Source organism: Leucobacter celer subsp. astrifaciens (assembly GCF_001273835.1).
Classification (GTDB): Bacteria; Actinomycetota; Actinomycetes; order Actinomycetales; family Microbacteriaceae; genus Leucobacter; species Leucobacter celer.
Window position 1 is genome coordinate 1 of the sequence record NZ_JHEI01000151.1, and the last position, 57,531, is coordinate 57,531.

Below are 57,531 nucleotides of genomic sequence, written 5' to 3' on the forward strand. Positions count from 1 at the left end.
ACTGACGCGCGAAGGGAGCCGCACGCTTCGGACGCGATAGGGGCTACTTCAGATCGCCCGCGGCGGAGGCCTTCTGCGAGAAGTAGACCGGGATCAGTGACAGCAGGATCATCACCGTCGCGACCACGTTCACCTGGTTGACCTCGTTCGGGCGCGCCATCTGGTTCATGATCCACAGCGGCAGCGTCTCGACGCCGGGCGGGGCCGTGAAGATCGTGACCACGATCTCGTCGAAGGAGAGCGCGAAGGCGAGCAGGCCGCCGGCGATTAACGCGCTGCGGAACTGCGGGAAGGTGACCAGGCGGAAGGTCTGGCCGATCCCCGCGCCGAGATCCATCGACGCCTCCTCGAGGTTCGGGTTCATGCGGCGCAGGCGGGCGATGACGTTGTTGAACACCATGACGACGCAGAAGGTGGCGTGCGCGATGATCATGCCCCAGTAGCCCACGTGGATGCCCATGGGCTTGAGCACCTGGTGGAAGGTGTTCGACAGCGCGACACCGGTGACGATGCCGGGCAGGGTGATGGGCAGCACGATGAGCAGGTTGACGGTGTGCTGGCCGAAGAACCTGAAGCGCTGCAGGGCGAAGGCGGCCAGCGTACCGAGCACGAGCGCGAACGCCGTGGCGATCGAGGCCACGATCACCGAGTTGAGCAGGGCGGCGTGCACGGCGGGGTTGACGAGCGCCTTGCCCCACCACTCGAGCGAGAAGCCGGGGACGGGCCAGCCGGCGACGCGACCCGAGTTGAAGGAGTTCATGACGATCACGAACAGCGGGATGTACATGAAGCCCAGCACGACGAGCGTGACTATGGTCAGCGCGATCTTGGTGCCGCGATTCAGGCGAAGCATGGCGGTTCTCCTATGATCCTTGGGTCTGGTGCCGCGCAGGGGCGGGGTCTACAGGTTGTTCAGTGCGCCGGTGCGGCGCACCGCGGCGAGGTAGATGACCACCAGCACGATCGGCACGACCGAGAAGGCGGCGGCGAGCGGCGGGTTGAGGTTGATGTTCTGGGCGATGATGCTGCCGATCATCTGCGTCGACCCGCCCACGTACGTGGCGGCGATGAAGTCGCCGAGGCTGAGCGAGAAGGTGAACACCGAGCCGGCGATGAGCGAGGGCAGCAGCAGCGGCGCGACGACCGTGCGGATGGTGCGGAAGCCGCTGGCGCCGAGGTCCGAGGACGCGTCGAAGAGATTGGTGGGGATCTGCGACACGGCGGCGTATACCGGAATCGCCATATAGGGGAACCAGAGATAGACGAGCGTGAGGATCACGGCCACGATCCCGAATCCCGGCCCCTCGACGCCGACGGGCGAGAGCGACCAGTTGAAGAAGCCGTTCTCGGTCCAGACCAGTCGCATCGCGATGATCTTCACGAGGTAGCCCGCCCACAGCGGGAGGGTGACGAGCACCGCCAGCAGCGCGCGCAGCCGGGGGCCGGCGATCTTCACCATGAAGACCGCGAGCGGTACGGAGAAGATCGCGCAGATCGCGGTCACCGCGAGTGCGATCCCGAGCGTGCGCATCGCGGTCGCGAAGTACGCGGGAACGCTGAAGAGCTGCTGGAAGTTCTCGAGCGTGAAGCCGGGCTTGACGCGCGAGGTGAAGGGATCCGTCGTCCAGAACGCCGTGATGAGCAGCAGCGCCAGCGACAGGATGTAGACGCCGACGAGCCAGGTCATGGGCAGCGCCAGCAGCGATGCCAGGCGCCCTCTCGGGTGCCGGTAGAGCGCGGTGGAGATCGGCTTGGGGCGGCGTTCGAGAACGGTCTTGGTGCTCACGGTGGGTCCTCGCTGACGGGTGATGCTGGTGCGGTGGGGTGGTGGGGGTGCGGTGCGTCTCGGGTCGTTCCGGGCGGAGTCGCAGGATCCATGCGGGTGGTGGATCCTGCGACTCCGCGCTTCGCGCTCCGCGCAGGATGACGTCTGAGAACTCAACCGGCGGAGGCGCTGAAGGGGATCAGCCCTTCACTGTGGCCCAGGCGTTGGTCCAGTCCTGGTAGTTGGTGCACTGGACATCGGTGCGGCCGTCGAGGCACTGGTCGATCGGGGTGGTCCAGAACCACACCTTCTCGAAGTACTCCTCGTTGGTGGCGTTGTAGTAGTCGCAGTGCTCTTTGGCCTCATCGCTGGTCTCGCAGAACGCGCCGTTCGCGGGGGCCATGCCGAAGTTCATGGCGATCTGGCCGTTCACCTCGGGCGAGCTGGTGTAGTCCATCCAGGCGTAGGCGCAGTTGGGGTGCTGCGAATCGGCCGCAAGCATCCAGGCGTCCGACCAGCCGGTCGAGCCCTCCTCGGGCAGCACGCTCTTGAACTTCTCGTCGCCGGTCGCCTTGCGCAGCACCTCCCACGAGGTGCCGACGGTCGAGTTGCCGCCGGTGAAGGAGGTGATGTTGGTGGCCGGGTTCCAGTACTCGGAGACCATGCCGTTCTGCTGCTTCAGCAGGTCGGTGGCCGCGGCGAGCTGGTCCTCGTCGAGCGCGTAGGGGTTCTGGATGCCGAGGTCGGGCTGCGTGGCCATGAGGTAGATGGCGGCGTCGGCGATGTAGATGGGGCTGTCGTACGCGGCGATCTTGCCGGCGTAGGGGCTGTCGCTCTCCCAGACGACGCTCCAGCTGTTCGGCTCGTCCGTCACCTCGTCGCTGTTGTACTGGAGGATGTTGGCGCCGCGACCGATGGGGATGCCGTAGACGTTGCCGTTGAGGGTGTCGTACAGCTGGCCCTTCATGCCCTCGACGATGTCGTCGCTGAAGTTCGGGATCAGCTCGGTGTTGAGCGGCTGCACGTTGCCGTCGACGATGAGGCGCAGGCTGGCGTCGCCCGAGGCGGAGACGAGATCGTATTCCCCGGTGCGCATGAGCTGCACGGCCTCGTCGCTCGTCGCGAAGATCTTGCGGTTCACGGTGCAGCCGGTGTCGGCGGTGAACTGGTCGGTCCAGGCCGGCTCGACGAAGCCCGACCAGGCGAGGATGTTCAGCTCGCTCTCGGTGTCCCCGAGCGCGTCGATCTGCGGCACGTCGGGCACGTCGATCTGGATCTCGCCCGGTGCGGCGTCGCCGCCACTGCTGCTGGCGCATCCGGAGAGCGCGAGGCCGACCGCGGCTGCGAGGGCCGCCGGTACGAGCAGTTTCTTGTTCATCGTTACTCCTTTGTAGTGCGGGACTGCGGATTCGAATCGGTGGGATGGAGAGGTCAGCGCGCCTCGGCCGGAACGGCCACGACGTGGTCCCGGGCGAAGCGCAGGCTCACGGCGTCGCCGCGGCGGATGCTGGGTTCGGTGCGAGGGGTCTGGCTGTTCTGCTTCTCCGAGATGAAGCGCACGCCGACCTCGGTCTCGACGAGGTAGCGGGTGTGGGCTCCCGCGTACACGGTCTCGAGCACCCGCCCGGAGAGGGAGACGGTGCCGTCCGCGGGCGGCGTGTCCGGGCCGGTGAGGTGCACGCGTTCGGGGCGGACGCTGTGGGGAGCGGCATCGCCGAGCAGAGAGCGCGCGGTCTCGCCCGAGATGAGGTTGGTGATTCCGAGGAACTTCGCCACGAACTCCGTCCTCGGGAACTCGTAGACCTCGCGCGGGCTGCCGACCTGCTCGATCTTGCCGTCGTTGAACACGGCCACGCGGTCGGAGAGCGTGAGCGCCTCCTCCTGATCGTGCGTCACGAACACGAAGGTGATGCCCACCTCGCGCTGGATCTGCTTGAGCTCGAACTGCATCTGCTCGCGCAACTGCTTATCGAGCGCGCCGAGCGGCTCGTCGAGCAGCAGCACCTTGGGGCGCAGGATCAGCGCTCGCGCGAGCGCGATGCGCTGCCGCTGGCCGCCGGAGAGCTGCGAGGGCCGGCGCTCGGCGACGTGGCCCAGCTGCACCTGCTCGAGCGCCTCTGAGACGAGCCGCGCGCGCTCCGTCTTGCTGATGCCGCGCACCTTGAGCCCGTAGGCGACGTTCTCGGCGATGCTCAGGTGGGGGAACAGCGCGTAGTCCTGGAAGACGGTGTTGACCTGGCGGTCGAACGGGGCCGAGCGGGTGACGTCCTCGCCGTGCAGCAGGATCCGGCCGGCGGTGGGCTCTTCGAATCCGGCGATCATGCGGAGCACGGTGGTCTTGCCGGATCCCGACGGGCCGAGCATGGAGAAGAACTCGCCGGCCCGGATGTCGATGGCGAGATCCTTCACCGCGACGAGGTCGCCGAACTGCTTGTGGACGCCCTGCAGCGAGACGGCGATATCGCCCTCGGTGCCGCTGTTCGCGGCGTGCTCGCCGGCTGGGGCGGATGTGGTGTGAGGCATGGTGTCGAGGCTCCTCAACGTCGTTGTCGGACCAGTGCTTGAACACTAACATATGTTTTTATAGGTTTAAACGACGGGCGCGATTCCATCGTGTTACGTTTCGGTCACGGCGGGTTCCAGGGATTCCTCACGCGGGCCGTGGCAGACTCGACGCACACCACAGATCGGAGGAGCGGGTGAGCACTACCGCGGGACAGGCGCCTCCGAGTCGTCTGCGCACTGCGGCCTTCGCCCCGATCGGCGAGGAGGGGCGCACCGAGCAGGTGGAGTCCCGGCTCGTCCAGGCCATCTCGGTGGGGGCGTTCATCGAGGGCGAGCGGCTGCCGAGCGAGACGGAGCTCTCCGGCCTGCTCGGCGTCGCGGTGGTGACGGTGCGCGAGGCGCTCGGCACGCTGCGCCATCGGGGGCTCATCGAGACGCGCCGCGGCCGCAACGGCGGCAGCTTCGTGCGGACGAGCCGCGGTGCGGTGGAGGAGGTCAACGCGCGCGCGCTCGTGGCGATGCCGCGCGTGGCGCTCGCCGACCTCGGGGTGCACTACGAGGTGATCGCGAGCGCGTGCGCGGAGTACGCCTGCATGCGCGCCACCCCGGAGGAGCTGGCGGTGGTGCATCGACTGCTCGGGGAGGCCCGCGAGCTGGCCCCCGATGTCTGGCGCCGCCGCGTCACCGAGGTGCAGCTCGAGCTGGCCTCGCTCAGCCAGTCGGTGCGCCTCACCACCGAGCACGTGAACGTGCAGACCGAGTTCACGCCGCTGCTCGCGCTGCAGGACCACGACGACCGGGCGCGCATGGCCACCCACGACGCGCTCGTCGCGCAGACCGTCGCCACCCAGGCCGGCGACGTCGCCGCCGCGCGCTCCTCGGTGCGCGAGAGCATCCGCGCCTCGGTGCGCTGGCTGGTGGCCTTCCGCCGTGAACTGCTCGCCGATCCTCGTGACGAGGCGTTTCGTGACACACTGGAGTCACGCCGGGCGGGCGGTGGATCTCGCACCGGCCTCGATGAGGAGGGAAACGGGTGAGCACGCAAGCGGTTCACGAGCTCGACGCGGCGATGGATCTGGTCGACGAGTTCTTCGACGGCGTGTTCGCGCCGCTCGAGGCCTGGCTGCCCGAGCTCACCGAGCGGCTGGTGCGCCAGCTGCGGGACGGCAGGCTGACCGGCGCGCAACTCGCCGCACTCGTGGAGCCCGATGCCCATCGCATCCTCGACGCGGTCGACCGGCCGCTCTACGGTGCGGGGTACTGCGCCAGCGAGCTCGTGGTCTCCGAGGGCAACCCGCTGGCCTGGTGGCAGGGACCCGAGCGCAGTCTGCTCGCCTCCTCCACCTTCGGGCCGGGCCAGGCCGCCATCGATCTCGTGCGCCTCGAGTGGTATCGGGTGCCGCAGGGGACCGGCGAGCGTCACGTCGCAGGCCCGTTCGTCGACTACCTCTGCTCGAACGAGATCACCATCACCTCGTCGATCCCGGTGCTGCACGAGGGGCGCTTCCTCGGCGTGATCTGCGCCGACGTGCTCGTCGCGTCGCTCGAGAACGCCCTGCTGCCGCGCCTGTCGAGCGGGGCCGACGTGACCCTCGTCAACGCCGGCGGGCGCGTGGTCGTCTCGAGCGATCCCGGCTACGAGACCGGAGATCGCCTCGGCGGGACGGATCCGCAACTCGGGGCAGCGACCCGCTCGGTGAGTTCGCGGCGGTACCCCTTCTCGCTCATCGCACCCGCCTAGGGAGCCGCTCGCTCAACCCGGGCTCCGCTCGATCGGCGCGGAGCCGTCGAACGCGGGAGTCAGAGCAGGTGGCCACCGCCGGTCACCTTCATCCGGTTCACGAGATTCTTGACGTCCTGGGCGCGGCTCTTCGAGGTGACGAGCAGCACGTCGGCGGTGTCTACGACCACCACGTCCTCGACGCCCACGAGCGCCACGAGCCGGTCGCTCTCGGAGACCACGATGCCGCTCGAGGCGTCCGAGAGCACCTGAGCCCCGTCGCCGAGCACTGCGAGGTCGCTGCCGCGGCCGCGGGTCAGCAGGTTGGCCACGGATGCGAAATCGCCCACGTCGTCCCAGTCGAAGTGCGCCGCGACGCACACCATCTTGCCCGCTGCCGCGGCGGGCTCGGCCACCGTGTAGTCGATCGCGATCTTCGGCAGCGCCGGCCACAGCCGCTCGCGCACCTCGGCACCGCGCTCCGTGTTCCAGGTGGCGGCGATCTCGCGCAGCGAGCGCACGAGCTCGGGCTCAGCGAGCGCCATCTGCTCGAGCAGCACGGTCGCGCGGGCGATGAACATGCCCGCGTTCCAGAGGTATCCGCCGTGCTCCAGGTACTCGCCGGCCTGTGCGGCATCGGGCTTCTCGACGAACTCGGTCACGTCGTAGACGTCGAACGGAGCCAGGTCGCCGCGGGCCTTGCCGCAGGAGATGTAGCCGAAGCCGGTGGCCGGGTGCGAGGGGTGGATCCCGATCGTCGCGATGTAGCCCTGGTCCGCCGCCTGCACCGCCGTGGTCACCGCGCGCTGGAAGAGCACCTCGCCGCGGATGACGTGGTCGGCGGCGAAGGACCCGAGGATCGCGTCGGGGTCCCGCAGTTCGAGCAGCGCGGCGGCGAGGCCGATGGCGGCGGAGGAGTCCTTCGGCTCGCTCTCGGTGATGAGGTTCTCGGGCAGCAGCTCGGGCAGCTGCTCGACCACGGAGTCGCGGTGGGAGACCCCGGTGACCACCAGTACGCGCTCGGCCGGGGCGATGGGGGAGAGGCGATCCCAGGTGGCGCGCAGCAGAGAGTCGCCTGAGCCGGTGAGATCGAGCAGGAATTTCGGGGCGTTCGCCCGCGAGAGCGGCCAGAGCCGCGATCCCACGCCGCCCGCGGGGATGACGCAGGTGAAGCTCTCGAGAGCGGACGTGCTGCTGGTGGCCTCAGTCATGCCATACAGACTACCGTCGGTGCGCGGGCGTCGGGCCGGACGCGGATGGGGGGACCGGCCCCCGGACGACGGCTCGGAGACCTCCTCGGGAATCGCCCGCGCATCGGAATCATCTGATGATTCGGCCGCTCCGGCGGGGTTCCGATCGTGCCAAGGAGCATGCGGAATGGTGCCATAATGGAGCACGGCGGATTCTCAGCCATGCCCCGCGCCTGTCGCGCGCGAGCCCGCTGGGACCGTGTTGTCAGCCGGCGAGCAGCGCTCGCCGAAGCAGGACCAAGGAGGAAGCCCGTGTCAGCCCAAACGGCAGAGGTCGCACCCGCGGCGAAGCAGAAGAGCCGCCCGGGCGGTACGCTCTATCGCGGCAACGAGGGAATGTGGTCCTGGGTGCTGCACCGCATCACGGGCGTCGCGATCTTCTTCTTCCTGCTCGTGCACGTGCTCGACACCGCGCTCATCCGGGTCAGCCCCGAGGCGTACAACGCGGTCATGCACACCTACAAGACCCCGATCATGGGCCTGGGCGAGGCCGCTCTGGTCGCGGCGATCGTCTTCCACGCCTACAACGGCATCCGCATCATCCTCGTCGATTACTGGCGCAAGGGTGCCCAGTACCAGCGTGTGATGTTCTGGGTCGTGATCGCGGCATGGGCCATCACGATGGCCGGCTTCCTGCCGCGCCACCTGATGAACGTGTTCGGGCACTGAGCGTAGGAGATCAAGACATGACGATGACGATTGAGACTCCGCGCTCGAAGGCCCCCGCGAAGAAGCGCACCAACTGGGAGAAGTGGGGCTGGATCTACATGCGCGTCTCGGGCGTGCTGCTCCTGGTGCTCGTGTTCGGTCACCTCGCCTCCAATCTGCTGATCGCGGAGGGCGGTGTGCACGCCATCAACTTCGGTTTCGTCGCAGGCAAGCTCGCGAACCCGTTCTGGCAGATCTGGGACACGCTGCTGCTGTGGCTCGCGCTCATCCACGGCGCCAACGGTATGCGCACGATCGTGAACGACTACGTGGAGCGCCCCCGCCTCGCGAAGACCTTCAAGGTGCTCCTGTTCCTGTCGGCGGCCCTCCTGATCCTGCTCGGCACCTTCGTGATCTACACGCTCGACCCGTGCCCCGCCGGCGCAGATCCCTCGCTCGTCGCCTCCTTCTGCGACGTGTCGTAGCCGGCGATCAGCGCATCACAGATTTTTCGAATCGAAGAATAGGACTCTCGTGACCACAGACACCCATCAGGGCGAGGAAGTGACCGTCAAGGACGGCGTCACCTATCACCAGTTCGACGTCGTGATCGTCGGCGCGGGCGGTGCGGGCATGCGCGCCGCGATCGAGGCCGCGCCCAAGGCCAAGACCGCGGTCATCACCAAGCTCTACCCCACTCGCTCGCACACGGGCGCGGCGCAGGGCGGCATGGCCGCAGCGCTCGCCAACGTCGAGGAGGACAACTGGGAATGGCACACCTTCGACACGGTGAAGGGCGGCGACTACCTCGTCGATCAGGACGCCGCTGAGATCCTCGCCCGGGAGGCCATCGACGCGGTCATCGACCTCGAGAACATGGGCCTGCCGTTCAACCGCACGCCCGAGGGCAAGATCGACCAGCGGCGCTTCGGCGGCCACACCCGCGACCACGGCAAGGCCGCGGTGCGCCGCGCCTGCTACGCGGCCGACCGCACGGGTCACATGATCCTGCAGACGCTGTTCCAGAACTGCGTGAAGCTGGGCGTCAACTTCTTCAACGAGTACTACGTGCTCGACCTCGTGATGACCGAGGTCGAGGGGCGGAAGCGCCCCTCGGGTGTGGTCGCCTACGATCTCGCCACCGGCGGGCTGCACGTGTTCCAGGCCAAGTCGATCGTCTTCGCCACGGGCGGTTTCGGCAAGATCTTCAAGACCACTTCGAACGCGCACACCCTCACGGGCGACGGCGTCGGCATCATCTGGCGCAAGGGCCTGCCGCTCGAGGACATGGAGTTCTACCAGTTCCACCCGACCGGCCTCGCCGGCCTCGGCATCCTGCTCACCGAGGGCGCCCGCGGCGAGGGAGCGATCCTGCGCAACGCCTCGGGTGAACGCTTCATGGAGCGATACGCCCCGACCATCAAGGACCTGGCGCCCCGCGACATCGTGGCCCGCTCGATGGTGCAGGAGGTGCTCGACGGCCGCGGTGCCGGCCCGCACAAGGACTACGTCTACCTCGACTGCACCCACCTGGGCGCCGAGGTGCTCGAGACCAAGCTGCCCGACATCACCGAGTTCGCGCGCACCTACCTGGGCGTCGATCCCGTGACCGAGCCGGTGCCGGTGTTCCCGACGGCGCACTACGCGATGGGCGGCATCCCGACGAATAACGACGCCGAGGTGCTGAGCGACAACACCACCGTCGTGCCCGGCCTCTACGCCGCGGGAGAGTGCGCCTGCGTCTCGGTGCACGGTTCCAACCGCCTCGGCACCAACTCGCTGCTCGACATCAACGTGTTCGGCAAGCGCAGCGGCAACAACGCCGCCGACTACGCGAATCATGCCGAGTTCGTGCCGCTCCCCGAGGATCCCGCGAAGGAGGTCCGCGAGCTGGTCGAGGGCTTCCGCAACGGCAGCGGCACCGAGCGCATCGCCGATCTGCGCCGCGAGCTGCAGGAGGCGATGGACCGCGGCGCCCAGGTGTTCCGCACCGAGGAGTCGCTCACCGAGGTGCTCGGCGTGATCCACGACCTGCGCGTGCGCTACATGAACGTCGGCGTGCAGGATCGCGGCAAGCGCTACAACACCGACCTGCTCGAGGCGATCGAGCTCGGCTTCCTTCTGGATCTCGCCGAGGTGCTCACCTACACGGCGCGCAACCGCCGTGAGAGCCGCGGCGGCCACATGCGCGACGACTACCCGCAGCGCGACGACGAGCAGTACATGAAGCACACGATGGCCTACCTCTCCGGCGATCCTCACTCGCCGAATCCCGAGGACCACATCCGCCTGGACTGGAAGCCGGTGGTCGTCACGAAGAACGAGCAGGGCGAGTTGAGGTACCCGCCCCTGGAGAGGAAGTACTAGGCGATGAGCACTGCAACCGCAGAAGCGACGGTAACGGAGGCCCCCGAGGCGCCGAAGCCGTTCACGGTCACCCTCCTCGTTCGGCGCTACAACCCCGAGTCGGAGCGCGACGCCTACTGGGAGGACTTCGACGTCGAGATGTATCCGACGGACCGGATCCTCGATGCCCTGCATCGCATCAAGTGGGATCAGGACGGCACGCTCGCGTTCCGCCGCTCCTGCGCGCACGGCATCTGCGGATCCGACGCGATGCGCATCAACGGGCGCAACCGCCTCGCCTGCAAGACGCTGATCAAGGATCTCGACATCTCGAAGCCGATCTACGTCGAGGCGATCAAGGGTCTGCCCCTCGAGAAGGACCTGATCGTCGACATGGAGCCGTTCTTCGCGGCCTACCGCGAGGTGCAGCCCTTCCTCGTGTCGAACACCGCTCCGGCACCCGGCAAGGAGCGCGTCCAGTCGATCGACGACCGCGAGCGCTTCGACGACACCACGAAGTGCATCCTGTGCGCGGCCTGCACCACCTCGTGCCCCGTGTTCTGGACCGACGGCCAGTACTTCGGTCCCGCCGCGATCGTCAACGCGCACCGCTTCATCTTCGACTCGCGAGACGAGAACGCGCAGGTGCGCCTCGACATCCTCAACGACACCGAGGGCGTGTGGCGCTGCCGCACCACCTTCAACTGCACGGACGCGTGCCCGCGAGGCATCCAGGTCACGAAGGCGATCGCCGAGGTGAAGGCGGCGATCCGCACGGGCAAGGTCTCCTAGCGTGCGATCCGGTCACGTCCGGTGACCGTTAGCATGGCCGCATGACGCCCCGAGATTCCTCACCGCCCCGGGCGGGCGAGGAGTCCGGGGCGTCTCGCGTGTCCGAGCTGGTGGCGGGGGGCCGTCGGGGCTGGAGCTGGGCGCAGCGTCTACGACCCTGGCGCACCTTCTCGCACTTCACCAATGTCGGGGGCAGCGTGCTCTCCGGCGGGATGAGCTATCAGGCGCTGTTCGCCGTGTTCGCCGGGCTCTGGGTGGGGTTCGGCATCTTCGGTATCGTGCTGCGCGGCCGCCCCGAGCTGCTGGACTCGCTGGTCACCCAGATCAACACGTTCGTGCCGGGACTGCTGGGCGAGAACGGCGACGGAGCGGTGCCGCTCGGAACGCTGCTGCAGGCGCGGGCCCTCGACTGGACGAGCGTGGTGGCGGGCGCCTCGCTGCTGTGGGTGGCGCTCAACTGGTTCACCGGGACCCGGCGCTCGATCCGCATCATCTTCGGCCTCGAGGTGAAGCAATACCGCAACGCCGTGCTGCTGAAGCTGCGCGACTTCGTGCTCGCGATCGGGTTCTTCGCAGCACTGCTCGTCTCCGCAGCGCTGACGGTCTTCAGCTCGAATCTCACCGATCTCGTATTCTCGTGGATCGGCGCCGACCCCGAGAACTGGTTCCTCGGAGGACTCGGCACATTGGCGCGCTACGGAGCGATGCTCGTCTTCGACATCCTGGTGCTCATCGCCATGCATCGATTCCTCGCCGAGGTGCGCGTGCCGCGCTGGAAGCTGCTCAGCGGCTGCATGCTCGGCGGTACGGCCCTGCTCGGTCTGAAAGTACTCGGCAACGCGCTGCTCGGCGGCGCCTCGAGCAATCCCCTGCTCGCCTCGTTCGCGGTGTTCGTCGGCCTGCTGCTGTGGTTCAACCTCATCTGCCGCACCCTGCTGCTCACCTCCGCCTGGATCGTGACCGGCATGGACCGAAGGATCGGACTGCCCGAAGAGGATCCGTCGGCGTCGGCGTAACGCAATCCGTTACAGCTGGCAGCTCCCGCCGGCGACCCCGATCGGCGTCCAGGGCGACTGCCGCCCGTCCTCGGTCGACAACTGGAGCTCGAGGATCGCGTCGATCAACTCGCCCTCGACGAGCCCCGGCCACTGCGAGAGCGGCGTCAGCGGATTGCTCGACCACCACCAGTTCTGGTGCTGAGTCTGCATGGCCTCGGGCAGGAGGACGGGCGCCATCGGAGTCTGCGTCACCCGCGTCCGGACGGTTCCCGGCTCCGAGGCCCTGCCCCAGACGTAATACTCTGCAAGGCTTCCCTGCTGCCTCCAGCAGCCGGAGTTCGAGAGGATCGCAGGCTCGGTGTCGTCACCGGAGGCGTCGCTCGTGCCGCTCGCGGTGGAAGTTCCCTCGGCGTCGGCCGCCGCGTCTGCCTCGGCGCCGGCTTCCGCGTCGGCCTCCGCCCCGGCGTTCGCGTCGCTGTTCGCACCGCTGGTGGCGTTGGCGTCGCTGTTCGCGTTGGCATTGCTGTTCGCGTTGGCATTGCTGTTCGCGTTGGCATTGCTGTTCGCGCTGGCATTGCTGTTCGCGTTGGCGTCGCTGTTCGCGCTGGCATTGCTGCTCGCGTTGGCGTCGCTGTTCGCTCTGGCGCTGCTGCTCGCGCTCGAGTTGCTGTTCGCGCCTGCACCGTCCGCGCGCGCGGAGCTGTCGGCGCTGCCGGTGTTCGTTCCTCCACCGGCGCCGGCCCGGCCGTCGGATCCCGAATCGCTGCTTGAGCCGCCGGAGCCGCCGGCGTCGCCGTTCGCTCCGGTCGATCCCGACGCATCGGACGATGCGGAGGCATTCGCTCCGGTGGGGGGAGCCGGGGGCTCGAGCGGGGCATCCTCACGCGAGTTCGTGCGCTGCTGGTCCCCGGAGGGGCGTTTGGTATCGGCGTCTGCGGGCCCGCTCGTCGGCGTCGCGGGGAGTGGGGTGATGGTCGACGCCTCAGTCTGCGGGAGGGCTTCTGAGGGGCGGGAGCTGCTCGACAAGAAGAACGCGGTGCCGCCGATGGCCACCGCCGCTGCAGCTGCCACGGCGATCAGCACGCCCGGTGCCGCGAGCAGCCCCGCTCCTGCCCCGATCACGGCGGTTCCGGTGGATGCCGCGCCGGCGGTTCCGGCACCGGCGGTGCCTGCCGCCCCGGTGCTCGTCGCCCCGGTGCCCGCTGACCCCGTGCCCGCTGACCCCGTGCCGGCCGTGCCCGAGGAGGCGCCGGCCGAGGAACCGGCTGCCGCGCCGACGGCGGTAGCCGAAGCGGCGGTCGCGGGACCGAGGCTCTCGAGGAGGGCGAGAGCGGGGCCCGCGCCGAGCAGCACCCCGGCGATGACGAGGGCGAGCTGCCGGTTGAGCGCCGAGTACTCCGCCGCCGCGTTCGAGCATGAGCTGCAGACCTCGAGGTGGGCGGCCACGTCTCGGCTCGCCGCTCGCGTGAGCTTCCCGCGCTGGTAGCGCTGCAGGTGCTGCAGGGTGGATCGGCATGCGGCCTCTGCGAGTTCGCGGTCCACGTGAGCCTCGACCCAGGCCGATTGGAGTGCTTCGCGAGCGCGGGCCGCCAGTGCGGAAACGCTGTTCGCCGAGATCCCGAGCAGCTTCGCCGCCTCGCGAGGAGGCATGCCCTCGACCTCGGTGTACCACAGCACCGCCTGCCAGCGTTCGTTGAGCGTCGCGAACGCCCGGGAGGCCGCATTCAGATCGAATGCGCCGTCCTCCCACGGGCCCGCCTCGGTGAGATCCGGGATCTGGTCGAGCGCATCGTTCGTGTCCTCGGGTGATCGCCACCAGTCGGCGGCGATCGATCGGATCACCTTGTACAGATACGGTCGGAATGCGCCGCGTGGCCCTCGGCCGTCGCTCGTGAGCTCGAAGATCCGCAGGTAGGCCTCGGACACGAGATCGTCTGCGCTGAACCGGGGGGCCAGGTTGCGTGCCGCGACGATTCCGGCAAGGCGATGGCGTTCCCACAGCTCCGCGAACGCTTGTGAGTCACCGCTCCGGCAGCGATCCAGGAGCTGCGCATCCGATGGTGCGCTCCGCGACGAAAGTGGCATCCGAGTCCTCTCCAAACCCGTAGCTGCGCAGCGCGCAGGATGGATACCCCCGAATGCCGACGCTGCAGCGCGGCTATCTACCCCACCTCTAGTATCGACTGTTTTCCTGCTGTTTGTCTCCCGGGAAGCAGATTTCCGAATTTTCTTCAGAAACGCGCGTCACGATCCGGGGCATTCGCCGTGTTATGAGAGTGCCCGGCTTCTGAGTTGATCCCCTGCAATAACCCCTCAGCTCAGGAGTCGGGCCTCATCCGTTCGCGGATGACCGCGGTAGACCACGGGAGAGGAATACTACTGATGAATCGTAATTTGGGGAGAGCGGACCGGCTGGCGGGCCGTCCGCTGCTCGCTCGCGTGCTTGCGTGGGTGCTGGGCTTGGCGCTGGCGCTCACCGGATCGGTGGCGGTCTCGACCGCCGCGCATGCGGCGTCCGGCACCATCAACTCGATCGAACTCACGACCGTCTACGACGGCGCTCAGGTTCCGAACGACTTCGACGACGGGGCGCACAACGGTGTCGTCGCCAGCAACGACGTCGTGGGATTCCGGTGGGATCTCAACGCGACCGAACTCAGTGAGGGTGTGTTCACCCAGACCCTCCCCGAGGGATGGGCCTGGGATCCGTCCTCACTGGGATCGCTCGACAGCACGAGCAGTGCCTACCAGGCGAGCTACACGCTCTCCCCTGACGGGCGCACGCTGACCGCGACGGTGAGCATCGGTAACGGCTCCGGGAACCCGAGTGTGGTCGGCTTCGGAGTGCTCAAGGCGATTCCCTCGGGCGATGTGGAGAACGGCAGCGTCTACGAGCCGGCGCTGCTCGCCAGCGTGGGCGATGACGCGCGTACCGCGACGGCCGATCCCATCGAGGTGCGCAACGCACCGCGGGCCGATATCGTCAAGACCCGCGCGGCGAACAACCAGCTGTCGGAGTTCGACTTCGGCTCGGGCCCGGTGCCCGCCCGCTACATCGACTTCCCGATCACTGTCACGGATGCGGCCGGTAAGATCGGCGCGCGCAATACCGAACTGCAGCAGCCCTTCGTGATCGACGACAGCTTCGTGCTGGAGGCGCCGAGCGGGTTCGACGGCGCAGGCTTCGTCGCCCGGGTGGTGGCGGTGTCCGAGCCGACCGCGAGCGTCGACCTCGTGCAGTCGGGCAACGACCTGACGCTGACGTTCGACGGTTTCTCGCGCGTGCCGACCGCCTCGGCGACGGTGCGATTCTGGGTGCCGGACTCGGAGGTGCCGGTCGATTCGATCGGGGCGATCAAGCTCAAGAACACGGTCTCCGCCCGGGACTGGATCAGCGTGACCGGCGATCCGGTGGCCGAGGAGCCCACGGGCAATACCGCCGAGGGCACCGTGATCCGTCCGCCGTCGGGACCGGGATCGATCTCGCGGGAGAAGCGCATCCTGCTGTTCAACAACCAGCAGGGCGATTTCTCGCTCACGGCCGATCCGGCGCGAAGCGGGCAGCCCTTCGCCAACGTCAGCGGCCAGGAGATCTCTCTGGGCAGTACGGTCGCCGCGCGCTTCATCGTGCGAGCAGCCGTGGACAACGACACCGGGACGATGACGCCGGCGAACGATCTGGTCGCCTATGACTTCTGGAACCCTGCCGAGCAGCAGATCGTCGAAGGGGCCGATATCTATGTCGGTCACAACAACGGCACTGCTCCGATCCCCGCGTCCGACTACTTGATCCAGTACACCTCGGGAAGCAGCATCGACGCCCCCGAGAGCAACATCTGGGTCGGCTCGATCGCCGCAGCAGGCGGGGTCGAGAGCGTGACCGGCGTGCGCATCGCGTACACGGCCGGCTCCTGGGCCGACGGAGCGGCACCGGCGACCTCGCACTTCACGGTCGCGATTCCGCTGACCATCGTCGCGCCGCTGGGCACGAGCGCTCAGGATCACGCCCGGTGGTCGTTCTCCGACTGGCAGGGTGCGCAGCAGTCGCCCGCCGTCACCCAGTTCGTCAACGTGGGCGCATACCGGCTCGGGATCGCGAAGAGCTCGGACCGCGGATCGATCGTGAGCGGCTCGGACATCGCGTACACGCTGCAGCCCACGGTGCGACGCGCCCTGGGGGCGATCGAAGACGTCGAGGTGCGCGACTTGAAGATCGTGGATCGGCTTCCCGCCGGCCTCGTCGCCGTCGACACGACTGCGGTGGAGTCGCCCTGGCAGGTGACCCGCAGCGGCAGCGCCGAGTCGGGTCTCGAACTGACCTTCGCCTACGAGGGCGCAGTGCTCACCGGCACCGAGCTGCCGCCCATCAACTACACCGTCACGACCTCGGTGCAGGCCCCGGCCAACAGCCGTCTGGTGAACACGGCCGTCATCGACGCCCTGGGCAGCACGCAGAGCGAGAGCTCCCGCAGGGCCGCGAACACCGTCACCGTGTACCAGGCCGAGGTGATCACCGAGGAGAAGGTGGTCGTCGGCGAGGAGCAGATCGAGGTGGGCGACCCCCAGGTCTCCTGGGAGAGCCGTTGGTTCAACTTCCAGACCGCATCTCAGGGTGAGAGCTTCTTCGTCGACGTGCTGCCGTACGACGGCGACGCGCGAGGCACCAGCTTCTCGGGCACCGCGAAACTGGCTTCGGCCGTGGTGACCGATGGCGCCGGCAACCCGGCTGCCGACGGTTACGGCACCCTCCAGTACACGACCGCACCCGTGGCCGAGGTCTACGCCGCGGAGGCGAATGACTCCTCGATCCCGTGGGTGGACGCCGAGGGCGTCGACCTGTCGGCCATCGACGGAATCACCGCCCTGCGTGTCGTCGTGCACGACTTCGCGAGCGGAGCGCCGGGTACCGGCGGACTGCTGGTGACGATGGATGTCTCGGGCCAGCGCGCGGGCGACCGGTACGTGAACACGGTCAACGGCTGGCTGGGCGGCAACGGCAAGCTGGGGATCTCGAACCCGGCCGAGGTGACCGTCGTCGCGTCCTCGATCGCCGGTGTCGTGTGGGAGGACCTGAACGAGAACGGCGTTCGAGACGCGGATGAGCCTCTGATCAGCGGCGCAACCGTCACTCTCCTCGACGGGGACGACACGGTGATCGCCACGGCGGAGACCGAGGCGGACGGCTCGTACCTCTTCGACGGCCTGCACTCGGGCGACTATCAGGTGCGGACCGATCCCTCCTCGCTCGGATACCCGGCGAACCACGTCGTGGTGAACACCTACGACCTCGACGGAGACCTCGACAGCGACTCGGGCGTGATCCGGCTCGGCAAGTCCGAGCAGCGCACGCTGGTCGACTTCGGCTACGTCACCCGGGTGTCCGACATCGAGCTGACCAAGAGCGGAAGGCTCGCGGGCGAGGCGCGCGCGGGGGACTGGGTCGACTGGGAGTTCACGATCTCCAACATCGGCGAGAACCCGCTGACCGCCGTGGAGCTGACGGACCATCTGGACGGAGTCGTCGACCTGCAGGTGACCTGGCCCGGCGATCCCGGCGTGCTGGGAGCGGGGGAGAGCGCTCCCGCGACGGCTCGCTATCAGCTGACGCAGGAGGATCTCGATCGCGGGTACGTGCACAACACGGCCACGGCCTCCGGGCTGGACCCGAACGAGACCCCGGTCGACGACCCGGCCGAGGCGACGGTGACGCTGCCCGAGGGCGGATCGCTGCTGCTGCAGAAGGACGGCAAGCTCGTGGGCGATGCCGTCGCCGGCGGGGAGGTCGAGTGGAGCTTCACGCTCACCAACACCGGCAACGTCACCCTGGACGAACTGCAGATCCACGACGAGCTCGAGGGCCTCGGGGAGATCACCTGGGGCGATTGGCCCGGCGAGGAGTTCGTGCTCGAGCCGGGGCAGAGCGTCTCGGCGACCGCGCCGTACACGCTGACCCAGGCCGACGTCGATGCGGGCTGCGTGAACAACGTGGCGAGCTCTGAGGGGTCCACCCCGGGAGACCGGGCGGTCCCGAGCAACGAGGACGACGCGAGCGTCTGCTTCTCGCCCGAGTCGTCGATCAGCCTCGTGAAGAAGACGAACGGCGTCGAGTACGACGAGGCGCCGGGAGTCGAGCTGCAGGTGGGCGACCGCGTGGAGTGGAGCTACGAGATCACGAACACCGGGTCGACCACGCTCACGAACGTGCAGCTGGTGGACGACCAGGAGGGCGTCATCGCCGCTCCCGAGGGGTTCGACGGCGTGCTCGAACCCGGTGAGTCGGTGACGTTCACCGCGGTGGGCACGGCGACACTGGGCGAGTACCACAACGTGGCGGTCGTGACCGCCGAAACGTCCGACGGCAAGAACGTCTCGGACGAGGACGAGTCGTGGTACACCGGCACGGATCTGGACAGCACCGGCACCGAGAAGCCCAAGCCGGGAGGCGGCGGCCTGCCGGTGACCGGCGGGCAGATGCTGCTGACCGCGCTCGGCGGCCTGGGCCTGCTCATCGCCGGAGCGGCGCTGTGGCTGATGCGTCGACGCCGCGCGTAGCACCCAGCCGCTGAACGACGGCCCGGCCCGGAGCATCCGGGCCGGGCCGTCGTTCGTCGTTTCCCGGGCGGAGGAGCTCAGGATCCTCTCGCACGACCCCGAGCCGCAGGAACCGCGTGAGCGATCCCGAGTCGTCGTTCAGGCGGACGCGGTGGCGATCCCGGCCCAGGCGGCCGGGATCGCTTCGGCGATGTCGAGTGCGCTGGCGGGGCGGCCGGTTCCGGTGCCGGACGGATCCGCGGCGGCGATCCGTGCCGCGGAGTCGTGGAGCAGCGCCGCGGTCGCCCCCAACTCGCCGAGCAGTTCGGGATCGGCGCGCACCGCGGTCGCGTGACCCGCGACGAGCGCCCCGATGATCCCGGCGAGCACATCGCCGGTTCCGGCGCTGGCGAGCCACGGGGTCGCAGGGCCGTGTACGAGGGTGCGGCCGCCGGGGGTGGCGCAGACCGAGGTCGAACTCTTGAGGAGAACCGTGCTGCGCAGAGCAGCCGCCAGCCGACGTGCGAGCTCCGCGCGTCTCGGCACCGAAGCCCCGGCCGAGCTGTCGGGGAGGGGCTCCAGCCCGGCCGACTCCCAGAGGCGGTCGAACTCGCCCGCGTGAGGGGTGAGGATCAGCGGCGCGTAGCCGCGCTCGAGTCGCGGTACGAGATCCAGCGCGCCGGCATCGACGACCACGGGGCGGTCGCCGCGCAGCAGCTCGAGCAGCGCGGCCTCCTCGGCGGGCGCGCGGTGCGCGGGATCCGTGCCGGAGCCGATCAGCCAGGCGTCGCACCGGCCTTCGCCGAATACGGTCTCCGGGCGTGCGGCGAGCACGGCGGCGGCGGGGCTCGGCAGCCCGTACGGCGGATCCTCGTCGTGCGCGGGTGCGTAACGCACCATCCCGATCCCCGTGCGCCACGCCGCGGACACGCCCAGCACCGCGGCCCCCGGGTACCGGGCCGAACCGGTGCTGATTCCGAGCAGACCGCGCGTGTACTTGTGATCGCGCGGTCCCGGGCGACGCAGCCACTCGGCCGCCCGCCCCGGAGACCAGCGCTCGCTCACGCTCCCGACGCCTCCGGCTGCAGCTCCTCCAAGTACTGCCGAACGGCGGTCTCCAGCGTGCGGAGCGCTCGCTCAGCGGCCTTGCGGCGCTTCCTCGCCGAGCCCTCGTCGCCGAAGGTGTCGAGGTAGACCTTCAGCTTGGGTTCGGTGCCGCTGGGGCGGATCATGACGCGCGAGCCGTCCTCGAGGTCGTAGCGCAGCACGTCGGCGGGCACCTCGGCCGCGTTCGGAGCGAGCAGATCCCGCGTCTTCGCCACCTTCACTCCGCCGAGTTCTCTCGGCGGGTCCCGGCGCACCCGAGCCGCGAGTGCGGAGGCCGCCGGCATCGACTCCAGCCGCAGCGTCACCTGCGCGCTCGCGAAGTGCCCGAATCGCTCGCTCGCCTCATCGAGCAGATCCCACACCGTGCGATTCTCGGAGACCAGCTCGCGCACCATCGCGATGGCGTCGGCGCTCGCGGAGATCCCGTCCTTGTCGCGCACGATGTCGGGGTGCGTGAGGTACCCGAGCGCCTCCTCGAAGCCGAAGATCAGCCGCGGCACGCGAGAGACCCACTTGAAACCCGAGAGGGTCTCGGCGTAGTCGAGCCCGTAGTCCCGCGCGACGGCGCTCAGGGCGGGGGACGAGACGATGGTGCAGGCGAGCGATCCCGACGGCTGCGATCCCGTGAGCGCCGCAGCCGCCCGGGCGCGCTCGGCGGCGCGCCAGCCGAGCAGCAGGCCCAGCTCGTTGCCCGTCAGGCGGCGGAACCCCGACCGCTCCTCGGGGTGGGGCAGTGCGATGGCGAGGCGGTCCGCATCGGGGTCGTGCGCCACCACGAGGTCGGCGTCGACGTCGCGCGCGACGCGGTAGGCGAGGTCGAGGGCGCCGGGTTCCTCCGGGTTCGGGAAGGAGACGGTGGGGAACGCGCCGTCGGGGCGATCTTGCTGCGCCACGGGTACCACGCGGGGGAGACCGACGGCGCCGAAGACCCGGCGGGCGATGTCCGATCCCACGCCGTGCATGGCCGTGTAGACGACGGTGAGCGGGGTGCCGGCGCCGATTACCGATCCGGGGGCGTCGGGGCGCTGCGGCAGGCCCGCGAGCACGGCCGCCGCGGTCTCCGAGACGTAGGCGCTGGTGAGGCCCGGACCCAGCACCGTGTAGTCGGTGGAGCGGGGGATCCCGGAGACCGGCGTCGCGGCGAGCCGGTCGATGTGCGCGGCGATCTCGATGTCGGCGGGCGACACGATCTGCGAGCCGGCGTCGGCGTCGCCCAGGTACACCTTGTACCCGTTGTCGCGCGGCGGATTGTGGCTGGCGGTGATCATGACCCCGGCCGAGACGCCCAGATGGCGCACCGCGAACGCGGTGAGCGGGGTGGGGCCGGCCTCGGGGAGCAAGAACACGCGCACGCCGGCGCCGGCCATGACCTCGGCGGCGTCGCGGGCGAAGACATCGGAGTTGACCCGGCCGTCGTAGCCGATGACGATCGACGGCGGGTCGTCGGCGTCGTTCCGCGCCGAGCGCTCGAGCAGATACGCGGCGAAGCCCGCGCTGGTCTGCGAGACGACCATGCGGTTCATGCGCCGCGGACCCGCGCCCAGGCGTCCGCGCAGCCCCGCCGTGCCGAAGGCGAGACGACCCCCGAAGGCGTCCTCGAGTTCCGCGAGGGCATCGGCCTGTCCGTCGCGGGCCGCCGCGATGAGGCGACGCGCCTCGGCGCGGGTCTCGGGATCGATGTCCTGCGCAGCCCACTCGCCGACGGTCGCGATGAGCGGCCCGTGCTCGTCCCCCGGCGCCGCCGAACCCGCATCGCCCTGAGGCGATGTCCTCCCCGTTCCGGGCAGTTTCATCGCTGTCACTCCCTCCCCTCGGCATGCGCCGAAGTGTTCTCAAGCTACCATTCGTGCGGGGTTCGTCGTGTCAGGCGCCGGTTCGCCGTGTCCGACGCCGAGGAGTAGGCTGCATGCTGTACGAGGTCTCCCGATCGGCCTCGGCCTCGTCGATTGCGCGAGGCGGAGCCGAGTCGAAATCGCCGGAACATCGGGTTTCGACTCGCTGCGCCCGCTCAACCGGCGCCGCCGCCACCGGGACCTCTCGCATCGATCCTCGTCGAAAGGACCCCCTCATGTGCTCTCCCGTGCGCTGCTCGGACTGCGGCAAGACCACCTGGGCGGGGTGCGGACTGCACATCGATGAGGCGCTCGCGGGCGTGGCTGCCGAGCAGCGCTGCGCGTGCCCGCGCTGATCGCGACATGACCGCCTAGGCGTCGTCGCTCCCCGGCGCGTGGGGGGCCGTGTCGTTCGGCTCGAGATCGCCGCAGCCGATAGCCGCCTGCACCGCGAGCCAGCACTCAGCGGTGTCCTCGATCGACGACAGGTCGCGATCGATGATCTTCTCGATGCGCGAGACGCGGGCGATGAGCGTCTGCCGGTGCACGTAGAGCCGTTCGGCCGCGCGGACCCAGCTGCGATTCTCCTCGAGGAACACCCGCAGTGTCTGGGTCAGCGAGGTGCCGCGCTGCTCGTCGTAGGTGCGCAGCGGGCCGAGCACCTGGCGCGAGATGCCCCGGAGACGGTCGGCGTCGTTCGGGAGGAACAGCGAGGCGGTCGTGTTCTCCTCGAAGCGGAGCACCCGGCCGGACTGGTGATTGCGGATCAGGGCGCTGCGCGCCTGCCGCAGAGCGGTGGGCAGATCCTCCAGCCGGTGGAAGTGCGCGCTCACGCCGATGCGAGCGGTCTCACCGGTCAGGGACTCCAGCACGCGGTCCACCCGCTCACCGGACTCGCTCAGGATCAGCACCTGGCCGTCCTTGACCGTGGCGAGCGCCGGCACCAGTTGCGCCGAGAAGGCCGCGTGCACCTCGTCGAGAGTGGCGCGCACGTCCTCGTTCTCGGTCACCGCCAGCAGGTAGGGCGGTTCGACGTCGTAGGTCGCCACGAGCCGAGCGGCGGGTTCGGACGGCACCGATCCGCCGCACAGCTCGGCGAGCAGCAGCGATCCGTGCAGCTGCTCCGCCTGCAGCATGCGCGCGTTGCGCTCCGCCTGGCCGGCCTCGGCCACGGCCATGGCCAGCGTGACGAAGGGCACCTCGTGGGCGGTCTGCAGCACCGGGAACCCGATATGAGCGGCGTAGGCCAGCGCGGGCTCGGTCAGCGGAGTCTCGATCATCTCCTCGTCGATCGCCACCGCCGCGATCCCGGCCGCGTGCATCCCGGCGAGATAGGCGCACTGCTCGTCGGTGGTGGCGGGAACGCCGATGCCCGTCGTCATCACCAGTGCTCCGCGCCCGAGCCACTGCCACGGCTCCGGGAGTTCGCACACGTGCGCCCAGGTGATCGCACGCTCCTCTCCAACGCCCGGAGTCAGCGAGACGGTGCGTACCGCGGGCAGCGCGAGAAGTGACCTGACGGTGAAGGTCATACGTTCAGGATAGGTCGAACCGCGCGGCTCATGATGGGACCCCGTGGGCGAGGGCCGTGGCGGCGCGGTACCCGGAGGCGACGGCACCCGACAGCGACTGCGCGAGGCCGGTGTGCTCCCCGGCGATCGCCACGCGACCGGCCGGCCGATCGAAGGCGGTCGCGTCCTCCGCGCTCCAGTCGAGGCCCGCGGCGCTGTACGAGCCGCGCGCCCACGGGTCGGCGGCCCAGTCGGTGAGCAGCACCTCGCCGTCGATCTCCAGCTCGGGACGCATCTGCTGCAGAGCCCGCACCCATCCGTCGGGGCCGTCCGCCACCCCCAGCGCGTCGAGTGCGAACGGGCCGCCGGCGAAGGAGGAGAGCGCGTCGATGCGGTGCTCGCCGTCGATGGAGAGCGAGCGCCACGACCACCAGGTGTGGTCGGGGTTCTGCAGGGCGGTGTCGTCGTCGACGCCGCGGAGCGGAACGCCGAGCTTCGCGGCGACGCCCATGAAGCGATGGTCGAGAGCGAGCCGCTGCGCCTCCGGCAGCGCGAAGCCCAGCTCGAGATCGCGCAGGAGCGGCAGCGGCACCGCCAGCACGGCGGCGTCGGCGTCGATCCGGGTGCCGTCGCTCAGCAGCACCTGCACTCCGTCTGCCGACTGATCCAGCCCCGAGACCGGGTGCTCGAGCCGCACGCGCTCGCCGAGCCTGCGCGCGAGTTCGATCGAGAGCGCCTGGTTGCCGCCGACGAGGCGGCCGCCGTCTTCGATGTAGCCGTCCACGGTGGAGGATTCGTGCAGCAGCACCGCCTCGGCGCTGACGAGGGCGGGATCGGCCGCGGCCGAGGTGGTGGTGCGGCGGTAGACCGGATCGAGACGGTAGTCGGCGCCGAGCGCCTCCGCGAAGGCGCGCTCGAGCGAGACGCCGGTCTCGCCGTCGGCGAGCATCTGCGCGAGTGTCGAGCGCACGCGGTCCCCGGTCTCGGCGAACTCCTCGAAGGAGATGACCCGACCGTTCACGGTGCGGCGGCCGTAGCGCACATTGTGCGACATGATCGGAACTCCGATCTCGGCCGCGAGCCGGCGGATCGCGAACTCGGTGGGGAAGATGTACTCGCCGCCGCGCTCGGTCACCTCGCCATTGCCCAGCCGCTCGGACCAGGTGCGCCCGCCGACGCGGTCCCGGGCCTCGAGCACGGTGCAGCGGTGTCCGGCCTTGCCCAGCTCCCACGCTGCGGTGAGACCGGCGAGACCGGCTCCGATGACGACGATGTCCATGCGCGTTCCTCCTCGAACTGCTTGCGATGCCTGTTCCATGGTAGGGATCGCGCATCGATCCGGAGGACGGAAATCGGCCTGATCGGCCGAATCCTTATGTTCGTACCACCGTCGGCCCGGGTGACGTACGAAGCTATGAAAGATGCCGTTTGCGGTAACGAAGGGGTAACGGGGACCCGTTCGGCGGCGGTGTGCGCTGGTAGCTTCGGTGGCACCTGCCGGACGGGGCGGGCCCGTGAGGCCCTCCCGCGCGGATCCTCTCGAGGCTCATCTCCGGCGGGGACCACGATCACGATGAGGTGAGGAAATACATGTCCACTCTGAAGAACCCCAAGACCCGCCGGGGCCTGACGCTCCTCGCCGGCTCAGCGGCACTTGCGCTGACGCTGGTGGGCTGCAGCGGCGGTGGCGGTAACGCCGAACCGGTCCCGGAGCGCGACCTGGGCACACCGGTCGCGGGCGAGATCCCCGAGGGTGCGCTCGACGGTGTCACGCTCACCTTCGCCGGCTCCGGCGGCCTGTTCCAGGACGGCCAGACCGAGGCGCTGTGGGATCCGTTCGCCGCGGCCTCCGGCGCGACGATGAACCAGGACGCCTTCGACGCGGGCAAGCTGAAGGCCATGGTCGACAGCGGCAACGTCAGCTGGGACATCGTCAACACCACCCAGTTCGACACGGCCCGCGGCTGCGGCACCCTGTTCGAGGAGTACGACTACGACCAGATCGACACCTCGAAGATCCCCGAGGGCACCATCACCGACAAGTGCATGGTGCCGCAGATCCTCTACGGCCTGATCGTCGTGTACAACACCGACAAGTTCGGCAGCAACCCGCCGACCAGCGCCGCAGACTTCTTCGACACCGAGAAGTTCCCCGGCAAGCGCACCGTCAGCCAGTCGACCTACGTCGACCCGCAGACCGTCGAGTTCGCTCTCGCCGCGCAGGGCAAGGACGTGCAGAACATCACCGTCGACGACATCGAGAGCGCCTTCGACATGTACCGCGATCTGGGCAACGACGTGATCGGCTGGACCACCGGTGCGCAGGCGCAGCAGCAGCTCGAGGCCGGTGAGGCCGTGATGGGTCTCGTGTGGTCGGGTCGCGGCTACGGCGCCGCCGCCGCGGGCGCTCCCGTCGCCCCCATGTGGGACGAGTGGATGATCATGGTCGACTCCAACGGCATCCCGAAGGGCGTCAAGGACAAGCAGGCCGCGTTCGCCGCGGTGAACTACTCGCTGGGCGCAGAGCAGCAGGCGAAGATGACCGAGCTCACCTCCTACGGCGGGGTCAACATCGACGCGAAGCCGCAGATGGACGACCTCCTCACCGAGTTCATGACGACCGAGCACCTCGACACGGGCATCGCCCCGAACGTCGACTTCTGGGTCGAGAACTACGACGCGCTGTCGGCGGCGTGGGCCGGTTGGGCGACCGGTAACTGACGATCATGACCGATAGCACCGTCACCGGAGGTGTCGACGCCGTGAGCGCCGGCGCCTCCGGTACGGACGCCGCGGGTGGGAAGCGGAAGGGGCCCAAGAACTGGCGCCCGTTCCTGCTGCTGATCCCGGCGTTCGTGATCGTATCCCTGTTCTTCCTGGCACCGCTGATCGACGTGTTCATCCGGTCGGTGACCGACCCGCAGCCCGGGCTGCAGAACTACGTCTGGCTGTTCACCACCGAGGCCAACCTCAACGTGGTGATCCGCACTTTCGGCACCGCGATCCTCGTGACGATCGTGTGCCTGCTGCTCGCATACCCGTACGCGTACCTGATGACGATCGTGTCCGATCGCACCAGGAACCTGATGCAGCTGTTCATCATGATGCCGCTGTGGACGTCGATCCTGGTGCGCACGCTCGCGTGGATGGTGCTGCTGCAGGACACCGGCCCGATCAACGGGCTGCTCGCGGCCTGGTTCGGGATCGGCCCGATCCCGCTGATCCGCACCACCTTCGGCGTCGCGCTGGGCATGAGCCAGGTGCTGCTGCCGTTCATGGTACTGCCCCTGTACTCGTCGATGGCGAAGATCGACAAACGGCTGCTGCCGGCCGCGTCGAACCTGGGCGCGAACCCGGTGACGGCGTTCTTCACGGTGTACCTGCCGCTGTCGCGGCCGGGGATCTTCTCGGGCGGTGTGACGGTGTTCATCCTGGGCCTCGGCTTCTACATCATCCCGGCGCTGCTCGGCTCGTCCAAGGAGATCATGATCTCGGCGCTGATCCAGCAGCAGATCTCGGTGTTCCTGATGTGGGGGCAAGGGACCGCGCTCGGCATCTTCCTGCTGGTGTGCACGATCCTGATCCTCGTCGTGGTGTCCCGATTCAATAAGAACGGCAGCCTGTTCCCGGGGGTGGATAAATGACCTCGAAGAGACTGCTCGGCGTGTTCGCCGTGCTGATCGTGATCTGGCTGATCGTGCCCACGCTCGTGATCGTGCCGATGTCGTTCAACTCGGCCCCGTCGTTCAACTTCCCGCCGAAGGGCTTCTCGACGCAGTGGTACGAGAACTTCTTCACCGACCCGAGCTGGTTGCGGGCGCTGTTCTCCTCGCTGCAGGTCGCGGTGGTGACGATGATCGTTGCGACGACGGTCGGGGTCATGGCCGCGCTGGGGCTGTCGAAGGTGCGGTTCCGCGGCAAGGGGCTCATGGAGGGCTATTTCCTCCTCCCGCTCATCGTGCCCGGCATCGTGCTCGCGGTCGGCCTGTACTCGCTATTCCTGCGCATGAACCTGCTGGGCACCCTGCCCGGCTTCGTGCTCGCGCACACGATCGTGTCGATGCCGCTGGTGATCACGAACGTGATGGCGTCGCTGCAGGGCCTCGATCCGCGCCTCGAACAGGCATCGGCGTCGCTCGGAGCGGGAAAGCTGCGCACCTTCTTCTCGATCACGCTGCCGCTCATCGCGCCGGGCGTGACCGCGGGGGCGCTGTTCGCGTTCGTCACCTCGTTCGACGAGGTGATCCTGTCGCTGTTCATCCAATCCCCGTCCCTGCAGACGCTGCCCGTGAAGATCTTCAACAGCGTCACCCAGACCAATGACCCGACGGTGGCGGCCGTCGCGGTGATCACGATGCTCACCTCGGTGGTCGTCATGCTCGTCGCCCAGTTCGCCACGAGGAAGAGAAAGCGACCGGTAGCGTGAACGCTATGACACACTCCGAAATCCCCGTCCCCGAGGGGCACGAGCAGGAGCTGCGTGCCGAGGGGCTCAACACCCAGGCGATCCACGCGATCGGCGAGGCCGGGATCAGCCTGAGCCAGGTGACCAAGCGCTACGGCGAGAGCACGGTGGTCGACGAGATCGACCTCGTGATCGAGCCGGGCGAGTTCATGACCTTCCTGGGCCCCTCGGGATCCGGCAAGACCACCACCCTCAACATGATCGCCGGGTTCACCAGCGTCACCGAGGGGCGCCTGCACATCTACGGCAAGCCCGTGGCGAAGCTGCCGCCCCACAAGCGCGACATCGGCATGGTGTTCCAGAACTACGCCCTGTTCCCGCACAAGACCGTGGCCGAGAACATCGCCTACCCGCTGCAGCGCCGCAAGCTCTCGAAGGCCCAGCAGCAGCAGAAGGTCGCGGCGGCGCTCGCGATGGTGAAGATGGGCGAGTTCGGCGACCGCTACCCGTCGGAGCTCTCGGGCGGCCAGCAGCAGCGCGTCGCCCTCGCCCGGGCGCTCGTCTACGAGCCGCGCGTGCTGCTGATGGACGAGCCGCTCGGCGCGCTCGACAAGAAGCTGCGCGAGTGGTTGCAGACCGAGATCAAGCGCATCCACCGCGAGGTCGGCTCGACGTTCGTGTACGTCACGCACGACCAGGAGGAGGCGCTGTCGATGTCGGATCGCATCGCCGTCTTCAACAACGGCAAGATCGAGCAGGTGGGCACCTCGGAGGACCTCTACGAGGCGCCGCAGACGCTCTTCGTCGGCCGCTTCCTCGGCGAGTCGACGGTGCTGCTCGGCAAGGGCACCGCGGCCGGCGACAAGCAGACGGCGATCGACGTCGCGGGCCACCGCATCGTCGCGAACGGGCAGAGCCGGCACGAGGATCTCGCGATCCTCATCCGTCCCGAGAACCTGCGCCTCGAGCCGGCGGCCACCCGGCCCTCCGAGCACCAGAACGCGATCCCGGTCACGATCCTCGACGTGACCTATCTCGGCGCTTCCCGCCGCTACACGGTGCGGCTGCCCGACGGCAGCGAGGGCGCCGTGCGACTGGGGCAGGACGCCCGCATCCACAACCGCGGGGACCAGGTCGCCATGATGTGGGACGTCTCCTCCGGCGTGCTGCTGGTCGACACCGGCGAGGCCGGCGAGTCGGCCACGTAGCAGCGGACCCGCCGGCCGAGCGAGCGGAGTGCCCCGCCGGCCGAGCGAGCGGAGTGCCCCGCCGGTTGAGCGAGCGGAGCGTCCCGCCGGTTGAGCGAGCGGAGCGAGTCGAAACCCTCACGCATCCTGGTTTCGACTCGTCGCTGCGCTCCTCGCTCAACCGGCGAGAGTCCCCTCGTCATTCGGCGGAACGCTCGGGCCCCGAGCGTCAGTCGTTGATGTCGACGTCCTTCGTCTCGGGCGTGAGGATGAGCGAGATCAGCGTGAGCACCGCCGCGCCGGTCAGGTAGAGGCCGACGTAGACGGGGCTGCCGTCGGCGAGTCCCCACAGCCACACCGCGATGATGGGGGCGAGCGCCGCACCGAGGATCGACGAGACGTTGTACGCGATCGCCGATCCCGTGTAGCGCACGTTCGTGGGGAACATCTCGGGCAGGAATGCACCCATCGGGCCGAAGGTGAGGCCCATCAGGGTGAAGCCGAGCGCGAGGAAGAAGATCACGAGCGCGGTACCGCCGCCCAACAGGGGCACGAAGGTGAAGCCGAACAGCGCGATCGCGATCGTCACCGCGATGAGCGTGCGACGGCGGCCGAAGCGGTCGGCGAGCGGACCGGAGACGAGCGTGAACACGCCGAAGAACAGCACGCCGAACACGAGCATCAGGATGAAGTCGTTGTAGGCGTAGCCGAGTCCGGGAACGTAGGCGTCCGCGTCGAACGGAGCGCCCGAGGCCTCGGCGGCCTGCTGCGCCGCCGCGAGGCCGGGCCGGGTGCCGAGGGTGAGCGTGTACGAGGTCATCAGATAGAACAGCACGTATGTCGCGAGCATCGCGAAGGTGCCGAGGATCAGCGCGCGCCAGTGGAATCGGAAGGCCGTGACGAGGGGCATGCGGGTGACCTGGCCCCGCTCCTTGGTGCGCTCGAACGCCGATGACTCGACGAGCTTCAGTCGCACCCACAGGCCGATGATCACCATCACGGCGGAGAACAGGAAGGGGATGCGCCAACCCCAGCTGAGGAACGCCTCGGAGGCGATGCCGGGCTGCGAGGGATCGGCGAGTGCCGTGTTGATCGCGAAGAACAGCAGATTCGCGATGATGAAGCCGATGGGTGCGCCCAGCTGGGGGAAGGTGCCGTACCAGGCGCGCTTGCCCTCGGGAGCGTTCTCGGTGGCGACGAGCGCGGCGCCCGACCACTCTCCGCCGATCGCGAAGCCCTGGGCGAGGCGCATGAGCAGGAGCAGAGCCGCTGCCCAGATCCCGATCTCGGCGTGCGTCGGCAGCAGTCCGATGAGGAAGGTGGCGATGCCCATCGTGAGCAGCGAGGCGACGAGGGTGGTCTTGCGACCGAGCCGGTCTCCGAGGTGTCCGAAGAAGACCGCGCCGACGGGGCGGGCGAGCATGGCCGCGCCGAAGGTGGCGAAGGAGGCCAGCAGCGCGGTGGTCTCGTTGCCGGTCGGGAAGAAGAGGTGCGGGAAGACGAGCACCGCCGCGGTGGCGTAGACGTAGAAGTCGTAGAACTCGATGGTGGTGCCGACGAGGCTCGCGATGATGACCCGGGAACGGGAGTTGCGCGGTGCGGCGGTCGGTGCTGATACGGCTGGTGATGACACGGGCGGCTTTCGGTTGCGTTCGGTGCGCCGGCCGCCGGTACGTCGGTGTGTGTCGATGGCTCAGCGCCATTGACTGCGTGCGTCCTCGTGAGACGCTGTGGTCCAGTGTACGCTCCAGATTTTGTGGACGATGAACGTGGTACCGGCGCCAGTGCGCTCGAATAAAGCCGGAATCACCGCTCTCTCGGCTGGCAACATACTGAATCAGTTGCGTTTTCCCCTATGTGGTCGCGAAATCGATATCGTTGAGGGTGAGGCTCGATGAAGCGGAGGAATCAAGGATGATCAACGGCAACGTGTCCCACTGGTGGCAGCAGGTCGGAGAGCCGAAGCAGCGGCCCGAGCTGCCGGGGAACATTTCCGCCGATGTCGCGATCGTGGGTGCCGGGTACACGGGTCTGTGGACCGCGTACTACCTGAAGCAGGCCCGGCCCGATCTGGACGTGGTGATCGTCGAGCAGCGGCACGCCGGATACGGGGCCTCGGGTCGCAACGGCGGCTGGCTGACCTCGGCGATGACAGGTGGCCGAGCCCAGTACGAGCCGACGCACGGTCGTGACGCCGCGGAGCGCTTCCAGCGGGCGATGAACGAGACGGTGGATGAGGTGATCCGAGTGGCCGCCGCCGAGGGGATCGACGCGGACATCAAGAAGGGCGGGGAGTTCAACGTCGCCTACACGCCGGCGCAGGAGGCGCGGATCCGCGCGTTCGCAGCGGAGGAGCAGTCGTGGAAGCACACCGATCTCGAGTTGCTCGAGGCCCCCGAGGCGACGGCGAAGATCAACGTGGCGGGGACGCGGGCGGCGGTGTGGCACCCGCACGCGGCGCGGATCCAGCCGGCGAAGCTCGCGGCGGGCCTGGCCGAGGCCGTGGAGCGGGCGGGCGTGAAGATCTACGAGCGCACGCGAGCGGTGGAGATCGAGCCGCACCGGCTGCGCACCACGCACGGCACGGTCTCGGCCGAATACATCGTGCGCGCGACCGAGGGCTTCACCGCGGGACTCAAGGGGCTGAAGCGCTTGTGGCTGCCGATGAACTCGTCGCTGATCGCGACCGAGCCGCTGTCTTCGGAGGTGTGGGATGAACTGCACTGGAACCAGGGCGAGGTACTGGGCGATTTCGCGCACGTGTACATGTACGCGCAGCGCACAGCCGACGACCGGATCGCGATCGGTGGCCGCGGGGTGCCGTACAAGTACGGGTCGCGGACCGATACCGACGGCCAGACGGCGCTGTCGACGGTGGAGACGCTGAGCGAGATCCTGCATCGCTTCTTCCCCGCGACGCGGGGCGCCGCGATCGATCACGTGTGGTCGGGGGTGCTCGGGGTGCCGCGGGACTGGGCGGCGACGGTGGGTCTGGACCGGGAGACGGGGATCGCGTGGGGTGGCGGATACGTCGGCACGGGTGTGACCTCGACGAATCTCGCAGGCCGGACGATCGCGGATCTGATCCTCGGGAACGATTCGGAGATCGTCTCGCTGCCGTGGGTGAACCATCGGGTGCGCAAGTGGGAACCGGAACCGTTGCGCTGGATCGCGACGAAGGGGCTGTACGCGGCGTACGGGATGGCGGATCGGGCCGAGCTCGCGGGGCGTGGGAAGACATCCCCGATCGCGCACATCGCCGACGTCGTCACCGGACGGCACTGACTCGCTCCCGCCGGTTGAGCGAGCGCAGCCCCTCGCCGGTTGAGCGAGGCGAAGCCGAGTCGAAACCCGATCCCGGTCAGAAAGGACCATCCATGACCACCACCATTCGCACCCACGCCGCGCACGATACCGCCGCGGCCGACCTCGGTGCTCACGCCTCGAAGCCCACGGCCACCACCGAGGGGCTCACCGAGGCATCCGTCAGCACCTGGTCGAACGGCCGCGTCGATACCGGGCTGTGGGAGTGCACGCCGGGGGAGTTCACCGCCGAGCGCAACGGCTACACCGAGATCTGCACGATCCTCTCGGGACGCGTCGCGATCGAGGTCGAGGGGCAGGAGCCCGAGGAGTTCGGCCCGGGCGACGTGATGGTGATGCCCTCCGGATGGAAAGGCGTCTGGCGCGTGCACGAGCCGCTGCGCAAGCACTACACCACCATCGACGACTGATCCGGGTCTGACATGACCGGGCGACGGGTGATCGTGGTGGGCGGCGGAGCCTGGGGGCTGCCGGCCGCGCTGCAGCTGCAGGATCAGGGCTGGCGGGTGACGCTGCTCGAACGTTTCGAGCCCGGCGGACCGCACGCCTCGAACGGAGGCACCTCGCGGCTGTGGCGGCTCGCCGACACGCAGGTGTGGCGGGCACGCGCCATGCTCGGCACGCTCGAGGCGATGGAGCGGCTGAGTGCGCGACTCGGCGAGGCGGTGTTCAGTCGCACCGGGGTGCTCTGGCGGGACGATCTCTCCCTGCCGGCGGTCGCCGAGGCGCTCGACTCGATCGCGCAGCGCTACGAGCGCGTCGAAGCGGATCGTGTCGGCGATCGCTTTCCGGGACTGCGGCCTGACGGCAGACCGGCGCTGTTCGTCGAGCAGGCCGGTGTGGTCTTCGCGGATCGACTGCTGCGCGGCGCGCTTCGCGAGTTCGAGGCCGGGGGCGGCGAGTACCGACCGCGCACCCGCGTCACGGGCGTCGAACCGCGTGAGGCGTCGGCGCTCGTGACGCTCGCGGACGGCAGCGCGATCGAGGCCGATCAGGTGCTGGTGGCCGCGGGCCCGGGCGCCGCCGAACTGCTACCCGGACTCGGTATCTCATTGCCGCTCACGCCCTATATCGAGCAGGTGGTGCACTTCGGGGATCCCGCGTCGAACCCACCGGCGCCCGATCTGCCCGGACTCGTGGACTGCCCGCGCGGCGACGCCCCCGGCATCTACGCGATGCCGGACGGCGCATCCGGCTACAAGGTGGGCCTCGACCAGCCGCTGCGCCCGCTCGCCGGCGGCATCCTCGGCGAGGATCTCGACCGCTCCGAGGATCCTGCGCGCACCGAGGCGATCCGGGCTCGCGTCGAGCGCGATCTCACCGCGATCCGGCCGCGTCCGCTCGCGGCCCAGGTGTGCACGTGGACCGATTCCGGCGACGGCGACTTCATCGTGGGGCGCACCCACGACACGGTCGTGCTGGCCTGCGGCGACTCCGGCGAGGGCTTCAAATACGCGGCGTTCATGGGGGAGTACCTCTCCGATCTCGTCGCCGGCGGCACCGGCGATCCGGAATATCAGAGACACTGGGATCCGCGTCGCTTCGGGGCCGACCCGGTGCCCCGCGCGCACTTCGATGCGATCGGTCGGCATTGACCCGCCGTACGCTGGTCGGGCGGGCCTGCCGGTGCGGGCTTGCCGGTGCGGGCTTGCCGGTGCGGGAACCCGGGAACGACCTGTGCTCTGATTCGCAAGCTCGTGCAACGGGCGGGAACTGAAAGGACTCACACATGACCGAGCACCTCGGAGGCGATCTCGCGATCGTCGGAGCGCGGCTGCGCACGAACACCGACGGGGATGGCGGCGCGACCGCGATCCTCATCCGCGAGGGTCGGATCGCGGATCTCGGCGGAGACGCCGAGATCCGGGCGGCGGCCGAGGCCTCCGGGATCCCGGTGCGCGATGCCGCCGGGGCGACCGTGACGCCGGGCCTCTTCGACTCGCACACCCACCCGCACTGGGCCGCCGAGGTCACCGCCGGCATCGATCTCGGAGGACTCGAGACGGTCGAGCAGCTGCGCGCCGCCATCGCGGCCGAGCACGCGCGCCTTCCCGAGGGGGCCTGGCTGCGCGGTTGGAACCTGGAGTACGAAGCTTTCGAGGAGACCGGCCTGCGCGGCGATCTGCTGGCGGACGCGGCGCCCGGCCGTCCCGTCGCACTCATCTGCTACGACCTGCACACGGGCCTCGCGACGGCTCCGGCGCTCGCCGCAGCGGGGATCACCGGGGCGCGGGACTTCGCGGATGCGAGCGAGATCGTGGTCGACGACGCCGGGGTGCCGACGGGCGAGCTGCGCGAGCCGACGGCCTACAACCTGCTCTTCGACGCCGCACCGAAGCCGTCCCACGACGAGGAGCGCGACGCGCTGCGCGAGATGTTCCGGCGCCTGGCGGCCGCGGGCCTGACGGGCGGCGCGATCATGGACGGCCGGGACCGCACGGTCGAACTGCTCGCCGAGCTGGAGCAGCGCGGCGAGCTGGACCACCGCGTCACGGTGCACCACTGGCACGCCGTGGGCGACACCGACGACGACGTGGCACGCGTGATCGCCGCGAAGGATCGTCGCGGGCGGCTGTGGCAGACGGGCGCGATCAAGCTCTTCAGCGACGGCGTGATCGACACGGGCACGGCCTGGCTGCACACGGTCGACGCGTGCGGCGACGGTCGGGTGCCGTTCTGGCCGTCGTGGGAGCGCTACACCGAGGTGGTGCGCGCCTACCACGAGGCCGGCATGCTCATCGCGACGCACGCGGTGGGCGACTACGCGGTGAGTCGTGTGCTCGATGTCTACGCCGGGCTGGCCCCTCGCGAGGGTCTGCCGTTCCACTCGATCGAGCACCTCGAGGTGCTCTCGGACGCCGACGTGGAACAGCTGCGCGGCAGCGGCGTCACGGCCTCCATGCAGCCGCTGCACATGCAGTGGCGCGCGGCCGACCACAGCGACAACTGGACCGTGCGCCTCGGCCCGGGACGCGACGCGACGGGCTACCGGGTGCGCGACGTGCTGGGCGCGGGTGTGACGCTCGTGCTCGGTTCGGACTGGCCCGTGGCGCAGTACGACCCGCGGCTCGGCATGGCCTGGGCGCGGGGACGGCACACGCCGGGCGATCCGGCGGCCACCGTCTTCGAGCCCGAGCAGCGCCTGAGCGGCGAGGAGGCGCTGCTGGCGTACACGCTGTGGCCGGCGCGGGCGCGCGGGCACGAGGACCGGGGCGTGCTCGCGGTCGGTGCGGTCGCGGACCTCACGGTGTGGGGCGCGGATCCGGTCGACGCGACGCCCGACGAGCTGCCCGAGCTGCCGATCCGGCTCACCGTGGTCGACGGGCGTGTGATCCACGAGGCCTGAGCACGGTCCGTGCGCCGGGGCCACAGTCCGTGCCGCCCCTCCGCCCGATCGGCGTTCGTGCCCACCTGCGCTCGTCTCTCGTCTCTCGCCTCTCGGCGCTCCGCGCTCGGCTCGAAGCAGTAGCACCCGTCTTTCGCGCGTCAGTAGTTGTCACCAAGTTGTCACCAAACCTGCACCAAACCTGAAGTTTACCTGAAGTTTGGTGAAGTTTGGTGACAGACAACTACTGACGCGCGTTTGCGTGCTCAGCTGGGCAAGAGGGACTCAGCGACGCGGCGGGCCTCGCGGAGGCCGCTCTCGATCGCGCCGTCGATGAAGCCGCCCCACAGGTCCGCGTTGTCGGTGGTGGCGAAGTGCACGGCGCCGGCGGGCTGCTGCAGCTCGGCGAGGTCGCGGGTGAGCTGGCCGGGGCGGTGCGTCATCCAGGTGTTGAGCGAGAGCGGGTCGGTCATCCAGTCGTGCGCGGCGACATCGGTGATCTCGATGCCCGGGCGGAACGCGTCGACCGCGGCCTGCACTCCCGCGAGATCGTCCAGGTCGATGCGGGTGTGGTCGGGGCCGAAGGCGACGAGGATCGTGTAGTCGCCCTGCTCGTCGGTCTCGTGGAACTCGGCCTTGAGTACCGACAGCGGGTCGTGCTGGCTCGCGTAGGCGAAGAAGCGGGGCAGGTGGCCCTTCGCCCGCAGCCAGACCTTGGTGCCCTGCGAGGCGACGGTCTCGGCGTTCTGCCGCTGCCAGACCTCGGGCAGCGCGGGCTCGAAGGCGATGCCGGCGATCGCGTTGACGGGCAGCGTGCTGATCACCCGGCGAGCACGGATCCGCTCGCCGTCCTCGGTCTCCACGATCGCGTGCGCGTCGGATCCCGCGCCGCTCCGCGTCACCGAGACCACGGTCGTGTCGAGCCGGATCTCGCCGACCACGTCGGCCGCCAGTGCGTCGGCGAAACCGCGCATGCCGTCGACCACCCGGTAGGTGGCCGAGGCCTCATGCATGAGCTGCCAGTGCCCTCCGGTGGCCGAGACCCAGCGCAGCGCGCTCGAGAGCCCGACCTGATCGAGCGGTGCGTTGACGTGGCCGACCCACACCGACTCGTTGGCGGCGCGCGCCTCCGGGGCGAGATCGAGGGCGTCGAAGCGGTCCTGGATGCTGAGCCGGTCGAGATCCCGGATCGCACCATTCGTGGGATCGACCCCCCTCGGCATCGCCTCGCGCACGTCGTCGATGACGAGCTGCTGGCCCTCGTCGATGAGGGCCATGAACTCCTCGAGCGTGCCCTTGCGCGGGGTGCCGTCGGCCCCGTGCCAGTAGGCCTCGTCGGCCCGGGGACTGCGCACGATCTCGCGGCCGTATCGGGTCATCTCCGCCCACACGTGCGGCTGCACCCAGTGCACCCAGTTGGCGCCCATCTCGAGGTCGCGCCCCAGCCGGTGGTCGGTCCAGGTGCGGCCGCCGATGCGGTCGCGGGCCTCGAGCGTGAGCACGTCGAGACCTGCCCGGCCGAGTTCGCGCGAGGCGACGAGCCCCGCGAATCCGGCGCCGATCACCACGACATCGACCGACTGCATGTTCTCTCCTTCGAGCGGGGCGGTGGGGCAGGCGGCGGGCCTGCGCTGCCGTTCAGCCTAGTAGCCGGACATCGGGCACGACGGCAGACGATCCCACTGAATCTCAGCGCGGGATCGTACGAACGTAAGGGCCGCGGGATCCCTACAGCCGCGCGACGATGCGGGAGAGCAGATCAGCCAGGAGGGGTTCGGCCGCCTGGCCCTCGGCGAGCACCTCCTCGTGGCTGAGCGGATCCTCGCCCATGCCCGCCGCGGGGTTCGTGATGAGCGAGAGGCCCAGCACCTCCATGCCCGCCTGCCGCGCCGCGATGGCCTCGAGCGCGGTCGACATGCCCACGATCTGGCCGCCGATCGTGCGCAGGTAGCGGATCTCGGCCGGGGTCTCGTAGTGGGGTCCGGGCAGCTGCACGTAGACGCCCTGCTGCAGCGACGGCTCCACCTCGCGCGCCAGCTCGCGCAGGCGCGACGCGTAGAGGTCGGTGAGATCGACGAAGTTCGCGCCCTCCACCGGGGAGGTCGCGGTGAGATTGAGGTGGTCGCTGATCAGCACCGGCTCACCGGCCTTGAACGCGGGATCGATGCCGCCCGCGCCGTTGGTGAGGATCATGATGCGGGCGCCCGCGGCGGCTGCGGTGCGCACGCCGTGCACCACCGCCCGCACCCCGCGGCCCTCGTAGAAGTGCGTGCGCGCCCCGATCACGAGCGCGTGCCCGCCGCTCGCGAGCCGGATCGAGCGCAGCGTTCCCGAGTGGCCGGGCACGCCCGAGACGTGGAAGCCGGGAACCTCCTCGGCCGGGATCACGGCCACGGTCTCGCCGATCACGTCGGCGGCCCTGCCCCAGCCGCTGCCCAGCGTGAGGGCGACGTCGTGGCGCTCCACACCGGTGAGGCGGGCGATGGCGGCCGCGGCGTCGGCGGCGAGGGCGGTCGGATCGAGCGGCTCGGTCATGGGTTCCAGCTTAGGGGCTGCATACGCGGGGTGTGCCTGCCGGCCGGGGCCAGGCGCGTCGCGGAGCGAGCTCAGCCGGTGCGGAGGATGCGGTAGCCGCGCTTCGGGTCGTATCCGTGGATCTCGCGGGTGTCGAGTCTGGCCATGAAGTCGAGGACACCGGCGGTGACGACCTGGCCGGGCACCAGCACGGGGAAGCCGGGCGGATACGGGGTGACGAATCCGGCGGAGACGGGTTCCTCGCCGCGTGCGACGCGCTCGCGCAGCTCCTCGAAGGGCACGTGCTCGAACGATCCGCGCTTCTGCCCGAGGAAGAAGGCGGGGCGGATGTCACCGTCGGGCAGGCCCGCGTCGGAGGCGTAGTCGGGGGCGAAGTAGCTGAAGTCGGGCAGGGGCGGCATGTCCTGCTCCTCGGCTCGGGGCAGTTCGGGATCGAGCTGCGCCTGCTCGTCCTCGAAGCGCTCGGCGAGCTTCACGAGCACCTCGATGAGGTAGGCGATCGCGCTGCGGGTGGTGCCGATGTTGGTCATGAACAGCACGGTGTTGCGGCTGGTCTTGTTGACCTGGATCCCGTACCGGTTCATCAGGTACTCGTGCTTGAAGGTGTCGCCGTCGACGCCGGTGCGGGTGATCTCGACGGTGATCCGGCTCGGGTCGATGACGAACTCGTCGCCGGCCCAGGCGCGCCACATGGTGGAGAGGCCGTCGCGCAGCGGCATCGGGCGCTGCACCTCCCGATGCTCGGCGGGGATCAGCTCGGTCGCCGACAGCACGCGGTAGGTGCGGCGCAGCAGCGGGTGGCGCGCGATCGCCTGCGCGAGGCTCGTCGCGAGGTCGAGCTGCCGCTGGACGAGCTCGAAGCCCTCGAGCTCGACCTGTCGGCGTCCGAGGTCGAGGGAGGCGAGGATCTGGTAGTTCGGGGAGGTCGAGGTGTGCGTCATGAACGCCTCGTGGAACGGCTCCTCGGCCTCGCGCACCCAGTCCTGGTCGTAGACGTGGACCATCGAGCCCTGACGCAGCGCGGTCAGGGTCTTGTGCGTGGAGTGCGTGGCGTAGACGCGGATGCGGGCGTCGGGGCTCGGGATCAGCCGCTCCTCGAGCCAGGCATCGTCGGACTTCGGGGTGCCGTCGGCCTCGAAGAGGCGCTGCTGCTGCTCCCGGTACGCGTGCGCGTGGGTCGCGGTCTTGAGCTTCGCCTCGAGGCTCTTGGCCGACGCCATGGCGGTGCGGCGGCGGGTGACGGGGTGGAAGGCGGCGAAGGCGAACCAGGCCTCGTCCCACAGGAACACCAGGTCGGGCTTGATGGCGAGGCACTCGGCCATGACACGCTCGGGATCGTAGACGATGCCGTCGAAGGTGCAGTTGGTGAGCGTGACCATGCGCACCTCGTCGAGGCGCCCGGCCGCGCGGTAGTCGAGCAGCATCTGCTTGATGCGGCTGAGCGGCACGGCGCCGTAGAACGCGAAGTCGTTGAGCGGGTAGGCCTCGAGGTAGGCGGGGCGCCCGCCCGTGAGCATCATGGCGTGGTGGTGCGACTTGTGGCAGTTGCGGTCGACCAGCACCACGTCGCCCGGCGCGACGAGCGCCTGGTGCACGATCTTGTTGGCGGTCGAGGTGCCGTTCGTGACGAAGAACGAGTGCTTCGCGCCGAACGCGCGAGCGGCGAGATCCTGCGCCTTCTTGATGGCGCCCGTGGGCGCGAGCAGGGAATCGAGGCCGCCGGAGGTGGCGCTGGTCTCGGCCAGCAGCAGGTTGAGGCCGTAGAAGTCGGCGAGGTCCTTGATCCACTTCGAGTTCATGACCGATCCGCCGCGCGCGACCGGCAGCGCATGGAACACGCCGACCGGACGCCGGGCGTGGTCCTGGATCGCCGAGAAGAAGGGCGTGTCGTAGAGGTGGGAGATGCGCCGCAGCAGGGTGAGATGCAGTTCGAGCTGATCCTCGCGGCGGAAGACCCGCCGGAAGCGGCGGGTGAGCACTCCGGCGAGCTCCTCGATGTGCGCGCCGGCGACGAGATAGAGGTCGAGCTCGGGTCGCAGCTCGGCGAGCGCGTCGGCGAGGCCCAGCACGCGCTGCACCGAGGCGAGCGAGCTGCGCGACGACGCGGGGTGCGTGCCGGCCGAGGCCTTGGCGAGCTCGACGGTCTCCTGCAGTTCGCGGCTGAGCGACTGCTTCGTGCGGTCGCTGAATCCCGGCCGCACCACGCAGGCGAGGATCTTCGGGTTGGTGAGCACCGCGGCGATCGCGTCCTCGGCCGAAGGGACGACGACGAAGTCGTAGATGAAGGAGTCGGCGGTCGAGCGCATCTTCAGCGACTCCGCCGCCAGCGCATCGCGGTCGGCCTCGGTGGTCTCGTCGACCACGAGCACCTCGAAGCGGGGGCGGGGATCGGCGTCGTCCTGCAGCTCCGCCCGCTCGGCCTCCTCGAGCTGCTCGTCCCGGGGTTCGTCGGGTACCGAGCTGCCGCGGAGGCGGTTGACGACGCGGCCGATGCGGTCGAGGGCCGCAGAGTAGTCGCCCTCGATCAGCAGCTCGCGGATGGCGCGCACGTAGCGCTGACCGAATCCGGCCCAGTAGAGCTCGATGGTCTCGAGTGCGCGCAGCGAGCGGAAGACCTCGCCGTCGCTGGAGAGCACTCCGTCGTTGTCATTGCCCAGTGAGATCCGCTTCACCGCGAAACGCAGGTACTCCCACGCGTCGCTCCGCAGCCGCCAGGTGCTCGAGGGCATGCCCGGATCGCGCTCCAGCGTGTTCGCTCCGGAGGGCGAGGCGCTCGTCGATCCGCGGAACGGGTCGCCGCCGGCGATCGTGCCGCGAGCCTCGGCGGCAGTGCTGTGGGCGACTTCGATCCTCGTCATGAGCGGCGTGTCCTTCCAAACATCCTCGTCCTCCGGCGCCGCGGCGGGTGCGTCCCGCCGCGGTCATCCCTTGCTCGTTGATCTTAGGCGCATCCGGATACGCGAATCGGCACCTTTGCGTCCGGTTGCGGGGACACCGGGGCTCAGCGATAGCTGACCATCCGCCGAGAGATCAACCGACGAAAGTAAGGATGCCCTAAGCTATAGGCGTGAACGTACCCGACTCCCCGACTCCAGATCCGGCGGGCGATCCTCAGATCGTCTCGGTCATCGACCCCGCCGGGATCGACTGCGTGCTCGCCGCGGGCGATGCTTCCGACCTCACGGAGCTGCGCGAATGGCTGCGCGGGCTTCCCGAGGAGTCGTACGGACGGGTGTTCGTCGAGGTGTTCGCCAAGATGCAGATCGAGCCGCTGCCCACGCCCCCGCACGTCGGGGTCACCTGGCTCTGCCGCGAGCAGCGCGAGACGAGCCCCCGGCCCGGCCTCGGTCGGCGCCGCGGTGAGGCGCTCGCGGGCGCGGTCGACGCCTGGTTCGACGAGTGGCTCTGGGCCGATAGCGAGGCCGTGCGCAACATCCAGCTGTGGATGGGCGCTCGCACCAGTTCGGTGATGCAGAGCTACTGGACCGCGCTCGACCGCCGACTCGAGAAGCGCTGGCCGGGATACTGCCAGAACGCCTGCCGCAATTCCTGCCCGCGCAAGCACTGAGGCGTCGTCGCGACCTCTTAGACTTGAGGGCATGGCGAAAGCGAATGAACGGAAGCATCGCATCGCGGTGCTCGGCGGCGGCCCCGGGGGCTACGAGGCGGCGCTCGCGGGCGCCCAGCTGGGGGTCGATGTCACCCTGATCGAGCGCGCGGGTGTGGGCGGTGCGGCCGTGCTCACCGACGTGGTTCCGTCGAAGAGCCTCATCGCGACCGCGGGCGGCGTGCAGGCGGTGCGCGATGCCGGCCGGCTCGGCGTGCAGGCCTTCGTGCCGGGCGGCGACGGCAAGCCCGTGCGGCCGGAGATCGCGGTCAACCTCGCCGCGGTGAACAAGCGCCTGCTGGCCATGGCGGGCGCGCAGTCCGTCGACATGCTGCGATCGCTCGAGGACGCCGGAGTGCGCGTCGTGCAGGGAGAGGGGCGCCTCGACGGCCCGAACGCGGTGCTCGTGTCGACCGCGGCCTCGGGCGGCACCGACTTCGACCGGATCGAGGCCGACACCATCGTGGTGGCCGTCGGCTCCAGTCCGCGCGAGCTCGACTCCGCCAAGCCCGACGGTGAGCGCATCCTCACCTGGAAGCAGCTCTACGATCTCCCCGCCATCCCCGAGCACCTCGTGGTCGTCGGCTCGGGCGTCACCGGCGCCGAGTTCGCCAACGCGTATCGCACGCTCGGCGCCGAGGTGACCCTCGTGTCGAGCCGTGAGCAGGTGCTGCCGGGCGAGGATCCCGACGCCGCGGCCGTGATCGAGCGCGAGTTCAAGCGCCTCGGCATGCACGTGATGTCGAAGTCGCGGGCCGACTCGGTCGTGCGCACCGAGAAGGGCGTTCTCGTGACGCTCTCGGACGGGCGCACCCTCGAGGCGTCGCACTGCCTCATGGCGGTCGGCTCGATCCCGAACACCGATGGACTCGGCCTCGAGAAGGCCGGCGTCGAACTCACCGACAGCGGCCATATCCGGGTGAACAAGGTGGCGCGCACCGCGGTGCCCTCCATCTACGCGGCCGGCGACTGCACCGACTTCTTCCCGCTCGCCTCGGTCGCCTCGATGCAGGGTCGCACGGCGATCATGCACGCGCTCGGCGATTTCGTGCGCCCCATCGACCTGCGCAACGTCGCCGCGAACGTCTTCACCTACCCGGAGATCGCGACCGTCGGCTGGAACGAGCGCACGCTCGCCGACGCCTCCGGCCTGGCGCAGCACGTCACCCACACGGTGCCGCTCAGCGTGAACCCGCGTGCGAAGATGATCGGTTTCACCGACGGCTTCGTGAAGCTCTTCGCGTGGAAGGCCTCGGGGACTGTGATCGGAGGTGTCATCGTCGCGCACCGGGCGAGCGAGCTGATCTTCTCGCTCGCGCTCGCCGTCGAGCACCGGCTCACGGTCGACCAGGTCGCCTCGGCGTTCGCGGTGTACCCGTCGATGACGGGGGCCATCACCGACGCCGCCCGAGCGCTGCACCAGCACTGAGCGCGAGGAGCGGTAGATGCGCAGCGGAGTCTCCCGGCGCGGTGTGCTGGGCGGTATCGTCGGCATGCTCGGGATCGGGGCCGCGGCCTCGCTCGCGGGGTGCGCGCCGGGCAAGCCCGAAGTGGTGCCCTCCGACGACGACGTGAAGGCCGCGGTGACGGTGCGGGCGTTCGACAACGCGTACGATCCGCCCGAGGTGGAGGTCGCTCCCGGGCAGGCCGTGCGCTGGGTGTTCGAGGGGCCCGCGGAGCACGACGTCGTCGCCGACGACGGGAGCTTCGTGAGCGAGCTGGTGACGTCCGGCAGCTACACCCACCTCTTCACGGAGGAGGGTGACTACCCCTATCTCTGCTCGATCCACCCCGAGATGAAGGGCGTGGTGCGGGTCAAGGCGCTCTGATCCACTGTCGAGGAATTCCCGAGCATCGCTTCGCGCGCCAGTAGGCGCTCCCCCACCTTCGGTTCGGTACCAACAACTGACGCCCGAAGACGGGGTCCGGATCAGCTCTGGATCGCACACCTTTCGCGCGCCAGTAGTTGCTGCCTCGCGCGCGTTTTGGCGACAACTACTGACGCGCGAAGATGTGGGAGGACCGCTTCGCGCGCTGTGGTGCGGACGGACTGCTGCGCCGCGGCGCTGTGGTGCGCGGCGCCGTGGTGCGTGGCGCCGTGGCGCTGGAGATCCGCCCCGCCGAGGGATCAGTCCCGCTGGAAGACCGCGAGCGACTCGAAGTGGTGGGTGTGCGGGAAGATGTCGAACGCGCGCAGGCCGGTGAGCTCGTAGCCGGCGTCGCGCAGAGTCTTCGTGTCTCGGGCGAGGGCGACGGGATCACAGGCCACGTAGACGACGTTGGCGGGGGAGAGCTCTACGAGCTGCCCCATGACGCCTCCGCCCGCACCTGAGCGCGGCGGATCCAGCACCACCGTGCCGCGACGCAAGCGATCCCGCACCGGGGCCGACGCCCGCAGCAGTTCCGCGAGGTGGCGATCGACCCGCGCGGTGACCGCGAGCGCCCCCACCAGCTCCGAGAGGTTCTCGGCGGCGTCATCGGTTGCCCCGGCCTCGGCCTCGACGGTGGTCACCTTGATGCCCGGCCCGGCGGCCTCCGCCACCGCGGCGGCGAGCAGGCCGACTCCGCCGTACAGGTCGAGGTTGCCGGCCGCGGGGTCGAAGCGCCCGTCGTCGATGAGCTCGGCGACCGCGTCGCGCACGGCGGTGAACAGCACCGTCGGCGCCTCTCGGTGCACCTGCCAGAAGCCTCCGGCACGCACCAGGAAGCCGCGATCCTCGACCAGTTCCCGGATCACGTCGTTCTCGCCCGCGCGCGTCTTCTCTCCCGGGAGTCCGAGCAGCATGCGCGGGTCGTCGGCCGCGGGGTCGATGAGATCGACGGTGGCCACGCCGGGCATGAGCTCGTCGAGCGGTGCGATCTGGTGGATGCCCTCGCTGGCGAGCGGTAGGGAGGTGACGGGGATCACGCGACGGCTGCGCGCCGCGTAGGGGCCGACAGCCCCCGTTTCGGGATCCACGTGCAGCCGCACGCGAGTGCGGTAGCCGAGGCCTCCGGTCTCGTCGTCGCCCGGTGCGGGTTCGACGAATTCGGCGAGGGCCTCGCCGAGATCCTCGTCGTCGGCCGCGGCGAACTCGACCCCGCCGAAGCGGCGCATCGCATCGGCGAGCACCTCTGCCTTCAGGCTGCGCTGGCGATCGAGGGCGATGTGCCCGAACTCGGCGCCGCCGGCCCGATCCTCGGGTGCGCGCTCGACGGCGGCCTCGGCCCAGACGTGGGGCTGCCGGTCGGCGGAGGCGTCGAGCACCTCGACCACCGTTGCGCGGGCGAACGACTTCTTCTTGGCGTCCGTGACGAGCGCGCGCACGCGCTCACCGGGGATCGCGTCGGCCACGAACACCACGCGGCCGTCGTGGCGCGCGACGCTCACCCCTCCGTGGGCGATCCCGGTGACATCGAGTTCGATCGTCTCCCCGATCTCGAGCGGAGCGGGGGAGGAGGGTGCGCGTGATGACATGTCCCCCATTCTCCCATCACGCGCACGGCTCCTAGGCGTCGCGGCGACTGCGCCCCACGATGAGGCCGTAGATCAGCAGCACGACGATGGATCCGCCGATGGCGAGCAACCAGGTCTCGAGCGAGAAGAACGCGCCCAGATCGGCGCCGAAGAGCATCGAGCCCAGCCAGCCGCCCACAACGGCCCCGACCACACCCAGGACCAGTGTGGCGATCCAGCCGCCGCCCTGTCGGCCGGGCAGAATCGCCTTCGCGATGGCGCCGGCGATGAGACCGAGAATCAGAAATGCGAGGATGCCCATGAGAACTCCTTACCTTCGGGGACGGAAGATCCGCCCTTCTCGCCCTAACGGTACGGCGCGTCGACCGAGAGGGGTAAGGGGCTTGCGAGCGCGGCTCCGCGAGGTGTAGAGAGCGGAACCCCGATCAGCGCTGTTCCGGGTCGGGCGGTTCCGGCAGCAGACGCAGCCCCGTGGAGGCATTCGCCGCAGTGGTGAGCTCCTCGACCCAGGCGCGATTGAGGTTCGGCGTGTCGGCGCTCTCGAACTCGAACTGCATCGGAATGGAGGGCTGCAGCCAGATGCTGCGCTGGATGCCGGCGTCGTCCCAGGTGAACAGCAGGCTCTCCTGCTGCAGCAGCTTCGTCATGATGACGGTGCGCAGGTGCGTGAGCGCGCGGTCGTCGAAGCGGAAGATCTGCGACGGGCCATAGTGCAGGTATCCCACGGGATGCCTCCTCAGGGTGCGTGGACGATGGTGATCTGATCAGCCCGCGGAGTGCTGCGCCGCGTAGGCCTCGGCTTCCTTCTCCGTGATGAGGATCAGGCCGCGCGGGGTGTGCGAGAGTTCGCCGAGCACCTCGATCCAGGTTTCGTTGAGCTCGGGGGCCCGGCTGCCCGAGAACCGGAAGATGAGCGGGATCGAGGGCGAGAGCCAGAGCGAGACGCGCCCGCTGCCGCGCTCCACCGGGTTGGTCCAACTCAGGAAGAAGCTCTCCTGGCGACGCAGTTTCATGCCGATCGCCACCTTGAGGTGCGCCAGTGCGCGATCCTCGACCGGATATTCGACCGACGCTGCGTAGACGAGATGCCCCATCCCCTCATCATCCCACCCGGCCAGGCCCAGCGCCAGACCCGACGGGGTGGGATCGGCGGCGGAGCCGCTCTTTCCGCGAGGAACGCTGTATATGCAGCGGTCCATACCACATATGGAGCAAATCGAGAATTTTCCCCATTCGTAACATGGACTGGCTAGGATCCTGAACTGTGTAGTGAATTCGCTGCACGCTTCGATTTTCAATGGGGAGATGAGAACTCACGTATGAGTACACGCAAACTATTAGCGGGGGTATGCGGCGCAGCCGTCATACTATCCTCGTTCTCGTTTGTCTCAGCGGCCAACGCCGTTGAGGATCGAGACGCGAAGGAAGCAACACTGGTCGCGCCGCTCACCTCGGGCATGGCGCAGCTCAAGAACGGTGCCGCAACACAGGCTGGTGAAGCTGAAGAGATCGTCAAGGGTCTGCAGCTCCCGAAGTCGTTCCCGTTCCAGCCGAAGCTCGACTACTTCCGCGACAACCCGACGGGTCCGAACGGCGAGCCGAACCACGCGACGGCGCAGCCCAAGCTCCTCTCGCACCCTGATATCGCGCCCAAGCTGACCGAGCTCATGAACAAGTCGGATCGAGTATCCGCGCAGGTCATCGGCCAGTCGACGCAGGGCCGCGACCTCTACCTCGTCACCGTCACCGCTCCCGAGAGCGAAACGCAGACGAAGCAGCAGGCCGACTGGCGGGACAAGATCCGCAACAACCCTGCGGCCGCGGCGAAGGATGAGCAGCTGCTCAGCGGCTACAAGACCCCGATCTGGATCAGCAACAACATCCACGGCAACGAGTGGGAGGGTACTGACGCCGCGTTGCAGTACATCGAGCACCTGGCGACCGCGCCCATGAGCGAGGTCGGGTCGATCCTGCGCAACAACCGCGTGTACTTCTCCCCGTCGCTGAACCCCGACGGGCGCACCAACGCGACCCGCGCAACCGCGCTGGGACTCGATCCCAACCGCGACATGGTGACGCTGCAGACGCCCGAGGCGGCCTCGTTCGTGCAGTCCACCGACGCGCTGCAGCCCGTGTACGCAGCAGACTTCCACGGCTACACGAGCGTGCTGCAGATGGAGCCGACCGGCCCGCCGCACGGCTCGAACTACGAGTACGACCTCTACATTCCGCACAACTACGCGCTCGCGCTCGAGGTTGAGAAGCACGTCACGGCGAAGCGGATCGAAGGCAACACGTACTTCAGCGAGCCGGGGCCGTCGGGCCGTGTCGTCACGACCCCCACCGACTACATCAAGATCCCGTACCGCGACACGCCCTCGGGCTGGGATGACTTCCCGCCCATCTTCACCGCGCAGTACGCCGCGTTCTACGGTGCCATCACCGCAACCGTCGAGCTGCCCCTCGGACGTACCGGCTCGCTCATGACCGAGCCGCGCGCCAAGGTCAACACCGAGGTCGCGTACGAGACCATGGTTGCGATCGTCGACTACATCAACCAGCCGAAGGTGGGGCGCGACCTGCTGCTCAACCAGATCGAGACCTTCCGCCGCGGTGTCGCGGGCGAGCCGAAGACCGCGCTCACCACGGAGAACATCGCGGATGTCCCGGGTCCCGACCAGTGGAAGGCCGAGTGGGATGCGGCGGATGACCAGGAAGCCATCGTGCTGCCTCGCGCCTACGTGATTCCCGTGGGCGAGGGTCAGCGCTCCGCCAGCGATGCGAACCGGCTCGTCCAGCGACTCATCGACATCGGCGTGCAGGTGAGCCAGCTCACCGCCGACACGGTGGTCGACGGAGTGACGTACCCGGCAGGCTCGTACATGATCGATATGCACCAGCCGCTGCGCGGTCTCGCGAACGCGCTGCTCGACCTCGGCGAGGACATCTCGAACAAGCTCCCGTCGATGTACGACATCTCCGCATGGAGCCTCGGCTACGTGTGGGGTGCGACCGTCGACAAGGTGGGTCTCGTGACCGATCCCGCTATCGGAACCGCGAAGCGCATCTCGAAGGTGACGCCGAACTTCACCGCTCCCAAGGCGGGCGAGTACGTCAACTTCGATCTTGCGGGCGTCAACGACTACCGTGCTGTGAACGCGCTGCTCGATGCGGGTGTCAAGGTCACGATGATCGAGGACGGCTCGGCTGTCGTCGCCGCCGCCGATGCTGCTGCGGTCGCGCAGGCGGCTCAGGAGTTCGACGTCAAGGTCGAGGCGGCTTCGGCCGAGGACCTCGCAGCGTTGAAGGCGGACACCGCGAAGGGTCTGAAGAACCTGAAGATCGCCTACGTCGGCAACCAGGACGACCGTCTCTCGCTGACCGAGCTCGGCTTCGACGACCTGGTGCAGGTCACCGCGGCGCAGCTCACCTCGGATACGGCGCTGCTCGACGATGTCGACGTGCTGTGGATCGGTAGCGCGCTCACCTTCAACGGCTCGCAGGCCGCGGGTCGCGCCGCTGTCGAGGCGTTCCTCGCAGACGGCGGAGCGCTGCTCGGCCGAGGCGCCGCTGGCTTCAACGCGGCGAGCTCGTTCGGGCTCGTGAGCGGAACCGCGGTCGCCGGTAACAACAGCGGCAACGGTGTTGTCGCGGTCGATACCCCTGAAGGATCGCTGCTCGCGCCGTATGCGCAGGACGCGTCGTTCATCTACCCGGCAGTGTCGTTCACGAACCTCGGTGAGGGAACGAAGGCTGAGCAGACGTACGCCGCAGGCAACCCGCTGCTCGCCGGCCACTGGCGCTCGACCAACGCGACCAACGGTCCGGAGGTCGCCGGTGGGCAGGCTTCGGTGATCTCGGGTGAGGCCGCGTCTGGCGCCAAGGCAGTCGTGTACGGGACCTCGGTGTTCTTCCGCACGCACCCGAAGGGTGGCATGAGCGAGGCTGCTCGTGGCATCTTCTGGGCCGCGCCCGCGGGTGAGCTCGTGGCCCCCGCGCCCGATCCCGAGCCGAAGCCCGAGGAGCCGAAGCCCGAGCCCGGCGCGGTGTTCATCGATGTCCCGAAGAGCCACAAGTTCTACAAGGAGATCGCGTGGATGGCCGAGAAGAAGATCTCGACCGGTGTGAAGACCCCCCAGGGGCTCGCATACCAGCCGAAGGCTTCGACGACGCGTGAGGCGATGTCGGCGTTCCTCTTCCGTGCATACGAGAAGGCGCCGCAGAACTACAAGCCGCTCGCGAAGAGCCCGTTCATCGACGTTCCGACGAACCACAAGTTCTACAAGGAGATCTCGTGGATGTACGAGAAGAAGATCTCGACCGGTGTGAAGACCCCCCAGGGGCTCGCATACCAGCCGAAGGCTTCGACGACGCGTGAGGCGATGTCGGCGTTCCTCTTCCGTGCTGCAGAGGTGAAGGGCTACAACGCTCCGACCACCTCGAAGTTCGTCGATATGAAGCCGAGCGACAAGTTCTACAAGGAAATCTCGTGGATGGCCGATAACAAGATTTCGACCGGTGTGAAGACCCCCCAGGGGCTCGCATACCAGCCGAAGGCTTCGACGACGCGTGAAGCGATGTCTGCGTTCCTCTACCGAGGTGTAGCTGGGTAACTAGCAGCTGACGCAGTAGCAGCAGCCCGGTCTCCGCATTGCGGGGCCGGGCTGCTCTGCTGTCGCCCGGCTTGTCTGCTGGCGTGCGCCTCCGGAGAGCTCCGTTCGCTCTTCGCTCTTCGCGACGAGCGTGAGCGGTCGATCCTCTCCCGGGCCCATCGACGCGACCTCTAAGCTGGGCGCATGCGTCTGTACCTCGCCTCGACCTCTCCCGCCCGACTCTCCGTGCTGCGCGGTGCCGGCATCGAGCCGATCTGCTTCTCGCCGGAGGTCGATGAGGGCGCGGAGGTCGCCGCGCGTGAGGCCGAGCTGGGCCGGGCGCTCACGGCGCCCGAGCTCACCGAGTACCTCGGGCGGCTCAAGGCCGAGGATGTCGTGCGACGGCACGGGTCGGAGATCGACGGGCTCGTGCTCGGCGGCGACTCGATGTTCCTGCTCGATGGCGAGATCCTGGGCAAGCCGCACCTGCCCGAGGTGGCGCTCGACCGCGCCAAGCGGCATCGCGGGACCACCGGTGCGTTGCACTCGGGGCACTGGCTCATCGATCACACGGGCGGCGAGGTGCGCGGGGCGGCGGGATCCGTGGACACGGCGCTGGTGACGCTCGCGGCCGACCTCGCCGATGCGGAACTCGCGGCCTACGTCGCCACGGGGGAGCCGCTCGAACTCGCCGGCGGTTTCGCGATCGACGGTCTCGCGGGTGCGTTCATCGAGCGGATCGAGGGGGCTCCCAGCTGCGTGATCGGTCTCTCGCTGCCGGCGCTGCGGCGGCTGGTGATCGAGCTCGGTCACGACTACCCGAGCCTCTGGAATCGGTGATCGGGTGCTTCTCGGCTCTCGTTCGAGAGCGGCGATGCTAGGTATATACTGAGCGTATATACGCGAGGAAGTCGCCATGACCGAGACGAATATCTTCTACACGAACAAGACGCAGGCGGTGCGTCTGCCCCGCGCTGTGGCGTTTCCCGAGCGCGTTGAACGGGTGGAGATCAGAGTCGTGGGCGATAGCCGGGTGATCTCACCCGTCGGCGGCGATTGGGCCTACTGGCTTGAGCAGGGGACGCGGGTCACCGGCGATTTCTGCGCTGATCGGGATCAGCCGCCCATGCAGCACCGCAACTGGGATGTGTGATGCTCAGATATCTCCTCGACACGGACACCGCGATTGCGGCTATCCGGCGCCGGTCAGGAGTCGATTTCGCGCGCTTCTCAGAGCACGCAGGGACACTGGCGATCTCGTCGATTTCGGTGTGCGAGTTGCAGTTCGGCGCGGAGCGTTCGGCGGATCCCGGGCGCAATAGGCACGCGCTCGAGGAATTCTTCTCCTTGTTGAGAGTGCTCGACTTCGATGCCGATGCCGGCGCGCACGCAGCCGAGATTCGGGCGCAACTCGCCTCGACTGGCACGCCGATCGGGCCGTACGACACCCTGATTGCAGGGGCGGCCCGTTCCCGCGGCCTGATCGTAGTGACCGGCAACACTCGCGGGTTCGGGCGGGCCGACGGACTCCGCGTGGTCGATTGGATGCGCGGGTAGACGAGACCGTGCGGTCCAGGGGCGGGTGCTCCGCTCGGGGGAACCCGGCGGAATGAGCCGCCGCGGCGGTGCAGGATGCGGCACTGCAGGAAACGGCACCGTGGGAGAGCGGCGCGCGTCGATGGGGGCGCACCGGTGGGGTGCGCCCCTGATCACCCCCGGGCGAGCAGGGCGACCGTGAGCGTGGCGATCACGGAGCCGTCGGCGAGGTCGACCCCGAGCAGCTCCTCGATGAGCGCGATGCGCTGGTAGAAGACCGAGCGCGAGAGCCGGGCGCGCTGCGCCGCGAGCGAGCGATTGGTGGGGTGTTCCAGGTAGGCGCGCAGCACCCGCAGGAGATCGCCGCTGTGCCCGGGGCCCGTCGCGGCATCGTGCTCGAGCAGCGGGGCCAGCGCGTCCGCGGCGAACTCCTGCACCTCCGGGGCCGCGGAGAGCCCGCGCACCAGATAGGCAAGCGGCTGCCGCTCCGCCTGCTGCACGGTCACCCTCCCCGCCGAGGCCGCGGGATCCAGCACGCCGGCGGCGCGCACCTGCTCGAGCGAGGTGATCAGCGAGCGCACCCGATTGCCGGTCGCGCCGAGACCGAGATGGGCGCGCCACGATGCCGGCGTCGTCTCGGGGAGCAGCATGTCGAGCTCCTGCGACAGTCGCACCGCGAGCGGCGGCACCTCCTCGCCCGCGGTCGCGATGCGGGGATCGCCGGCCGGAAACGAGAGCAGGGCGAGCAGGATCGGGCGGCCGTCGTCGGGGCCGGCGGTTCCTCCCGGGGCTCCCGCCGTGCCCGTGTCGGGAGCGAGGATCACGCGCCCCTCGGGCGCGACGGCGCGGCGCAGCGCGGTCTCGAGGATCGCCCGCTCGAGCGGCGAGTCGTGTCCGGAGGCCGCCGCCCCGAAGTCCTTCACGCCCCGCAGGGTGGCCCCCAGCAGCACCCTCCCCTCGACCGGAAGTCCGCCCGCAGCGAGCTGCACCGCGAGCTCGTCGGCCCGTCGGTAGCGGCCGCCGAGCAGCACGTCGAACATGTGCTTCGAACTGAGCTGCAGCCACTGCTCGCCGCCGGGGTCGGCCAGTCGGCCGAGCGCGAGGGCGAAGGCCCCCAGCTCGAGCACGGTGCGCCGCCCGGCGGGGTGCGGCGGTCCCGGCAGCGCGGTGAGGTGTCCCCAGCGCCGCCCCTGCGCCTCGACCGGCACGCGATCCCAGTTGTCGGGTATCGCGAGCTGCTGCGCCTCGACCCAGCCGGCGAGTACGTGCTCGGCGCTCGCCGATCCCGACCACGCGACCACGCGTCGTGCCGAATCCTCGAGCACCACGGGGGCCTCGAGCGTATCGGCGAGGCGCTCGATCACGTAGTCGACCGGGCTGCGGTTCAGCCCGAGCTCCGTGAGCATCGAGTGGACCTCGGCGCGCGCCGCGAGCGCCTCGTGCTGATCGGCGAGCACCCGCTGGTGGATGCGCTGGGTGATCTGCACGAAGCGCACCTCGCGATGCAGTGCGATCAGGGGGATGCTGCGTCTCTCGCAGGCCTCGGCCAACTGCGCCGGCGCACTGCTGAAGTTGCGACCGAGCTCGAGGACGACCGCCGCAGGGTCTGCTTCGACGAGTTCCCGGGAGAGGGTTTCGAGGCCTTCCTCGTCGCCGGGCCATCCAGCGCCCGTGGTGAGTACCAGCTCGCCCCCGTCGAGCAGTTGCGCGGCTTCGACGCCCGCGATCACGTGCGCCCATCGGATCCCGCGGTCGAGGCCGCGCGATCCCGCGATGAGCTTGGGATCTCCGGCCCGCACCTCGGGCAGGTCGAGGGCGTCTCTCACCGCGATGCGCCCCTGTGCGTGGTCCATGCTTCCCTCTTTCCTCCGGGCCCGCCTCCGCCGCTCCTGCGTCCCGCCTGTGTCCCGCCTGCGTCCCGCCGGTCGCTGCTCCTCCGAGGCTCGAACAAAGTGTACGGGAATGACCGAACTTCGCGATACTGTGCTGCTGGTGAGGCGATTGGTCCGCTGAAATACTGAGATGCATCGGGGTTACGCGATCCCGAACATATTGATCGAATTGAGAGGATTATCGGATGGCACTCATTCCCCACGTCATCGGCGGAGAGAAGATCACCGCGGCCGAGCGCACCCAGCCGGTGTACAACCCGGCGACGGGCGAGCAGCAGCACGAGCTGGCGATCGCGTCCGTCGCGACCGTGGAGCAGGCCATCGCAGCGGCGAAGGCCGCGCTGCCGATGTGGCGGAAGACGAGCCTCACCAAGCGCGCCGATGTCTTCTTCAACCTGCGCCAGCTGCTCAAGCAGCGGACCCCCGAACTCGCCGCCATCGTGACGAGCGAGCACGGCAAGGTGCTCTCCGACGCCGCGGGTGAGATCGCGCGCGGCCTCGAGAACGTCGAGTTCGCATCCGGCCTGCTGCACCTGCTGAAGGGCGAGCGCGACGAGCAGGTCTCGACCGGCGTCGACGTGCACTCCGTCAAGCAGCCGGTGGGTGTGGTCGCGGCCATCACGCCGTTCAACTTCCCGGTCATGGTGCCGCTCTGGATGATCGCCAGCGCGATCGCCTGCGGCAACACCGTCGTGCTCAAGCCCTCCGAGCGCGATCCCTCCGCCTCGCTCTTCATCGCCGACCTCTTCCGCGAGGCCGGTCTGCCCGACGGCGTGCTCAACGTCGTCAACGGTGACAAGGTCGCCGTCGACACGCTGCTCGACAGCCGCGACGTCAAGGCCATCAGCTTCGTCGGCTCGACCCCCATCGCCAAGTACATCTACGAGCGCGCAGCGGCGAACGGCAAGCGCGTGCAGGCGCTCGGCGGGGCCAAGAACCACATGATCGTGATGCCCGACGCCGACCTGAACGGCGCGGCCGACGCCGCGGTCTCGGCCGCATACGGCTCGGCCGGCGAGCGCTGCATGGCCGTCTCCGTCGTGGTGGCGGTCGGCGGCGTGGGCGACGAGCTCGTGCAGAAGATCGCGGACCGCATGAAGGATCTCACGATCGGCGACGGCACCGATCCGGCATCCGAGATGGGCCCGCTCATCACCCGCGAGGCCAAGGAGCGCGTGGAGTCGTACGTCGCCGGCGCCGAGGCCGAGGGCGCGACCGTGGTGGTCGACGGGCGCGAGGCGCAGTTCGAGGGCGACGGCTTCTTCACCGGCGTCTCGCTGATCGATCACGTCAAGACCGACAGCAAGGTCTACCGCGAGGAGATCTTCGGTCCGGTGCTCGCGGTGGTGCGCGTCGACACCTACGAGGAGGGCGTGCAGCTGATCAACGAGCACCAGTTCGGCAACGGCACGGCCATCTTCACCCGCGACGGCGGCGTCGCCCGCCAGTTCGAGTTCGAGGTCGAGGCGGGCATGGTCGGCATCAACGTGCCGATCCCCGTGCCGGTCGGCTCGTTCTCGTTCGGCGGCTGGAAGGACTCGCTCTTCGGCGACGCCCACATCTACGGCCCCGAGTCGGTTCACTTCTACACCCGCTCGAAGGTCGTGACCACTCGCTGGCCCAAGCCGGATCAGTCGAAGGTCGACCTCGGGTTCCCCAGCAACAGCTGATCCTGCTCCACTCTCGGAGCGCGGTGCGGACCCGTCCCCCGCTCGAGCGGAGTCGTCATCCGGTGCCCGGGTTTCGACTCCGCTTCGCTCCGCTCAACCGGCCGGCAGGCCGCACGGATCCTGAAAGACGAGAGAGAATTACAGCATGACCGACTTCATCGACCTGAACGGCGCCGAGCACAGCTTCGGCGACTCCGAAGCGCAGCGCGAGGTGCGCGCGAACGACCGCCAGTACGTCTTCCACTCGTGGTCGGCGCAGAACAAGATCGATCCGCTGCCCATCGCCAAGGGTGAGGGCGTGCGTTTCTGGGACTACGACGGCAACGAGTTCCTCGATTTCTCGTCGCAGCTCGTCAACCTGAACCTGGGTCACCAGCACCCGGGCCTCGTGAAGGCGATCCAGGAGCAGGCCGGTCGTCTCGCGACCATCCAGCCGTCGATCGCGAACGACGTGCGCGGCGAGCTCGCGAAGCGCATCGTCGAGCACTCCTTCGAGGGCGCCCGCTCGGTGTTCTTCACCAACGGCGGTGCCGAGGCGAACGAGTACGCGGTGCGCATGGCGCGCCACCACACCGGCCGTCAGAAGGTGCTCGCGCGCTACCGCTCGTACCACGGCTCGACCGCGACCGCCATCACGGCGACCGGTGACCCGCGCCGCTGGGCGAACGGCGTGCTCGACGCCGGTGTGGTGCACTTCTTCGGTCCCTACCAGTACCGCTCCGAGTTCTTCTCGGAGACCCCCGAGCAGGAGACCGAGCGTGCGCTCGCCCACCTCGAGCACACGATCCAGCTCGAGGGGCCCGACACGATCGCCGCGATCATCCTCGAAACGGTCACCGGCACCAACGGCGTGCTCGTGCCGACCCCCGGCTACCTGCCCGGTGTGCGCGCGCTCTGCGACAAGTACGGCATCATGCTGATCGCCGACGAGGTCATGGTCGGCTTCGGCCGCATCGGCGAGTGGTTCGCCTACCAGGCGTTCGACGTGAAGCCCGATCTGGTGACCTTCGCGAAGGGCGTGAACTCCGGGTACGTGCCCCTCGGCGGCGTCGTCATCTCCGAGGCGATCCACAACACCTTCGGCGACCGCGCCTTCCCGGGCGGTCTCACCTACTCCGGCCATCCGCTCGCCTGCGCCGCGGGTGTCGCGACCTTCGACATCTTCGAGGGCGAGAGGGTGCTCGAGAACGTGCGCGACCTGGGCGAGCGAGTCATCGCTCCCCGCCTCGCCGAGTTCGCCGAGAAGCACAAGTCGGTCGGCGAGTTCCGCGGCCGCGGGCTGTTCTGGGCGATGGACCTGGTGGTGGATCGCGAGACCCGCGAGCCGCTCGTGCCCTACAACGCCGCCGGTGAGGCCGCCGCCCCGATGAACGCGGTGATCGCCGCGTGCAAGGCCGGGGGCCTGTTCCCGTTCGCGCACTTCAACCGGCTGCAGATCGCTCCGCCGCTGATCATCAGCGAGGCGGACCTGGTGCGCGGTCTCGACATCATCGACGCGGCGCTGGACGTCGCCGACGGGTACTACACCGGGGCATAGTCCTCGCGGGCCGCGATCCCGCTGCGGCCGAATGGCCCCGATCCCGCACCCTCCGGTGCTCGGGATCGGGGCCCTTCGCCGTGCCCGCGGCTCCTGTGGCCTGTCCTCCTCCTCGCGCGTCAGTAGTTGCTGCCTCACCTCAGTTTTGGCAGCAACTACTGGCGCGCGGATGCTGCTGGGTGGCTGTGCCAGGGTGAGGGACCGATCAGCGCCCGCCGGTGGCGAGACGCATGAGGTCGGAGTCGAGGTCGATGCCGATCTCGGCGCCGCCCGCGCTGCCGTAGGAGTGCTGGTAGCTGGCCCACGCTTCGCCGCGCACCGCCGCGCGGAACCCGCTGGTCACGAGCGCGACGAGTTCCGTGGCCGCGCGCTCGATGCGCTTGCCGAAGTCGGCGCTGGTCCAATCGTCTGGGGCCGCGAAGAGCGAGGTCGGCACGGTGACGGTGCGCAGATACGCGAAGAGCCCGCGCAGCTGATCATCGACCACGAGCGCGTGGCGTGCGCTGCCGGCGGTCGCGGCGAGTGCCACCGGGGTGCCGATGAGCAGGTCGTTGTCGAGCACCTGGAAGAACGAGGTGAACAGTCCGCTGGGGCCCGCCTTGTAGACGGGGGTCGACACCACGAGGGCGTCGGCGTCGCGCAGGATGTCGCTCGCGCTCTGCAGTTCGGGGGAGACGTGCTGCGAGACGAGCGCGGTCGTGATGTCCCCGGCCAGAGCCCGCAGGTCGATGACGCGGATCTGCAACTCTGTGCCGCTCTGCGCGGCGAGCGCGGCGGCCTTGTCGGCCACTCGCATCGCGAGCATGGTGGTGGTCGAGGGGTCGCTCGTGCCGGCGCTGATCACCGCGAGCGTGCGGGGTTCTGATGCTGCTCCATCGCTCGGCGCGGAAGCGTTGACCTGTCCGTCGAATGGTGCGTTCATGTCTGTACGTCTTTCTCGAAACTTGCGGATCTGTGCGCTGGAGAGGGCGCGGTAGACGGGTGCGAACGATCAGGAGGCGAGCTTGCGGCAGAGGCGCTGCAGCTCCCGCATCTCGTCGGCGGTGAGCGAGGATCCGAGCTGCCTGCCGACGCTCTTCGCGTGCGCCCGCCCCACTTCTCGCTGCACGCGCACGCCGTCCTCGGTGAGGGAGACGCGCACGGCGCGTCCGTCCTCCGCATCGGCCTCGCGGTGCAGCAGGCCGCGGCCCACGAGGCGCTCGATCATGCGCGAGAGCGCGGGCTGGCTGAGCAGCACACCGTCCTGGATCTCGCAGATGCGCATCGGTCCGTCGCCCTTGGCGAGCGTGTAGAGCACGTCGTACTCGCGCATGTTGACGTCGCTCCACATCCCCTCCGAGGCGAAGGTTCCCATGAGCGCGGCGTGCGCGGTCATCACGGCCTCCCAGGCCTCGTTCGCGAGCCTGATGTCGGTGCGTGTGTTCATGGTCAGTCCTTATGCTTGCGATCTCGGTGCGGG

At 69.1% G+C, this 57,531-nt stretch carries 46 protein-coding genes; 25 read left to right on the forward strand and 21 right to left on the reverse strand.

The window, feature by feature from the left end:
* Positions 1-43 precede the first annotated feature (43 nt).
* From AMS65_RS17510 to AMS65_RS17525, 4 genes are all read right to left on the reverse strand, one after another.
* Entirely contained in the window at positions 44-853 is an 810-nt protein-coding gene (locus tag AMS65_RS17510) for an ABC transporter permease (RefSeq protein ID WP_053385465.1), read from the reverse strand.
* 48 nt (positions 854-901) lie between these two features.
* A complete protein-coding gene (locus AMS65_RS17515) occupies positions 902-1,786 on the reverse strand; it encodes an ABC transporter permease (protein ID WP_053385466.1) in 885 nt (294 codons plus the stop codon).
* A gap of 178 nt (positions 1,787-1,964) precedes the next feature.
* Positions 1,965-3,143: an ABC transporter substrate-binding protein gene (locus AMS65_RS17520; RefSeq protein ID WP_053385467.1), complete on the reverse strand. Its 1,179-nt coding sequence runs from the start codon at positions 3,141-3,143 to the stop codon at positions 1,965-1,967.
* Between the two features lie 53 nt (positions 3,144-3,196).
* Positions 3,197-4,288, reverse strand: a complete 1,092-nt coding sequence (locus tag AMS65_RS17525; RefSeq protein WP_053385468.1) for an ABC transporter ATP-binding protein — start codon at positions 4,286-4,288, stop codon at positions 3,197-3,199.
* A 176-nt stretch (positions 4,289-4,464) separates the two neighbouring features.
* Between AMS65_RS17525 and AMS65_RS17530 the strand changes: the two genes are divergently transcribed.
* Together AMS65_RS17530 and AMS65_RS17535 are read left to right on the forward strand one after the other, a co-directional pair.
* Entirely contained in the window at positions 4,465-5,307 is an 843-nt protein-coding gene (locus AMS65_RS17530; protein WP_053385469.1) for a FadR/GntR family transcriptional regulator, read from the forward strand.
* Positions 5,304-6,011, forward strand: a complete 708-nt coding sequence (locus AMS65_RS17535; RefSeq protein ID WP_241489505.1) for a PDC sensor domain-containing protein — start codon at positions 5,304-5,306, stop codon at positions 6,009-6,011. The genes AMS65_RS17530 and AMS65_RS17535 overlap by 4 nt, the downstream gene beginning before the upstream one ends.
* 59 nt (positions 6,012-6,070) lie before the next feature.
* Here the strand turns inward: AMS65_RS17535 and AMS65_RS17540 are convergent, their stop codons facing one another.
* Complete coding sequence (locus tag AMS65_RS17540) at positions 6,071-7,201, reverse strand: mannose-1-phosphate guanylyltransferase (protein WP_053385470.1); 1,131 nt, start codon at positions 7,199-7,201, stop codon at positions 6,071-6,073.
* A gap of 291 nt (positions 7,202-7,492) precedes the next feature.
* Between AMS65_RS17540 and sdhC the strand changes: the two genes are divergently transcribed.
* From sdhC to AMS65_RS17565, 5 genes are read left to right on the forward strand one after another with little or no spacing between them, the layout of a single operon-like run.
* Positions 7,493-7,909 (forward strand): succinate dehydrogenase, cytochrome b556 subunit, encoded by a 417-nt coding sequence (gene sdhC / locus AMS65_RS17545; RefSeq protein ID WP_075201080.1) that lies wholly within the window; start codon positions 7,493-7,495, stop codon positions 7,907-7,909.
* A gap of 17 nt (positions 7,910-7,926) precedes the next feature.
* The gene (locus tag AMS65_RS17550; RefSeq protein ID WP_053385471.1) at positions 7,927-8,373 is read left to right on the forward strand and encodes a succinate dehydrogenase hydrophobic membrane anchor subunit; all 447 of its coding nucleotides are present in this window, start codon (positions 7,927-7,929) and stop codon (positions 8,371-8,373) included.
* Between the two features lie 49 nt (positions 8,374-8,422).
* Positions 8,423-10,255, forward strand: coding sequence for a succinate dehydrogenase flavoprotein subunit (gene sdhA / locus AMS65_RS17555; RefSeq protein ID WP_053385472.1), 1,833 nt, complete (start codon positions 8,423-8,425; stop codon positions 10,253-10,255).
* 3 nt (positions 10,256-10,258) lie between these two features.
* Positions 10,259-11,026 (forward strand): succinate dehydrogenase iron-sulfur subunit, encoded by a 768-nt coding sequence (locus AMS65_RS17560; protein ID WP_053385473.1) that lies wholly within the window; start codon positions 10,259-10,261, stop codon positions 11,024-11,026.
* Positions 11,027-11,067: 41 nt separating this feature from the next.
* A complete protein-coding gene (locus AMS65_RS17565; RefSeq protein ID WP_083451826.1) occupies positions 11,068-12,042 on the forward strand; it encodes a YihY/virulence factor BrkB family protein in 975 nt (324 codons plus the stop codon).
* Positions 12,043-12,051: 9 nt separating this feature from the next.
* Here the strand turns inward: AMS65_RS17565 and AMS65_RS17570 are convergent, their stop codons facing one another.
* A complete protein-coding gene (locus tag AMS65_RS17570) occupies positions 12,052-14,109 on the reverse strand; it encodes a sigma-70 family RNA polymerase sigma factor (RefSeq protein WP_075201081.1) in 2,058 nt (685 codons plus the stop codon).
* A 297-nt stretch (positions 14,110-14,406) separates the two neighbouring features.
* Here AMS65_RS17570 and AMS65_RS17575 point away from each other — a divergent pair, with 297 nt between their 5' ends.
* Positions 14,407-18,576 (forward strand): DUF7507 domain-containing protein, encoded by a 4,170-nt coding sequence (locus AMS65_RS17575; RefSeq protein WP_162231787.1) that lies wholly within the window; start codon positions 14,407-14,409, stop codon positions 18,574-18,576.
* 138 nt (positions 18,577-18,714) lie between these two features.
* Here AMS65_RS17575 and AMS65_RS17580 read toward each other — a convergent pair whose 3' ends face one another.
* The 4 genes from AMS65_RS17580 to AMS65_RS17595 all read right to left on the reverse strand — a co-directional run bounded on the left by AMS65_RS17580 (position 18,715) and on the right by AMS65_RS17595 (position 24,323).
* A complete protein-coding gene (locus AMS65_RS17580) occupies positions 18,715-19,620 on the reverse strand; it encodes an ADP-dependent NAD(P)H-hydrate dehydratase (protein WP_053385477.1) in 906 nt (301 codons plus the stop codon).
* Positions 19,617-21,455 carry a phospho-sugar mutase gene (locus AMS65_RS17585; protein WP_083451828.1) on the reverse strand — a complete coding sequence of 613 codons (1,839 nt, stop codon included), beginning with the start codon at positions 21,453-21,455 and terminating at the stop codon, positions 19,617-19,619. The genes AMS65_RS17580 and AMS65_RS17585 overlap by 4 nt, the downstream gene beginning before the upstream one ends.
* 410 nt (positions 21,456-21,865) lie before the next feature.
* Positions 21,866-23,026: a PucR family transcriptional regulator gene (locus AMS65_RS17590; RefSeq protein ID WP_053385478.1), complete on the reverse strand. Its 1,161-nt coding sequence runs from the start codon at positions 23,024-23,026 to the stop codon at positions 21,866-21,868.
* Between the two features lie 28 nt (positions 23,027-23,054).
* On the reverse strand, positions 23,055-24,323 hold the full coding sequence (locus AMS65_RS17595; protein WP_368664703.1) for a flavin monoamine oxidase family protein: 1,269 nt from the start codon (positions 24,321-24,323) through the stop codon (positions 23,055-23,057).
* A gap of 272 nt (positions 24,324-24,595) precedes the next feature.
* On the opposite strand from AMS65_RS17595, the gene AMS65_RS17600 reads away from it, so the two are divergent.
* From AMS65_RS17600 to AMS65_RS17615, 4 genes are read left to right on the forward strand one after another with little or no spacing between them, the layout of a single operon-like run.
* Positions 24,596-25,726 (forward strand): extracellular solute-binding protein, encoded by a 1,131-nt coding sequence (locus AMS65_RS17600; RefSeq protein WP_053385480.1) that lies wholly within the window; start codon positions 24,596-24,598, stop codon positions 25,724-25,726.
* Between the two features lie 5 nt (positions 25,727-25,731).
* Complete coding sequence (locus AMS65_RS17605; protein ID WP_053385481.1) at positions 25,732-26,649, forward strand: ABC transporter permease; 918 nt, start codon at positions 25,732-25,734, stop codon at positions 26,647-26,649.
* Positions 26,646-27,431, forward strand: a complete 786-nt coding sequence (locus AMS65_RS17610) for an ABC transporter permease (protein WP_053385482.1) — start codon at positions 26,646-26,648, stop codon at positions 27,429-27,431. The genes AMS65_RS17605 and AMS65_RS17610 overlap by 4 nt, the downstream gene beginning before the upstream one ends.
* Before the next feature lie 5 nt (positions 27,432-27,436).
* On the forward strand, positions 27,437-28,618 hold the full coding sequence (locus AMS65_RS17615; protein WP_083451829.1) for an ABC transporter ATP-binding protein: 1,182 nt from the start codon (positions 27,437-27,439) through the stop codon (positions 28,616-28,618).
* Between the two features lie 208 nt (positions 28,619-28,826).
* On the opposite strand, the gene AMS65_RS17620 is transcribed toward AMS65_RS17615, so the two are convergent.
* A complete protein-coding gene (locus AMS65_RS17620) occupies positions 28,827-30,230 on the reverse strand; it encodes an MFS transporter (RefSeq protein ID WP_053385483.1) in 1,404 nt (467 codons plus the stop codon).
* Positions 30,231-30,511: 281 nt separating this feature from the next.
* On the opposite strand from AMS65_RS17620, the gene AMS65_RS17625 reads away from it, so the two are divergent.
* From AMS65_RS17625 to AMS65_RS17640, 4 genes are all read left to right on the forward strand, one after another.
* Positions 30,512-31,882, forward strand: a complete 1,371-nt coding sequence (locus tag AMS65_RS17625) for an NAD(P)/FAD-dependent oxidoreductase (protein ID WP_053385484.1) — start codon at positions 30,512-30,514, stop codon at positions 31,880-31,882.
* A 92-nt stretch (positions 31,883-31,974) separates the two neighbouring features.
* Positions 31,975-32,331, forward strand: coding sequence for a cupin domain-containing protein (locus AMS65_RS17630; RefSeq protein WP_053385485.1), 357 nt, complete (start codon positions 31,975-31,977; stop codon positions 32,329-32,331).
* A 12-nt stretch (positions 32,332-32,343) separates the two neighbouring features.
* Positions 32,344-33,516, forward strand: a complete 1,173-nt coding sequence (locus AMS65_RS17635) for an NAD(P)/FAD-dependent oxidoreductase (protein ID WP_053385486.1) — start codon at positions 32,344-32,346, stop codon at positions 33,514-33,516.
* Positions 33,517-33,650: 134 nt separating this feature from the next.
* Positions 33,651-35,267, forward strand: coding sequence for an amidohydrolase (locus AMS65_RS17640; RefSeq protein ID WP_053385487.1), 1,617 nt, complete (start codon positions 33,651-33,653; stop codon positions 35,265-35,267).
* Positions 35,268-35,512: 245 nt separating this feature from the next.
* Here the strand turns inward: AMS65_RS17640 and AMS65_RS17645 are convergent, their stop codons facing one another.
* The 3 genes from AMS65_RS17645 to AMS65_RS17655 form a co-directional block, all read right to left on the reverse strand.
* A complete protein-coding gene (locus tag AMS65_RS17645; RefSeq protein ID WP_053385488.1) occupies positions 35,513-36,832 on the reverse strand; it encodes a flavin monoamine oxidase family protein in 1,320 nt (439 codons plus the stop codon).
* Positions 36,833-36,974: 142 nt separating this feature from the next.
* A complete protein-coding gene (locus tag AMS65_RS17650; RefSeq protein ID WP_053385489.1) occupies positions 36,975-37,781 on the reverse strand; it encodes a purine-nucleoside phosphorylase in 807 nt (268 codons plus the stop codon).
* Positions 37,782-37,852: 71 nt separating this feature from the next.
* A complete protein-coding gene (locus tag AMS65_RS17655; protein ID WP_053385490.1) occupies positions 37,853-40,639 on the reverse strand; it encodes an aminotransferase class I/II-fold pyridoxal phosphate-dependent enzyme in 2,787 nt (928 codons plus the stop codon).
* A 209-nt stretch (positions 40,640-40,848) separates the two neighbouring features.
* On the opposite strand from AMS65_RS17655, the gene AMS65_RS17660 reads away from it, so the two are divergent.
* The 3 genes from AMS65_RS17660 to AMS65_RS17670 are packed head-to-tail and all read left to right on the forward strand — an operon-like array spanning position 40,849 to position 43,217.
* On the forward strand, positions 40,849-41,349 hold the full coding sequence (locus AMS65_RS17660) for an SIP domain-containing protein (protein WP_053385491.1): 501 nt from the start codon (positions 40,849-40,851) through the stop codon (positions 41,347-41,349).
* Between the two features lie 31 nt (positions 41,350-41,380).
* The gene (locus AMS65_RS17665) at positions 41,381-42,817 is read left to right on the forward strand and encodes an NAD(P)H-quinone dehydrogenase (RefSeq protein ID WP_053385492.1); all 1,437 of its coding nucleotides are present in this window, start codon (positions 41,381-41,383) and stop codon (positions 42,815-42,817) included.
* A 16-nt stretch (positions 42,818-42,833) separates the two neighbouring features.
* A complete protein-coding gene (locus tag AMS65_RS17670; RefSeq protein ID WP_053385493.1) occupies positions 42,834-43,217 on the forward strand; it encodes a cupredoxin domain-containing protein in 384 nt (127 codons plus the stop codon).
* Between the two features lie 299 nt (positions 43,218-43,516).
* On the opposite strand, the gene AMS65_RS17675 is transcribed toward AMS65_RS17670, so the two are convergent.
* From AMS65_RS17675 to AMS65_RS17690, 4 genes are all read right to left on the reverse strand, one after another.
* Positions 43,517-44,845 (reverse strand): class I SAM-dependent RNA methyltransferase, encoded by a 1,329-nt coding sequence (locus tag AMS65_RS17675; protein ID WP_053385494.1) that lies wholly within the window; start codon positions 44,843-44,845, stop codon positions 43,517-43,519.
* A 31-nt stretch (positions 44,846-44,876) separates the two neighbouring features.
* The gene (locus AMS65_RS17680) at positions 44,877-45,146 is read right to left on the reverse strand and encodes a GlsB/YeaQ/YmgE family stress response membrane protein (protein ID WP_053385495.1); all 270 of its coding nucleotides are present in this window, start codon (positions 45,144-45,146) and stop codon (positions 44,877-44,879) included.
* 124 nt (positions 45,147-45,270) lie between these two features.
* The gene (locus tag AMS65_RS17685; protein ID WP_053385496.1) at positions 45,271-45,570 is read right to left on the reverse strand and encodes a DUF7882 family protein; all 300 of its coding nucleotides are present in this window, start codon (positions 45,568-45,570) and stop codon (positions 45,271-45,273) included.
* Positions 45,571-45,609: 39 nt separating this feature from the next.
* Positions 45,610-46,044: a DUF7882 family protein gene (locus AMS65_RS17690; RefSeq protein ID WP_306455236.1), complete on the reverse strand. Its 435-nt coding sequence runs from the start codon at positions 46,042-46,044 to the stop codon at positions 45,610-45,612.
* A 120-nt stretch (positions 46,045-46,164) separates the two neighbouring features.
* Here AMS65_RS17690 and AMS65_RS17695 point away from each other — a divergent pair, with 120 nt between their 5' ends.
* The 4 genes from AMS65_RS17695 (at position 46,165) to AMS65_RS17710 (ending at position 50,994) form a co-directional block, all read left to right on the forward strand.
* On the forward strand, positions 46,165-49,458 hold the full coding sequence (locus AMS65_RS17695; RefSeq protein ID WP_083451831.1) for a M14 family zinc carboxypeptidase: 3,294 nt from the start codon (positions 46,165-46,167) through the stop codon (positions 49,456-49,458).
* A 183-nt stretch (positions 49,459-49,641) separates the two neighbouring features.
* On the forward strand, positions 49,642-50,277 hold the full coding sequence (locus tag AMS65_RS17700; RefSeq protein WP_053385498.1) for a Maf family protein: 636 nt from the start codon (positions 49,642-49,644) through the stop codon (positions 50,275-50,277).
* A gap of 76 nt (positions 50,278-50,353) precedes the next feature.
* Positions 50,354-50,590 carry a type II toxin-antitoxin system VapB family antitoxin gene (vapB, locus tag AMS65_RS17705; RefSeq protein WP_053385499.1) on the forward strand — a complete coding sequence of 79 codons (237 nt, stop codon included), beginning with the start codon at positions 50,354-50,356 and terminating at the stop codon, positions 50,588-50,590.
* Positions 50,590-50,994, forward strand: coding sequence for a type II toxin-antitoxin system VapC family toxin (locus tag AMS65_RS17710; RefSeq protein ID WP_053385500.1), 405 nt, complete (start codon positions 50,590-50,592; stop codon positions 50,992-50,994). The genes vapB and AMS65_RS17710 overlap by 1 nt, the downstream gene beginning before the upstream one ends.
* 152 nt (positions 50,995-51,146) lie before the next feature.
* Here the strand turns inward: AMS65_RS17710 and AMS65_RS17715 are convergent, their stop codons facing one another.
* Positions 51,147-52,826 (reverse strand): PucR family transcriptional regulator, encoded by a 1,680-nt coding sequence (locus tag AMS65_RS17715; RefSeq protein WP_053385501.1) that lies wholly within the window; start codon positions 52,824-52,826, stop codon positions 51,147-51,149.
* Between the two features lie 224 nt (positions 52,827-53,050).
* Here AMS65_RS17715 and AMS65_RS17720 point away from each other — a divergent pair, with 224 nt between their 5' ends.
* Positions 53,051-54,535, forward strand: coding sequence for a CoA-acylating methylmalonate-semialdehyde dehydrogenase (locus tag AMS65_RS17720; protein ID WP_053385502.1), 1,485 nt, complete (start codon positions 53,051-53,053; stop codon positions 54,533-54,535).
* Between the two features lie 145 nt (positions 54,536-54,680).
* Positions 54,681-56,072, forward strand: coding sequence for an aspartate aminotransferase family protein (locus AMS65_RS17725; RefSeq protein WP_053385503.1), 1,392 nt, complete (start codon positions 54,681-54,683; stop codon positions 56,070-56,072).
* A gap of 205 nt (positions 56,073-56,277) precedes the next feature.
* On the opposite strand, the gene AMS65_RS17730 is transcribed toward AMS65_RS17725, so the two are convergent.
* Together AMS65_RS17730 and AMS65_RS17735 are read right to left on the reverse strand one after the other, a co-directional pair.
* Complete coding sequence (locus AMS65_RS17730; protein ID WP_053385504.1) at positions 56,278-56,994, reverse strand: CE1759 family FMN reductase; 717 nt, start codon at positions 56,992-56,994, stop codon at positions 56,278-56,280.
* Positions 56,995-57,063: 69 nt separating this feature from the next.
* Entirely contained in the window at positions 57,064-57,498 is a 435-nt protein-coding gene (locus AMS65_RS17735) for a MarR family winged helix-turn-helix transcriptional regulator (protein WP_053385505.1), read from the reverse strand.
* Positions 57,499-57,531: the final 33 nt, after the last annotated feature.

Bases quoted from the DNA above. Each gene is read 5' to 3' on its own strand.
- AMS65_RS17510 (WP_053385465.1), bottom strand. From the start codon at position 853: ATGCTTCGCCTGAATCGCGGCACCAAGATCGCGCTGACCATAGTCACG.
- AMS65_RS17520 (WP_053385467.1), bottom strand. From the start codon at position 3,143: ATGAACAAGAAACTGCTCGTACCGGCGGCCCTCGCAGCCGCGGTCGGC.
- AMS65_RS17525 (WP_053385468.1), bottom strand. From the start codon at position 4,288: ATGCCTCACACCACATCCGCCCCAGCCGGCGAGCACGCCGCGAACAGC.
- AMS65_RS17540 (WP_053385470.1), bottom strand. From the start codon at position 7,201: ATGACTGAGGCCACCAGCAGCACGTCCGCTCTCGAGAGCTTCACCTGC.
- AMS65_RS17550 (WP_053385471.1), top strand. From the start codon at position 7,927: ATGACGATGACGATTGAGACTCCGCGCTCGAAGGCCCCCGCGAAGAAG.
- AMS65_RS17560 (WP_053385473.1), top strand. From the start codon at position 10,259: ATGAGCACTGCAACCGCAGAAGCGACGGTAACGGAGGCCCCCGAGGCG.
- AMS65_RS17565 (WP_083451826.1), top strand. From the start codon at position 11,068: ATGACGCCCCGAGATTCCTCACCGCCCCGGGCGGGCGAGGAGTCCGGG.
- AMS65_RS17570 (WP_075201081.1), bottom strand. From the start codon at position 14,109: ATGCCACTTTCGTCGCGGAGCGCACCATCGGATGCGCAGCTCCTGGAT.
- AMS65_RS17575 (WP_162231787.1), top strand. From the start codon at position 14,407: ATGAATCGTAATTTGGGGAGAGCGGACCGGCTGGCGGGCCGTCCGCTG.
- AMS65_RS17585 (WP_083451828.1), bottom strand. From the start codon at position 21,455: ATGAAACTGCCCGGAACGGGGAGGACATCGCCTCAGGGCGATGCGGGT.
- AMS65_RS17590 (WP_053385478.1), bottom strand. From the start codon at position 23,026: ATGACCTTCACCGTCAGGTCACTTCTCGCGCTGCCCGCGGTACGCACC.
- AMS65_RS17595 (WP_368664703.1), bottom strand. From the start codon at position 24,323: ATGGAACAGGCATCGCAAGCAGTTCGAGGAGGAACGCGCATGGACATC.
- AMS65_RS17600 (WP_053385480.1), top strand. From the start codon at position 24,596: ATGTCCACTCTGAAGAACCCCAAGACCCGCCGGGGCCTGACGCTCCTC.
- AMS65_RS17605 (WP_053385481.1), top strand. From the start codon at position 25,732: ATGACCGATAGCACCGTCACCGGAGGTGTCGACGCCGTGAGCGCCGGC.
- AMS65_RS17610 (WP_053385482.1), top strand. From the start codon at position 26,646: ATGACCTCGAAGAGACTGCTCGGCGTGTTCGCCGTGCTGATCGTGATC.
- AMS65_RS17615 (WP_083451829.1), top strand. From the start codon at position 27,437: ATGACACACTCCGAAATCCCCGTCCCCGAGGGGCACGAGCAGGAGCTG.
- AMS65_RS17625 (WP_053385484.1), top strand. From the start codon at position 30,512: ATGATCAACGGCAACGTGTCCCACTGGTGGCAGCAGGTCGGAGAGCCG.
- AMS65_RS17630 (WP_053385485.1), top strand. From the start codon at position 31,975: ATGACCACCACCATTCGCACCCACGCCGCGCACGATACCGCCGCGGCC.
- AMS65_RS17635 (WP_053385486.1), top strand. From the start codon at position 32,344: ATGACCGGGCGACGGGTGATCGTGGTGGGCGGCGGAGCCTGGGGGCTG.
- AMS65_RS17640 (WP_053385487.1), top strand. From the start codon at position 33,651: ATGACCGAGCACCTCGGAGGCGATCTCGCGATCGTCGGAGCGCGGCTG.
- AMS65_RS17645 (WP_053385488.1), bottom strand. From the start codon at position 36,832: ATGCAGTCGGTCGATGTCGTGGTGATCGGCGCCGGATTCGCGGGGCTC.
- AMS65_RS17650 (WP_053385489.1), bottom strand. From the start codon at position 37,781: ATGACCGAGCCGCTCGATCCGACCGCCCTCGCCGCCGACGCCGCGGCC.
- AMS65_RS17655 (WP_053385490.1), bottom strand. From the start codon at position 40,639: ATGACGAGGATCGAAGTCGCCCACAGCACTGCCGCCGAGGCTCGCGGC.
- AMS65_RS17665 (WP_053385492.1), top strand. From the start codon at position 41,381: ATGGCGAAAGCGAATGAACGGAAGCATCGCATCGCGGTGCTCGGCGGC.
- AMS65_RS17670 (WP_053385493.1), top strand. From the start codon at position 42,834: ATGCGCAGCGGAGTCTCCCGGCGCGGTGTGCTGGGCGGTATCGTCGGC.
- AMS65_RS17675 (WP_053385494.1), bottom strand. From the start codon at position 44,845: ATGTCATCACGCGCACCCTCCTCCCCCGCTCCGCTCGAGATCGGGGAG.
- AMS65_RS17680 (WP_053385495.1), bottom strand. From the start codon at position 45,146: ATGGGCATCCTCGCATTTCTGATTCTCGGTCTCATCGCCGGCGCCATC.
- AMS65_RS17690 (WP_306455236.1), bottom strand. From the start codon at position 46,044: ATGGACCGCTGCATATACAGCGTTCCTCGCGGAAAGAGCGGCTCCGCC.
- AMS65_RS17695 (WP_083451831.1), top strand. From the start codon at position 46,165: ATGAGTACACGCAAACTATTAGCGGGGGTATGCGGCGCAGCCGTCATA.
- AMS65_RS17700 (WP_053385498.1), top strand. From the start codon at position 49,642: ATGCGTCTGTACCTCGCCTCGACCTCTCCCGCCCGACTCTCCGTGCTG.
- vapB (WP_053385499.1), top strand. From the start codon at position 50,354: ATGACCGAGACGAATATCTTCTACACGAACAAGACGCAGGCGGTGCGT.
- AMS65_RS17710 (WP_053385500.1), top strand. From the start codon at position 50,590: ATGCTCAGATATCTCCTCGACACGGACACCGCGATTGCGGCTATCCGG.
- AMS65_RS17715 (WP_053385501.1), bottom strand. From the start codon at position 52,826: ATGGACCACGCACAGGGGCGCATCGCGGTGAGAGACGCCCTCGACCTG.
- AMS65_RS17720 (WP_053385502.1), top strand. From the start codon at position 53,051: ATGGCACTCATTCCCCACGTCATCGGCGGAGAGAAGATCACCGCGGCC.
- AMS65_RS17725 (WP_053385503.1), top strand. From the start codon at position 54,681: ATGACCGACTTCATCGACCTGAACGGCGCCGAGCACAGCTTCGGCGAC.
- AMS65_RS17730 (WP_053385504.1), bottom strand. From the start codon at position 56,994: ATGAACGCACCATTCGACGGACAGGTCAACGCTTCCGCGCCGAGCGAT.
- AMS65_RS17735 (WP_053385505.1), bottom strand. From the start codon at position 57,498: ATGAACACACGCACCGACATCAGGCTCGCGAACGAGGCCTGGGAGGCC.